The sequence below is a fragment of the Chitinophaga skermanii genome (assembly GCF_003259335.1).
In the GTDB taxonomy this organism is placed as follows: Bacteria; Bacteroidota; Bacteroidia; order Chitinophagales; family Chitinophagaceae; genus Chitinophaga; species Chitinophaga skermanii.
Genome location: NZ_QLLL01000005.1, coordinates 403,700 through 461,370 on the forward strand (window position 1 = coordinate 403,700; position 57,671 = coordinate 461,370).

The window sequence follows — 57,671 nt, forward strand, 5'->3', positions numbered from 1 at the left end:
CAAATACAAATGTGCTTAATTGGAGTATCCCACAATTGAAATCAGGTGAAATTGCAACATTTGAATATGACGCAACTATAGTCAAAGAAGGTACAATTTTAAATACAGCTACGGTAACAGCAGAATCTGTGGGCGGTGGTCCTTCACTAATTGAGTTTACTTCCCTTACCTTACAGGCAGGTACACAGGCTGATTTGGCAATTACTAAAACGTTGAATAATACATCAACGCTTAGTGTTGGGCAAAAAGCGGATTATACAATTACCGTGGTGAATAATGGTCCTAATACGGCAAGGCTGGTTGTGGTAACGGATGCGGCACCAACGAATACAAGTACATTCGAGCTTGTAAGCAGTACTGGAGGTAATATACAAGTAGCGGCAAACGGCAAGGATTTCACATGGAGAATTGATACCATGGCTGTTGGGCAAACGGCGGTATTGCACTACAAATTGCGTATAAGCGGTGTGGGGAATGTGGCAAACCAAGCTACAGTTAACGCCTTAACCGCTGATCCGAATACAACTAATAATGCAGCTCGTACGCGCGATGAACAGGTAGGAGGTAAGGATATTTATATACCGAATATTATCACACCAAATGGCGATGGTAAAAATGATCGCTTCGTGATTATTGGTATCGAGAAATATCCAGGCTCGCACTTAACCATCTACAATAGGTGGGGTAACCAAGTGTACCATTCCAATAATTACGATAATACTTGGGATGGACTGAACTTGCTGCAAAGCACTTACTATTATATTCTTAAATTAAACACCCCGCAAGGCGAGCAACTCTATAAAGGATGGGTTGAACTTACGCGGTAGGCGATACATTATTTAATATCCCGGCCGGCATACAAAGCGATTTGTATGCCGGCTACCTATTTATAGATGGATGCTTTTATAAGGATTTATATTGAATATCAATTGTATGTGTTGTGACGTGTAAATTTATTTATAAAATAATTTGGTTTATATCGTAAACCAGTTTATGTTTGCCCTGTAATTAACAATTACCCTATATGTCTAAGCTATTCTATACCCTTTTGATCCTTTGTGTACTTCCTGGAGCTTTGCTTGCGCAAATCAAAATTTCCGGTAGAGTAACTTCCCCTAAAAAACAGCCTCTCGTTGGCGTAAACGTTTACATTAAAGGTTCGTACGACGGGGCTACTACTGCAAAAGACGGTTCCTATTCTTTCACCACCGACGTTACCGGCGAGGCTATCCTAGTTGCGTCATTAGCAACGATGGGTTCCATTGAAGTGAAGGTTGAATTAAATGCACCATCGCTTGAACAAAACATTGTTTTAAAAGAAACGATGAATGAATTGAAGATGGTAACTATATCTTCAGGTGCTTTTGAAGCCAGTGATACGAAGAAAAATACAGTACTTAAACCCTTGGATATTGTTACTACAGGCGGCGCAAATGCCGATATCGTAGCGGCATTAAAAACATTGCCAGGTGCACAGCAAGTGGGTGAGAAAGAAGGGCTATTCGTACGTGGTGGTACAGGCTATGAAACACAAACCTTCATCGACGGTATGCTTGTTCGTAATCCCTTTTATTCAGGTATGCCCGATTTTGCTACTCGTGGCCGTTTTTCTCCATTCTTATTTAAAGGAACAACGTTTAGCAGTGGTGGGTATAGCGCTTTATATGGTCAAGGTCTTTCTTCTGCCTTAATTTTAGAAACAATCGATTTACCTGATCAATCTTCTTCCTCCGTAAACCTTTCTTCTATTGGCTTTGGTGGTGCTTATTCACACTTGGCAAAAGATAAAAAGAGTTCTTATGGTGTAGAAGCAAACTACATGAATCTTACCCCTTATTTTAAATTGGTACCGCAGGTGAACGAACCTTCTACCTACCCATCGGGCCTTAATACTACGGCTAACTTTAGAGTAAAAACGTCTAAAAGTGGTATGTTGAAGTTCTACGGTGCTTATAGTAGGAACGCCTTTGGTTTTAAAATCAACAGTTTACAATATCCCGGTGCTTTAGAAGCTTTCGATTTAAACAATAACAACGCTTACGGCAACTTAACCTACCGCGAACGTATCAATGAAAATTGGAAACTCGATATGGGCTTGTCATACAGTTACAACATCGATAAAATCAAAATGGATACGCTGACCAAAGATATTCCTACTGTAAATATTCGCAGTACACAAGCGTTGACTCAGTATCGTACGGTTATTACAAGGAACTTTGGTCATTCTGCTCTTCGATTTGGTGCTGAGTACCAATTTGATCAAGAGAAAATGCGTTACAATGTGTATGATTTGAATTACAATGATCATTATGGGGCTGGTTTTGCGGAAGGGGATATATACTTTACGCCTCGTTTAGTAGCTCGTTTGGGTGCCCGTTATGAATATTCTTCTATTATTAAAGCAGCTAACATTGCACCACGTGCGTACCTGGCGTACAGAACGGGTGTGAAAGGCCAGGTAAGTGTATCATATGGTACGTTCTACCAAAAGCCGGAACAGCAATATATTCGCCTCAACCACGATTTGGGTTATATGCGTGCAACACACTACATTGCGGCGTACCAGTACATTTCAACGCAGCATGTATTTCGTACAGAGTTGTTTTACAAGAAGTACAACGATTTGTTGAAAACAACCCCTACTTTAAATACAAGTGGAACGGGATATGCAAAAGGTGTTGAATTCTATTGGAGAGATAAGAAAACAATTAAGAACGGCGATTATTGGATTTCTTACTCTTACCTGGATACAAAACGTGATTACTTAAATTACCCATTCCAAGTGCAACCCGATTTTGCGGCAAATCATACCGCTTCATTTGTATACAAACAGTATTTCCCGAAAATGAAAACTTATTTGGGTGCAACCTACACATTCGCCACAGGGCGTCCTTATTACAATCCCACTCGTCCTGAGAGCGAATTCATGAAAGACAGAACAAAATCATATAACACGGTTGGTTTCAATGCCAACTATATTACAAACATCCGCAAGGCCTTTACGGTATTTGTTTTTACAGTAACGAATGCTTTGGGTACGGATCAAGTATATGGTTACCGTTATTCAAACGATGCCTTACGCAGAGCAGCTGTAGGACCAATGGCTCCCCGCTTCTTCTTTGTAGGGATGTTTATGAGCTTCGGTATCGATAGAAGTAAAGAAGTAATTGAAAACAACTAACGTTCAAGTTTAAACGATAAAAAATCTTAACACCTTATAATTCTAAACTATCATGAAAAAAGTACTATTTGCTATTGCTTTCTGCTTCGGTTTAATGAACCTCGCACAAGCTCAGTCGCAGTTTGAAGCTGCTATGGAAAAAAATGTGGCTGCTTTGAATAGTGTAACAGACCCTTCTCAATATCAAACTTTAGCCAATACTTTCGATCGTATTGCAGCTGCTGAACCGCAACAATGGTTGCCTAATTATTATGCTGCTTATTGCCGTGTAATGTTAGCGTTCAGTAATAAAGATGCTGATAAAGTAGATGCTTTAGCAGATGCTGCAGGTGCCAATCTCGATAAGGCCGAATTATTGCAACCCAATAACTCCGAAATTCTTACTGTAAGATCGATGATCGCAACGTCTCGTATCAATGTAGATCCAATGACAAGAGGCCCGATTTATGGTCGTGAAGCCGCCACCTTACTCGAAAAAGCAAAACAAGTAGACCCTGAAAACCCAAGGGTGTACATGCTCCAAGGTCAATCGGCTTATTTCACACCAGAAGCCTTCGGTGGTAGCAAAGAAAGAGCAAAACAGCTATTCACATTGTCCATCGAAAAATTCGCAAAAGCGAAGCCAGAGAATAAAATTGTTCCACAATGGGGTGAAGGATATACAAAAGGATTAATTGAGAAATTGAGCTTTTAATTTTATACATTGTCCTGGCTATAACGGCCAGGACTTTTCTATTTCATGTAATTTATGCGGTTTTCACCCGCTGATTCTTTAAATTCGCCGTTTTAGCCCAAGGAAAGCTAAAATGAAGCTGCGAACTAATTCAAGAAAACCAACAACAATCAATTCTCACTATGGAAATGAATGATAAGCCGATGAACGAGATGGAAAGCATTCAAATCATCAATAGTATGATTGCCAATGCGAAACAAGGAATGCAATCCAATGGTACGAGCTTTATCCTTTGGGGTTGGGCATTATTTGCAACTTGCCTAGCAAGCTTCATTTTATACTTTATCGACTATAAGCAACCGATGTTACCTTGGACCATCGCTACGTTATTCGGTATTATTATGATTGGTGTAAACGTGATGCAAAAACCGAAGGTAGAAAAGGTAAGAACCTATATGGACGAGCTTATTAAAGCCTTTACGTCGGGTTTTTATATTTGCTTAGTAATCGTAATTGCGGGTATGAATTTTAATGCTATTTCTTCTTATGCCGGTTTTATCGTGTTATTGTTGTTATACGGGTTATTAATGCACGTTGTAGGTTTTGCTACACGCTATAAACCATTGATTGTTGGTGCAATTGTAGCGTGGACGGGTTGTTTACTCGGTTTATGGTTACAAAGTATGATGTACTTGATGTTATTTACCGCGATTTCGATGGTGATGGGATTTATTGTACCCGGGCATCTTTTACGCAAGGCTTATAAGAATAACCAGTATTAATTAGGAAAATGAACGTACATGGATTTTAAAGAACTAGACCCGGTTTTACACTCACAGCTTCGGCTCGCTATAATGAGCGTGCTTATCAGTGTGCATGAGGCGGAGTTTACTTTTTTAAAGGAGAAAACGAATGCTACTGCAGGGAATTTAAGCGTACAAATTAATAAGCTGAAAGAAGCAGAGTACGTCGACGTGGTAAAACAATTCAAAGATAATTATCCACAAACTATCTGTAAGGTTACGCAGAAGGGGATTGTTGCGTTCGAAAATTACGTGAAATCAATCCAATCATACTTGCATACCGGGAAGAAGTAATTACTACTTTTCCTCCCATTTTGCTAACCCCACCTCGCCATATTTTCCACTAATTTTTTCTTCCCCATTTTCCCCTAAAAAGCCCTACCGCATTACTGTTGCAGGCTCTCTAAGTATATTTGTTCTCTTATCGAATTCGCGGAATTGTTAACGTTTAAACCCCTGGGAGATTCATATGCTTGCCAACAAAATTAAAGTGGCGCCTACTTCTGCGCTCGTACTTAAACATGCCCAACAACTCTATGATCAAGGTCTTGCTCACCAATATTTGCAATTCCTCGATTTCGAGCATTTGGGCGAAGGAATTGATGCGTTCGATGAACATGCAAAAATTCTCGGCGATGTATTGTATTTCCGGAAGTTGTTTACGCGTTTCTTGATTGATCGTTACTTGTGGGAAGATGGACAAATGCAAGTCGTTATCCTCGCTGCCGGCCTTGATCCATTAGCTTTGTACCTCTTTGAACACCATCATGCGGCTATCAGCCAGATTTTTGAAGTCGATGCTTCCTTCACTGAAGAGAAAAACGCGATCTACAAAAAGCTCTTGCCTGCGCACGCGTCTATTCAACTCCTACAAGCCGATCTCCGCGAACCACAAGTACTCCTGGATACCCTCACCAAGCATGGATACGATTCAAGCATACCAACATTGCTGGTTTTCGAAGGTATTATCCATTATATCAACGGCAATACTTTCCACCGGCTAATGGAAAGATTCCGTAGCTCACAAAAGCATAATGTAGTAGTGATGGATTATGCATTGCCTATTCACCAAGTGCCTTTACCACACCGCGAAAGGGTAGAGGCTATCCTGCAGAAACTGGAAACCTTGGTACAAGGAAATTTGTCGATGTACTCGCGCGAAAATGTCTTCGCTCTTATTGATGCCCTCCACGGCGATATCGCTACCATCGATTCTATTGCCGATGTGGAGTTCAAGTTAAAAGCGCGCAACGAATTGTTTCACCAAGTAGGTGAAGGTTGGATAGAAATGATATCGTTCTATTTGTAAAAGAAATTATGCGAGGTGCTCTGATGCTAGCTCGGTTTTCTTCAACGGGTTGGCTGTATTTTCTGCATACGTCGCTCTTTGCGAAATAATATCAATACAGTAATATACCGCTTCCCGGAAGGATGCTGGATCGGCAATGTTTTTACCAGCAATATCGAACGCTGTGCCATGGTCGGGACTCGTACGAACTATAGGTAAGCCTGCTGTGTAATTAATACCTTCACCGGTTGCTAACGATTTGAATGGAATCAAACCTTGATCATGGTACATAGCCAACACGCCATCAAACTCTTTGTACATACCTCTTGCGAAGAATGCATCAGCGCTATATGGGCCAAAGCAAAGTAAACCTTGATTTTTTGCTTTTGTAATGGCAGGGATGATCACTTTTTGTTCTTCATTACCAATTAAACCATCGTCGCCGGCATGTGGATTTAATCCCAAAACAGCAATACGAGGTTTGTCGATTCCGAAATCTTTGATGAGGCTTTCTTTCATGAGCTGGAGTTTGCTCATGATATTATCTACCGTTACATATTTGCTTACTTCAGCTAAAGGCACGTGCTCGGTCAGTAACCCAACACGCATATTTTCAGCGGTCATAAGCATCAATACTTCCTTCGCATTAAAGGATTCTTTGAGCCATGGGGTGTGACCAGTATATTGGAAGTTGTGTTGTTGAATATTGTTTTTGTGAATCGGGCCGGTAACGATGCCGTCGATTTCGTTATTTTTTAAACATTCCAGGGCTACTTCTAGCGAGCGAGCAGCATACTTGCCACCTACTTCGTTCAACTGGCCAGGGGTAATTTGTACCTCTTCTTCCCAACAGTTATATACACTCACCTGTTTCGTATTCAACCGCGTGAAATCCTTGATGCTCTGGTAGTTGAAATTGTTTTCATTGAGCAACTTTCGATAAAAATTAATCGTTTTATTCGACGCGAAAATCACGGGTGTACACAATTCCAGCATACGATTATCAACAAAGGTTTTGATGATAATTTCTGCGCCGATACTGTTGATATCGCCGATAGTGATACCGATAACGGGCTTGTTGTTGTTGGTGATAATTTGACTCATATAATCCTGGTAACGATAAATAACGAACAAATATAAGAAATAGTTAGCGGCTTGCACTAAAAACGGTGAATCCGTTGCCCCCACTTTAAATTTAGTACCTTTACGTTTTGATAGGCATATGTATACACTCAAGAAATCATTAGGACAACACTTTTTAAAGGATGAAAAAATCTGTCAAGATATCGTGGCGGCTATGCCTGTTCACGATAACATGCAGTTATTGGAAGTAGGCCCCGGTGGCGGCGCTATTACGAAATACCTCTTGCAGATTCCGGGTATTACTTTCAAAGCGGTTGAATTGGATACCGAAAAAGTGGAGTATTTGCAAAAAACATACCCTGCTATCCAAGGAAAAATCATTAACGAAGACTTCCTTACTGCAAAAGTGCCTTATGAAGGTGAGTTTAGTGTAATTGGCAACTTTCCATACAATATTTCCACACAAATCATGTTCCGTATCCTCGAATGGAAAGAACAAGTGCCTGTGGTTGTTGGTATGTTCCAAAAAGAAGTAGCGCAGCGGATTGCCTCGGGCCATGGTAATAAAGACTATGGTATCCTGAGTGTATTGTTCCAAGCGTATTACGATGTGGAATACTTATTTGATGTGGAAGAAAACGCTTTCAACCCTCCTCCTAAAGTTAAATCGGGTGTGATTCGTTGTAAAAAGTTGAAAGTACCATACGATATTGCCAACGAAAAGAAATTATTCACCTTGGTGAAAGCTGCTTTCAACCAGCGCCGCAAGCAATTAAGGAACCCGTTGAAAGGGTATTTCGATAAGGAAATGTTACAAGACGAAATTTTTACAAAAAGAGCAGAGCAACTAAGCGTGGCGGATTTCGTAGCGCTGTCGCACAAAATGTTATGAAACCACAAGTATTAATCACTGCAAAGGTCCATCCATATCTCATCGAACAGCTGGAAACCAAAGGATTCAGTATTACCTATAAGCCATCTATTACGTACGATGAAGTAAAAGACACCATTAACCAATTCACCGGTTTAATTGTTACAACACGCATAAAAATTGATCGCCCCGTGATCGACCATGCTAGCCAACTCCAATGGATTGGCCGACTAGGTTCGGGTATGGAATTGATTGATGTTCCTTATGCAGAAAGTAAAGGTATTCGTTGTGTAAGTAGCCCTGAAGGCAATGCAGAGGCTGTAGGTGAACAGGCTGTTGGTATGTTACTAGCATTAGCCAATAATATCGTGAAAAGTAACATCGAATTGCGTGATGGAATTTGGGAACGCGAGTTGAATAGGGGATTTGAGATTGGAGGAAAAACGATCGGAATTATTGGTTTCGGGCATACTGGTGGTGCATTTGCGCGTAAGCTTCGTGGATTCGATGTGAATATCTTGGCCTACGACAAGTACAAAACAGGTTTCAGTAACGAGTATGTAAAAGAAGCTAGCCTTGAAGATCTTTTCGCTGAAGCCGACATTATCAGTACACATTTGCCATTAACCCCGGAAACGCAGCATTTGGTGAATCTACAGTTTTTGAAGTCATTCGCTCATCCCATCGTATACATCAATACATCGCGGGGGAAAGTGCTTAATACTGCCGACTTGCTTATTGCTCTTGAAGAAGGCATCGTTTCTGGTGCATGTTTAGATGTTTTGGAGAATGAAAAAGTGGCAACATATAACGAAACTGAAAAATCACAGTTGCATGCATTGGCTACACATCCCAAGGTAGTCATTACGCCACACATCGCCGGCTACTCCCACGAAGCCAGTATTAAAATGGCTCAATACGTGTTACAGAAGTTAGACATATCATAATAATATATATGATGTAGCTGTACTATTAACGTTCAAAAACATTATATTTGCTATTCACACTTACAACGCTCTTGTGCAAATGAGAGCGTTGATTTTTTTATTGTAATACCTAAAAAATCAATCGGTTATGTCTGGCGTAAATTATGTTACAAAGGAAACCCTTGAGCAAATGAAGGAAGAGTTAACTTTTCTAAAAACAAAGGGTAGGGCTGAGATCGCTAAAGCAATTGCAGAAGCACGTGAAAAAGGCGACCTTAAGGAGAACGCAGAATATGATGCGGCCAAAGAGGCTCAAGGCCTCCATGAGGCCAAAGTAGCGTCATTGGAGAATGCCATCGCAACCGCTAGAATTTTAGAAGCAGATGCCATTGATACATCTAAAGTTTCTATCTTATGTAAAGTTACCATTACCAACGTAGCCAATAAGAAAACTGTAACGTACCAACTCGTATCTGAAAAAGAAGCCGATCTTAAAGCAGGTAAAATTTCCGTTACCTCGCCAATCGGCAAAGGTTTGCTAGGTAAAGTGATCGGAGAAGTAGCTGACGTAAACGCTCCGAACGGTATCATGAAATTTAAAATTGAAGATATTACTGTGTAAAACATTCTTCATTCATAATACTAAAAGGTCGGCCATCATCGCCGACCTTTTTTATTATGAACTATTACTGACCATTGTTTCCCTATCTAGCCCCCGTTGTGTCACTCCATGCAACACTTGGTTTACTTTTCTCCCTCCCCTGTTAAGCCATCAATCCAGGTAAGTTTATAAAAACATTTATTACATTGCCCCCGGCAAACAAAGCGTTATTACCATGACTATCTTCTCAAAAATCATCAAGGGTGACATCCCTAGTTATAAAATCGCGGAGAACGATCAATTTTATGCATTCTTAGACATCTTCCCAATGATGGAAGGCCATACTTTGATTGTTCCAAAAGTAGAAGTTGATAAGTTTTTCGATGTGCCTACTGAATATTTAAATGCTTGGTTAGCATTTGCAAAGCCCATTGCAGCAGCCATTGAAAGCGTGGTGCCGTGTAATAGGGTAGGTATAAGCGTAATGGGTTTAGAAGTTCCGCACGCGCATATGCACTTAATTCCTATCAATTCAGCCGACGATATGAATTTCACACGCGCTAAATTGAAACTGGAACCTTCGGAATTCCAAGCCATTCAAGCTAAAATAATTGCACAATTGCCAGCTACTTTGTAGCAGCAGTGGCATCGTCGTCTGCTTTGGATTTTGGAGTAGACGGCGGTGCTAAATAAGCATTAATATCGAAATCTTCCGGTAACTCTTCTTTCGGCATGTGGAATTTAAAACCAATGCCATGTAAAGTTTCAAGTTTAACCGGGCTGTCAGGTGGGAAGTTTTTCCGGATTTTCGTAATGAAAACGTCCATACTTCTACCCAAGAAATAATCGTCCTTGCCCCAAACATGGTACAAGATTTCTTCTCTTTTGAGTGTTTTATTGGCGTTTTCGCAGAGGAATTTCAGTAAGTCTGCCTCTTTTTGGGTTAAAACTTTCACTTTTTTGTCGCCTTCAAGGGCAATCAATTTCAGTTCACCGTAATCAAATAATATGCTACCGAGTTTGAATTGAGTGCGTTTATCAGCATTTAAAGGACGCGTTCTTTTCAAAAACACTTCTATACGGAGTAATAACTCCTGCATGGAGAAGGGTTTGGTGACATAATCGTCTGCGCCGTTTTTGAACCCTGCAATCTTATCTTCATCTTGCGAACGCGAAGTGAGGAAAAGGATGGGTACAAAATCATTCTTCTTACGGATGAGTTGAGCCAACGCAAACCCGTCTTTTTTCGGCATCACCACGTCGAGTAAACAGATATCATACATCGTGCGTTGAAATTCTTTCCATGCCACATCCCCGTCGATACAATGTTCCACGGTGAAACCGGCCTCCTCTAATCTCCTTTTGGTGATCGCACCGAGATTGAAATCGTCCTCAACTAATAATATTTTGGCTTTCGTATCCATCTACGAACACTATTAGGGTTTGGTAAAATAAAAATTGTACGTTAACATGGAAGCAAATATCCAGTACCCAGCCACAGGTTTTGTTTTCAAAATAAGTACATTTTTGCAATTAAAAAATAGCCGATTGCGTGCAATTTTTTTAAGCGTGCGTTTACCGCGCGATTCTGCCTGGGTTTTGGGACAAGAATTGCTCCCAACTGCTGGCCTTTTTCTTCGCAGCCGCAGTTTTAGTAGGAGCCACTTTCGCAGTAGGGCTTGATTCTTGGAAATGATGACAAACCGCTACAGCTAAGGCATCGGTCGCATCCAAATATTCGGGTTTTTCATCGAATCGCAAAATATGTTGTAGCATCTGCCAAACTTGTTCCTTATCGGCATTACCATTCCCCGTAATGCTTTGCTTCACTTTTTTAGGCGAATATTCTGTTACACTAAGTCCCATTTGCATCGCCGTTGCAATAGCAACACCTTGAGCGCGACCAAGTTTCAGCATACTTTGTACATTCTTTCCAAAAAATGGTGCTTCAATAGCGCAAGCTACTGGTTTATATTGTGTTATGATCTCATTAACGCAAGCGTGAATAAGTTGTAGGCGTTCATAATGATCTTTATGCTTCGAAAGTTTTAACACATCCATCTTCAAAATAGTTACTTCTTGGGCATTTACGGCAATGATTCCGTAGCCCATGACGAGTGTGCCAGGGTCGATTCCTAAAATTATTTTTGATTTGTTTGCCAAGCTGGAACTATTTTTGCCGAAACCTAAAAACTTAAACTTAATAATCTGAACAAAAGTACCAAAATAATCCTCAATTACTTATTCGGCGGCGGCTTGTTTGCATTGTTAACCTATTTGATTTTCCTGCAATTAAAACACCAGCAAAACCTCGACGAGACCCTTACTCAAATGCGCGAATTAATTGCGCAAAATGGGTTGCCCGTGTTATTGCTTATGGCCGTTATGATGCTAATGAACTGGGGATTAGAGGCTAAGAAGTGGCAGTTGCTGGTAAAACCCTTAGAATACGTTTCATTCCGAAGAGCGTTTATGGCAATTTTATCGGGTGTATCCGTTTCCGTTAGTACGCCCAACAGGGTAGGCGAATACGGGGGCAGAATCCTCTATTTAAAAAATCGCCATAAATTAAAGGCTATTGCTGCTACTATCGTGGGTAGCTATAGCCAGCTTATCATTACTATCGTAATGGGGTTAGTCGGATTTATTTATTATATAAATAACTTTGAGGTAATCAAGGCTGGGCAACACTTTGGGCCTAACTTCTGGGAGAAAATATTGTTAGGAGTGCTGATGGTTGTTTGTGCGTTAATCATATTATTATATTTTAGATTGCAGATAATAGTCGCTATTTTCGATAAGATCCCCATTTTGCGAAAAGCGAAGATTTTTGTGTTAATCATAGCCCGTTATTCACCGCGAAATCTGGGTGTTTTATTGATGCTTTCGTTCATCAGGTACCTCGTGTTCTCGGCACAGTATTTGATTTTATTATATGCGTTAGGCGTTACAGTTGTGTGGTGGCAAGGATTTTTAATGATCAGCACCATCTACTTGATTATGGCAATAGTTCCTACCATCGCGATTGCAGAGCTAGGCGTTAGGGGAAAAGTAAGTATTTATTTTCTTTCCCTATTGAGTAGTAATTTGGCAGGCATCATTGCAGCAACAGTAGGTATATGGCTGATTAACCTCGTACTACCGGCTATAATAGGAAGCATCTTGTTACTAGGTGTTAAAATTTTTAAGGACAAATAGCCTCCGTACAATGAAGTATCTATTACTACTGCTTTGCGGGTTAACCTTTACAGGCGCCCCAGCTGAAGTGAAACGGGTTGCGCCAACTTACCAAGACGATTTCTGCGGTATCCGCAATACAAGTTTTAAACCAGGGGAAAGTATCACGTTTAAAGTATACTACAACTTAGGTAAAATGTATGTCGGTGCCGGCGAAGCTACGTTCACTTGTAAACTCGAAAAATATAACAACAGGGATGTATACCACGTAATTGGCGATGGTAAAACTTTCCGTGCTTACGATTGGATTTTCAAAGTGCGCGATCGCTATGAAAGTTATATCGATACAGCTACATTGAAGCCTCTTCGTTTCATCCGGAATGTGAATGAAGGCGGTTACAAAATCTACAATAATGTAGCTTTTGATACTGAAAAGAATACAGCAACCAGCACAACTGGTACCTTCAATGTACCTAACTGCGTGCAAGATGTAATCAGCTCTATATATTACGCCCGTAATATCGATTTCAATAAATACAAAGTAGGCGATAAAATTCCCTTCAATATGTTTCTCGACGACGAGGTATACAATATCTACATTCGCTACCTCGGAAAGGAAGAAGTAAACACAAAATTCGGAAAGTTCCGCGCCATTAAATTTAAACCATTACTCATCAAAGGCACCATGTTCACCGGTGGTGAACAAATGAATGTATGGGTAAGCGATGATGCGAATAAAGTACCACTACGTATTGAAAGCCCTATATCTGTTGGTAATATCGTAGTTGACATGGTAGCTTATGCAAACTTGCGTTATGGGTTCTCTTCTTTAATTAAGGCGAAGTAGGTGAGTTGCCTTGCTTCCAACGCTCGCGTTATTCTAATGCCATTAGTTATGTCGTTAAGAACAAGTTTCTCAAAAGCTTGTAGTTGAATCCTTGCTCTTGTTAAGGCAAATGAAATCCCCTTCCATCCCAATTCTTTAGGAGTCAGTTCTGTTAAATTATTGATAATCAGTTTAATGAAGCCATTTCGTAGGTTTAATAATGAATCGGTTTATATAAAAAACTCAGTTCGAGCGTGAACCTAAATGCCCCGTATTCGTTTTTTAACAAATCCTTATGTGCAATAGGCACAATTTTTCTGCATATTGCTAGTTGAGATTTAAATTATATTTGTTGTATAACATTATTAATACCCTTAAATATGGAAGAACGTAAACCCAAAATACTTTTAGCAGAAGATGATACGAATCTTGGCATGGTGCTGAAAAATTACCTGGAATTGAATGATTATGAAGTGGAACTTTGCAGGGACGGTATTTTGGCATTAGCCGCCTTCCGTAGAGAAAAATTCGACATCTGCCTACTAGACATCATGATGCCGAATATGGACGGCTTTAAACTCGCAGAAGAAATTCGCGATGTTGACCCCGATATTCCATTATTCTTCCTCTCTGCTAAAACCATGAAGGAAGATATTATCCAAGGTTATAAACTTGGAGCCGACGATTATATCGCCAAACCTTTCGATAGTGAATTGCTCTTGCTTAAAATCAAAGCAATTCTTAAACGTAACTCCGAATTAAACCAAAAAGAAGAAGAAGTACACGAGTTCAAAATTGGCCAGTACGAGTTTAATTCACGTTTACGTACACTCACTAAAGACGGCGATTCACACACGCTTTCGCCAAAAGAAAATGAACTCCTACATATGCTCTGTGAACATAAAAACGACCTTCTCCCTAGGGAAGTAGCGTTGAAAAAAATCTGGGGCAGTGATACTTACTTCAACGGTCGTAGTATGGATGTTTACATTGCTAAATTGCGTAAATATTTGAAAGAAGATCCACAAATCGAAATCGTAAACATTCATGGTAACGGTTTCCGCTTGGTGGTAAAAGACTAAGCTTTCTTCTTATGCAATATAAAAAGCCCATCTCTACCAAGTAGTGATGGGCTTTTCTTTATAAGAAACCTGGTTATTAAAACAATAAATTGCCCCCTTGGTATGGCGGCGTTTTCCCTAAATGTGAATAGGCTTTCGCCGTAACTTCACGACCACGCGGGGTACGCTTCATAAACCCTTCTTGTATTAAAAATGGTTCATAAACTTCCTCTAAGGTACCGGCTTCTTCACCTACTGCTGTAGCAATCGTAGTAATCCCAACCGGCCCACCTTTAAAGTTTTCGATGATCGTCGACAATATGCGGTTATCCATCTCATCCAATCCATATTCATCTACATTCAATGCCTTCAAACTAAACTGGGCAATTCCCAAATCGATGACACCATTCCCCATTACCTGGGCAAAATCACGTACACGACGCAATAACCCGTTGGCTATACGCGGTGTACCGCGGCTCCTACGGGCAATTTCCATGGCTGCATCTGATGTTATTTTAGTATTCAATAAGCCTGAAGCACGCCATATGATCTGTTGAAGCGTTTCGGCAGTATAATATTCTAAACGTGATTTAATCCCAAAACGCGATAATAACGGCGCCGTTAATAACCCCGAACGGGTAGTAGCTCCCACCAAAGTAAAGGGAGATAAGTTAATCTGGATAGATCGTGCATTCGGACCGCTATCTATCATAATATCAATCCGGTAATCTTCCATAGCGGAATATAAATACTCTTCTACTACCGTACTTAACCGGTGAATCTCATCAATAAATAACACATCCTTCTCGCTTAAATTCGTCAACAAACCTGCTAAATCACCAGGTTTCTCTATCACTGGACCAGATGTTTCTTTAATATTCACACCCAACTCGTTCGCTACAATACGCGATAAAGTTGTTTTACCAAGACCCGGAGGGCCATGGAACAATATATGATCCAACGCTTCACCACGCATTTTGGCTGCTTTGATGAAGATCTTCAAGTTTTCGATGATCTGGTCTTGCCCCGAAAATTCAACGATCTCTTTCGGTCGAATACTATTCTCAAACTCCTTATCAGCCGCACTTAAGCGCTGGTCATCGGGCCTTATATTCGGATTAGACATTTGATAATTTTAGTTTGTAATCGGCTGGATAATAAATCTACAATTCGCCGGTTATCCTCAAAAGTAAAGAGTTTTACAACGATTTGGTACAACGCTTATCCCATTCTACTCGAAATAACGGTTTTGAATCCTTATTTTTAACGCACAAATCAACTAAAATGATAAAATCTAATTGGTCGTTAGGCCTGCTGATGTTCGCTGCTATCGGCTCAGCACAGGTTACACAAGCGCAAAAGAAAATAGAACAAAAAGAAGTTCAACGTATCATCAATACCCTCGCTGCTGATGACATGGAAGGTCGCGGTACTTTTACACCTGGGATAGATCGTGCTTCTGTGTTCATTGAAAATGAATTCAAAAAAGCCGGTTTGCAATTCTTGCCAGGTTTAGATACTTATAAACAACAATTCTTTGTTCAATCAATTAGCCCTGTAAGTCAACAAGTAACTGTTGATAACAATACAATCGGCGAAAACGACATGCTGTTCTTCAGTAACGCTACAGATGTTAACTGGACACAAGAAAGCGGTGTCACAGTTAAAACATACGACGGCGACGATGCTCCTCGTTCTATTTACGTAGCGAGCCGCGGTAAAACCAATACAGTAGTGTTTTTCCCTGCGAAATACAAGGCTAATTTCCAAAAGTTGAAGGAAATGTTAGGCCATGGTGGTGGTGGTAGCCTTTCTATGGAAGGTGGTCCTGAAAAACCAGTTGTTACAACAATTGGTGTTTTATTGCCAGAAGGTCAAGCTGCACCCACTAATTGGACACTAAAGATTCAACAAGCAAAAGAAAGAAAAGCGTTGAACAACGTAGTGGGCATTATCCCTGGTACATCTAAAAAAGAAGAAATGGTGGTATTCTCTGGTCACTACGATCACTTGGGTATTGTTCACAATGAACATGCAACTGATACTATTGCCAACGGTGCTGATGATGATGCTTCCGGTGTTACCGCGGTGATCACTTTAGCAAATCATTATAAAAATACAAAACCTGCTCGTACACTAGTTTTCGTAGCTTTCACTGCTGAAGAAATTGGTGGTTACGGTTCGCAATATTTCTCTAAACAATTAGATGCAGATAAAGTCGTTGCGATGTTCAATATCGAAATGATTGGTAAAGAATCTAAGTTCGGTGTAAATAGCGCATTTATCACAGGTTACGAACGTTCTGACTTCGGTAAAATCTTGCAGAAGAACTTGGAGAAATCTATCTTCAAATTCCACCCAGATCCTTATCCAGAACAAAACTTGTTCTACCGCTCAGATAACGCTACCCTAGCTCGTTTAGGTGTTCCTGCACACACGATTTCAACTACACAAATCGATAAAGATAAATTCTATCACCAAGTAACCGACGAGGTTAGCACGCTTGATGTGAAAAATATCACAGATATTATCAAAGCAATCGCTGTTAGCGCACAATCTATCGTAAATGGTACCGATACCCCAACACGTATCGAAAAATTAGAAAGATAGTCTGCCTGGTATATCTATAAAAAAGCTTCTCTACAGCATGCAGAGAAGCTTTTTTTATTTCGTTGAATTACCTATATTAAGGCATTATAACTTTCGCGATAACCGCGAAGTGATCAGATGCAAATCTGCCACCCCAAGTTTGCGAAATAGTTGCATGTTGCAATACTTTCACCTTGCCATGAACGAAGATGTAATCGATAGGGTTATTATTTCGCTCTTTGTTTTTCCAGCCATTAAAGGTACCGGTAGGACCATAATGCGGCGTTTGGCTAATAGCTTTTGCATCTGTTAAACGTAAAGGATTGTTTTCATCGGTAATCACGCGGATAGGCTCGTCTTGTGGTTCCGAGTTGAAATCACCTGTAATAACTGCCGGTGTTTTACCAGCTATCTTATTCACCTGCGTTAACAAGAATTTCGCAGACTCCCTACGTGCAATAGCACCAATATGATCAAAGTGTGTATTGAAATGGTAGAAAATCTTCTTTGTTTTACGATCTTTAAATTTACCATACGTTACAATACGTGTAATTTGCGCATCCCAGCCTTTTGAACCTGGTACATCGGGCGTTTCCGACAACCAGAAAGTATGCGATTCCAATAATTGTAAACGTGTTGTATCATAGAAAATCGCGGAGAATTCACCTTTGGTTTTCCCGTCGTCTCTACCACCACCAATATATTTATACTGTGGTAAACGTGCTGTTAAATCTTGCATTTGATCCCATAAAGCCTCTTGTACACCTAGCAAAGCAGGTTGATGATATAATACCTGGCTAGCCAAAATATCTTTACGGTTCGGCCATGCATTGCTGCTGTCATGCGATGTATTCAACCGAATGTTGAAAGTCATTACTTGCATCGAATTATCCTGTGCCTGTAAGCCCAGTGTGGTGGCTAATACCAGCGCGAGGGCGCTCAATACTTTTCTCATAATCACAATTAAGATTGTTAGGCGGTAAATATATACATATCCCATTGGTTTTCACATACCGTGCATGTATGTTTAAGATTATTTCATCGTATTCAATAAAAAACGCCTTCACAGCATGTGAAGGCGTTTTCATTTATTTAGCTAATTGTCAAGCTTTACAACACAATGTTGATCATTTTCCCTTTTACGAAAATGATTTTCTTTGGTGTTTTACCTTCCAACCATTTAATAACTACCTCGTTCTCCATGGCTAATTTTTCTACTTCTGCTGCTTCTAAGCTTAAGTCGAGCACCATGGTTGTACGCGTTTTACCGTTAATAGAAACAGGGTATTCTTTTGTAGTTTCTACTACGTACTTCTCTTCAAATACAGGGTATGCTGCATTCAAAATACTACCTGTGTTACCCAATTGGTGCCATAATTCTTCCGAAACGTGCGGAGCATACGGTGTTAATAACACCAATACTTTCTCTAAGATTTCTTTCTTATGACATTTTAAGTCGGTTAAGTCGTTTACACACATCATGAAGTTACTCACTGCTGTATTGTACGATAAACGCTCACTATCGTCTTCAATTTTGCGGATAGAACGGTGTAATACCTTCAATTCTTCCGGTGTAGCTGGCTTATCTTCTACAATGAAGCCTTTTTGCTCATCGTAGAACAAGCGCCATAATTTCTTTAAGAAACGGTGTACACCTTCAATGCCTTTTGTTTCCCATGGCTTGCTTTGTTCTAATGGGCCAAGGAACATTTCGTACATACGGAACGTATCTGCTCCATATTTTTCAACTACATGATCCGGGTTCACTGTATTGAAAAGACGCTTACTCATTTTTTCAGTCAGCGTACCGCAAATGTATTTGCCATCTTCCAATATAAACTCGGCAGTAGCATAGTCACTTCTCCACTTTTTGAAAGCTTCAGTATCCAATTCAACACCGTCTACGATATTTACGTCAACGTACAATTCTGTTGTATCATACTGGTCCTTCAAGCCCGCACTTACAAACGTATTGGATTCTTTTACCCTGTACACCAAGCGGCTGCTACCACCAATCATACCTTGGTTCACCAATTTCTTGAAGGGCTCATCAAAGCCAATATGTCCTAAGTCGTATAATACTTTCGTCCATAATCTCGAATATAACAAGTGACCTACAGCATGTTCAGTACCACCCACATACAAATCAACTTGTCCCCAATAGTCGGATACTTTCCTATCACAGAAGGCCGCATCATTGTGTGGGTCCATATAACGCAAGAAATACCAACTACTGCCGGCATAACCAGGCATTGTATTGGTTTCGCGCTTAACGCCTTCAGCAAGGTTCACCCATGCTGTAACATTAGCTAAAGGACCTTCACCTTCTGGCCCTTGTTTATAATCTTGGATATAAGGTAATTCAACCGGTAATTCTTTCTCATCTACTTGGTATGCCACGCCATTCTTGAATACAATTGGGAAAGGCTCGCCCCAGTAGCGTTGGCGACTAAAGCCTGCATCTCTCATTTTGAAATTCACTTGGCGCTTGCCAATACCTTTTTCTTCTATGGAATTGTTGATCGCTTCCATCGCTTTCTTCATCGGCATACCTGTGTATTCACCGCTGTTGGTAAGGTTGGCATCCTTAGTAGGATTCGCTTCTTCGCCATTAAACGCATCACCAATGATGTTAGTGATCGGTATATTGAAGTGCTTTGCGAAGTTGAAATCGCGTTGGTCGCCACAAGGAACCGCCATAATAGCGCCTGTGCCGTAACCAGCTAATACGTATTCTGATAACCAGATTGGAATTTGCTGGCCATTGAACGGGTTAATGGCGTAAGAACCTGTAAACACCCCGGTAATCGATTTTACCTCGGCCATACGTTCACGCTCAGAACGGCTTTGAACATAAGCGATGTAGGCAGCTACTGCATCGGCCTGCGCCGGTGTAGTAATGCTCGCTACCAAGTCGTGCTCTGGTGCCAATACAATGAAATCCACCCCGAACACGGTATCAGGACGAGTGGTATATACTACGATGTTCGCATCGTTTTGGTCAATTTTGAAGGTAATTTCCGCACCTTGGCTTTTACCAATCCAGTTACGTTGCATGTCTTTCATGGCATCGCTGAATTGGATCGTTTCCAAGCCGGTTAATAAACGGTCGGCATATTCCGTGATGCGTAAAAACCATTGGCGCATCTTCTTTTTCACTACTGGATAACCACCGCGCTCGCTTAAGCCGTTAATTACCTCGTCGTTCGCCAACACGGTACCCAATGCTTCGCACCAGTTTACTTCTGCAAAAGCTAAGTAAGCTATACGGTACTCCATTAAAATGTTGCGTTGCGCCACTTCATCCATGGCTTTCCAATCAGCTGCACTGAATTGGATGGCACGGTCGCCAGGGCAAGGGATGCCTGCGTTACCATTTTGCTCGAAAGCATGAATCAACGACTCGATCGGCTCTGCCTTTTCTGCAGCACGGTTATACCAGCTGTTGAATAATTGCAAGAAAATCCATTGCGTCCACTTGTAATAGCTCGGGTCGCTCGTACGAATCTCGCGGCTCCAATCGTAGCAAAAACCAATATTGTCGAGCTGCGAACGGAACGATTCGATGTTCTTGTCTGTCGTAATCGCTGGGTGTTGCCCAGTTTCGATAGCGTATTGTTCTGTAGGCAAACCAAAGGCATCATAGCCCATTGGGTGCAATACATTAAAACCTTTTAATCTTTTGAAACGAGCGTATATGTCTGTCGCAATATAACCGAGCGGGTGCCCAACGTGCAAACCTGCACCTGATGGGTAAGGAAACATGTCTAGCACGTAACATTTCGGTTTGTTACTGTCGTTACTAACCTTGTAAGCGTCCGTGTCTTTCCAGTGTTGTTGCCACTTTTGCTCAATCGCTCTGAAATTGTATTCCATAAAAAAAATATATTTCTATCGACCCTTCCCAGGTCGCCTTATCCGGGTAAATATGATAAGTTAGCAAAAATCGCCAAAATAATCAAAGGATACGCCTTTGTTATGTTACCTGTGAAATAAAAATGTTAAAATATCGTTTGGGAGGGCAAAAGTAAACATAACTGTTAATTTTTATTATTTTCGCCAATAAACAAGCGATTAATGGCTCAACCCGGAAAATCATCAGCAAAGAAATCGAAACCTACGTACATCTATTCTATCCTGGGCACTGCACTTGTATTGTTCTTGCTAGGCATTTTGGGTCTTATTGTGATCCATGCTAAGCAATTAAGCGATTACTTCAAAGAAAGTGTGGAATTGCAAGTTATTTTAAGGGATAATGTGAAAGATGAAGCAGCCATCGCGTTGCGTGATACCATTGGTCGTCAGCCGTTTGTGAAGAATATCGAATACGTGACGAAGGAACAGGCCGCTGAAACGATGAAGAAGGAAATGAACGAAGATTTTGTAACACTGCTAGGTTATAATCCTTTATACGCCAGCATCGTTATCAAAATGAAGGCCGGCTACGTTGAACAAGATAGTCTGAAAATGATAGAAACGAACCTGCAGCAGTACAATAACGTACGCGAGGTGTTCTATCAGAAGAAAATAGTGAATTCTGTAATCGACAATATGAAGCAGATTGGTTTGGTGATCCTCGTACTCAGTGCCTTAATGGCCATCGTGGTGATCGTGCTAATCGATAATACCATCCGTTTGGCGATGTTTTCCAACCGTTTCCTCATTAAAACTATGCAAATGGTAGGCGCTACCCGCTGGTTTATTGTGAAACCGTTCGATTTACGTAGCTTGTTAAATGGTGCTATCAGCGGCATTTTGTCTATCGCCGGGTTAATTGCCTTATTGTATTTCGCAGATAAACAACTGCCAGGCCTTAGCGGCTTACGCGATCATTTCCTGATCACGGTGTTGTTCATCGGCCTTATCATTATCGGAATGGGTATCTCTTTATTCAGCACCCACCGCGCCGTGATGAAATACCTGAAAATGAAACTCGACGACCTTTATTAATCTTAAATTTTTGAACACATTATAGCTAATCATATGGCGAAAGAAGTAAAATCAACACAATCAATCCCTGAACGTAGCCTTTTTTCTAAAGACAACTACGTATTGATGATCGCAGGTATCGTGATTATCCTTATCGGTTTCGTTTTGATGATGGGTGGTGCAAGTACATCTCCAGATTCATTCAATGTAAACGATGTATATAGCCCTCGCCGTATCACATGGGCACCTTTATTCATCTTAATTGGCCTTGCGGTAGAAGTATATGCCATTATGAAGAAGCCAAAACAACAACAATAAGCTATTAGCAATATTCTTTTGAAAGGCGATGCCCGCGCATCGCTTTCTTTTTTTCCATTCCCACAAAAGCAATCTCAAAAGCATGAGTATTTTTCACGCCATTATTTTGGCGATCGTAGAAGGGTTAACAGAATTCTTGCCCATTTCTTCAACAGGGCATATGATTATCGTAAGTAGTATTTTAGGTATTAATGAAGACGAATTTACAAAGCTATTCGAGGTATGTATCCAACTCGGTGCCATCCTCGCGGTAGTGGTACTGTATTGGAAGAAGTTCTTCAATGCCAATATTCTTAAGTTCTATACAAAACTCGCCATTGCTGTAGTGCCGGCACTAATAATTGGGTACCTATTCGCCGATAAAATAGATGCACTCCTGGAAAGTCCAATGACGGTTGGTATTTCCCTCGTATTAGGGGGTATTGTATTGTTGTTTGTAGACAATTGGTTCCAAAACCCGAAAATCGATTCTGAAGAGAAAGTAAATATATTCCAAGCTATCAGGATTGGCTTTTACCAATGTATTGCCATGATCCCAGGTGTTAGCAGAAGTGCAGCCAGTATTATTGGTGGTATGCAACAAGGTTTAACAAGGAAAGCAGCGGCAGAATTCTCATTCTTCTTGGCGGTACCTACCATGGCAGCTGTAACCGGCTATAAGTTGATGAAGAACCATGAACTCATCTTCGCACATTCCGAAAACCTACAATTGCTCTTAATCGGTAACGTGGTAGCATTTATCGTAGCTATGTTGGCCATTAAGTTCTTTATCGGGTTCTTGAATAAATATGGCTTCCGTGTATGGGGTATCTACCGTATTATCGTAGGGTTGATTATCATCGGTGCTTTATTGATGAATGTTGATTTGAAAGTATAATCCAGCTTATTTTTTAATACTAATTCCTTCTTTACCAAGTAAAGAAGGAATTTTTTTTGAGGGGGGTATGGAATTTTAAAATTAAATTCATCTAGTATTTATTTACATCAAATTGTCGAGTAACCTATGCGTATTCCATTCATCCTAGCCGGCCTGGTAATGTTTGCTATTACAGCCCGTGCACAAAAGTTCGAAAAAGGGTATGTGATTAAAGCTAATGGTGATAGCATTGCCGGTTTTATCGAGAAACCCAATGCCAAATTAACGCCCAGCACTATACAGTTCAAATCAACAGAGGCTGGCAACACCCAAACCTTCACGCCGAAAGACATCAAGAAATTCAAGTACGACAGTAACAAGGCTTACTTCGTATCTGCTACCCTTAAATTAGATCTCACCACGCAAGACCCGGAAAAACTCTCGCGTATCGCTATTGAATCCCGCGACGTTCGTACCGATGCGGTATTCCTCGAGCTTGTGCAAGATGGCCGCTTGAAGCTGTATAAATACTTGTATGGTGATGAATATGTGTATTACATTATTGAAGACCAAGCAGGTGTATTCACCGGTATGGAAAACGCCCATGTGTATGTTGAAAGAAGTAATGGTTTCAGCGGGGTGGGGGTAAGCACCACTAACGTTAAAATAATACCTGTTTATAAGGACCAACTGGAGTTGATGTTCACCGAATGCGTTACAAAAGCCGATATTCGGAAACTCAGCTACACGGAATCCGCCTTCAAAAAGTTCCTCGTTAACTTCCAAGTTTGCCGCTATGGCGACGATGTGAAGAAGTTAATCGTAGCCTATTAGTATTCAGTATCAACCACTTCCGTAATGCAGCACAACTTCCTCCCAAGCCCGCAAAAATTCCATCGCCGGCATTGTGGATATCGCCAATTTCTTGCATCATTACGTTAGTAACTCAGTTCCAAAATCTAAAAAACTTCAAATGTTTACACGTAAACTCATTTGGGCAATGGTTGCCATGCTGACTTCCGCTACTGCATTCGCTCAAAAATATGAAAAGGGTGTGATCTACACAGCAAAAGGTGACAGTCTAACCGGTTTCATCGAAAAGAAACTACTATCCACTAATTCACCCGAAGCTATCCATTTTAAATCCTCTAAAGAAGGTGAAGTTGTTACCTATTTGCCTACTATGGTAAAAGGGTTCAAGTATACCGACCTCAACGAAACTTTCATTAGCCAAGAACTAACACTAGATCTTACTTCTCAGAAATTAGAGGATCTCAAGAACCGCGCACAACAAACACGCGATATTCAAAAGAAAACAGTTTTCATTCAATTGCTACTCGAAGGTCAAACGAAACTATACGTTTACAACTGGGGCAATAATATCGATTACTTCATCTTACAAGACGAAGTAAAACAGTTCTACCCTCTCGATAACCTCGTAGAATATGAAGGTGTGAGAAGGTTTTCCAATCAACAAAGCCAACAAGAATTGCTAACTACAATTCCTGTATATAAAGGTGCTTTAAAACGTGTATTCAATACTTGCGTATCAGATAAACAACTGAAACCGGTACGCTACACTAAAAAGAGCCTGGTAGAAATTATTAAAAAATACGAAGCTTGTCAATATGGTAAAGATGCTTTACGGTCGATTGTAGAATACTAAACCTGCTGTCTTCGTACGCTGAATGCAAATTCGTACAGTTATTACATAAGATTAATTAGTTTGATGAAAAGGATCGATCACTATAGGTCGATCCTTTTTTATGTTACTATTCGTGTATCAAAAATATGTTGCTCCAAGTATTTGCAGTAATTTAGCGGCAAATTTTCGTAACTAAATTATTATTTAACCTATGCGTTATGTAAAAGTAGGCCTCTTGGCCATCGCAACAATATTTGCGTCGCGAGCAACTGCACAACAATTTGAACAAGGTGTTATTATTCGTGCTGTGGGCGACAGTGTAAAAGGATTCCTCGAAACAAGAACGAAAGACCGTACTCCTCAATCTATTCGTTTCAAAACAACTGCTACTGGTACTATTGAAACCTATACACCGGATCAAATCCAAGGTTTCAAATATAACAATGGTAACGTGTATACCAGCCAACAATTATCCCTCGATTTAACAACGCACAACATTACCGCGTTAGAAAAAATGGGCGAAAATGAAAGGAATATCCAGCAGAAAAAGTTCTTTATTGAGCAAGTATTGAAAGGGAAAATGAGTTTATACAAAATGGTGTACGACAATTCCCTGGAATATTATATCCTGGAAGATGAGAATGGCCAATTTACACCATTGAACAATACCGTTATGTATAACCACAAGCAAGATGCTATACAAACATTGCCTTATTATCAAACTACCTTGTTAGAGAAAATGGGCAATTGCGTGGATGTAAATAAGATCAATACTATTCAATACAAAGAAACAGCATTGATCAACGTAGTTAAGAAGTACCAAGCATGCAAATATGGTACTGCAACTGTACAAGACATCCAAGATACACGTGTAAAATCGGGTCCTTTGCAGTTCGGGGTACTGGCAGGCTACGGTTCGGCTAGTTTTAAATATGATTTATTCGACGGTAAAGCTGATTCGAAAAATAGCGGAACTCCTTTAGTAGGCGCGTTTATGAATATTCCGCTTTCACGTCAATACATGAAAATGTCGATTGTTGTAGAAGGTTTGTATCGCCAAGTAAGCACAGAAGGTACTAAAACAGATATGTACTCCGAAGTGCGTGATTTTAAAGCAGGCTTTAGTTATGCGCAACTGAATGCCCTATTTCGCTACATGTTCCCTTCTAAATCTTCTATTAAACCTTTATTGTTCGCTGGTTTTGGTAATAGCTTCGTTATTAGTACCAAAGAAAATGAATACAAACGCCGCGTTGCTTTAAACGATAACCGCGATGCAGGTACTATGTTCACCGGTGTACGTAATTACGAACAATCATTTATTGTTGGTGCCGGTATTATGGTGAAAAAGTTTGGAGTAGATGTTAGGTATGAAGGCGGTAACGGGTTCTCTAGCCTAAATGGAACACAAGTGGGTAGAAAACAAGTAAGTGGAGTTGTGAAATACAATTTCTAATCTAAAAGATATTTTTTGAAAAGGATCGATCACTATAGGTCGATCCTTTTTTTATGAAACCTAACCCCAACCCGCCGAAAGTATCGTTTATAGGTCGTATATCTTATCAACCAAACCTTACAATTTACACGACACTATGACGGCAAAATTTTGGCTATGCAGCCTACTCTGTTTGTTATGTACCATTCAATCCCAAGCAGGGCATTACGAAAAAGGAACGATTTATAAACCCAATGGCGATAGTTTGCAAGGCTATATCGAAAATACCTACAAGGATAAAACGCCGCAATACATCCTCTTCAAAACTACATTGGATGCTACTGCAATAACTTACCTCCCAACTGATCTAGCAGGCTTTTATTACGCGGAAAGTGACGAACGCTTTAAAAGCATGCAAGTAAAGTTGGATGTTACCACCAGGTCTGCAGAGAATTTAGCTACCATGCACCCCGGTAATCGCAATATCCAGGATAAGCGAATTTTCGCACAATGCATCCTGAAAGGACAGGTAAGTTTGTATGAATATGATCACCTATCCGGTACCGGTTATTTTATCGTGGAGGATGAAAATGGTGGTTTGACTGTACTGAATAACACTGTTGTATATAATCATAACAGCAGTGCCCTACAAACTTTACCCTATTATAGAACAGAATTATTAGAGATAGTAGGCAATTGCGTCAACGAGAAAACAATAGATGCTACACCTTATACTGCGAAAGGATTGAAAACCGTTATAAAACAATACCTATCGTGTAAGTATGGCGCCGAAAATATGGCCATTACTGAAAAGGTAAAAGCTAAAGCACCTGTTCAGTATGGTTTTATGGGAGGAGTTGGTATTACAAAATTCGAATGGGAGCATGTGTTAAACCGTTTTGAAATTGATAACTACTTTACACCAACGATTGGCGTATTTGTAAAAGCTTCGCTATCCAAAAAGTACTTGCGTTGGGCCGCTATAGCCGAATTACAATACAGAAGTATTAATCTAAACGGAAATTATTTCGCTAATTGGAACTTGGCAGATCCGTATAAAGTAGATATCGATTTGGATTATGTTCAACTCAATGTAATCGGTGAATATACGCACCCTTTTACCTCGAAGATAAAGCCCCGTTTTGGCTTAGGTATTGGAAGTGGCTTTATGGTACGTGAACGGAATAATTCATATAGTAAACCAACAGAAGGCAAGAAGCCGCTAATAGAAGGCTACCGGAAGTATGATCAGTCCTGGATTTGTTTAGTGGGAATGAATATTGGATACCGTTGGGATGTAGATGCTAGGTACGACCGGGGAGCAGGTTTTGCTAATACAATTGGCGCACAAACGATTAGACATACGGTGTATTTAATCACCCGGTACCGCCTCTAAATCATAAAAAAAGGGTTAAGCTTTGCTTAACCCTTCACTGCTAACAGCAGTTCTAAATCAGTATATTTCAATTTGAATTTCTCGCTAAGATGGTAGTTTGTTAAAGCTCCTTTGTACAAGTATATCCCATTCCGCACACCTCTCTTAATCCATACTAAGTTCTCAAACCCGCCATCATCTGCCGCTTCCAGCAATAAAGGCATCAATACGTTACTAATTGCTTGCGATGCTGTACCCGCAAATCCCGAAGGAATATTTGGAACACAGTAATGTATTACATCGTACTTCTTGAAAACCGGGTTTTCATGCGTGGTTACATCCGAGGTTTCAAAACAACCACCACGATCTATACTTACATCCACTATCACAGAACCGGCTTTCATATTGCTTACCATCGATTCTGTTACAACAATGGGTGTACGGCCACTTTGAGATGATAATGCTCCCACCGCCACGTCGGCATTTTTCAATTGCTCAGCGAGTACGCGTGGTTGAATAACTGAGGTAAATAAGCGTACACCTATGTTATTTTGAAGACGTTTTAGTTTATAGATATTATTATCAAATACTTTTACACTGGAACCCAATGCTAAGGCTGTTCTAGCAGCAAATTCACCTACAATGCCGGCACCAATAATTACCACTTTCGTAGGCGGAATACCCGTAATGCCTCCTAGCAAAATACCTTTCCCACGGTTACTATTACTCAAATATTGCCCCGCTATTAACATCACCGCACTACCGGCAATTTCACTCATAGCACGAACGATCGGGTATGTACCTGCATCATCTTTTAAATTCTCGAAGCTGAGGAGCGTAATTCGTTTATCCATCATGCGCTGTACCTGCTCAGCTTTCAATACCGATAAATGGATAGGTGAAATAACAATTTGGTGGGGGTGTAATAACTCGATTTCATCGTCGGTTAATGGGGCCGATTTTACGATAATTTCTGCTTTAAATACATCCTTCTTATCGTACACAATTTCTGCGCCCGCTTCCGAATAATCCGTATCATAAAAATGCGAACCATCGCCTGCTTTATGCTCAACCACTATATGATGACCATTATTCGCCAGGATGCTCACAGCTTCTGGGGTGAGGGCAATGCGGTTTTCTTGGAAAGATTGCTCTTTGGGAATGCCAATGAATAAACGGGAATTTTTCTGTGGAATATCCAACGTTTCTTCCATGGGCGTGTAAGTAAAGCCCGCACTCACAACAGGTTTTTGCCTTTGATCCATAAATGTTTATAGGATTATCAAAATGAAATTACGTATTTCTCAAAGATAAGCTATTTCTGAGCCCGTAATAGCCTTTTTTCGTTGGGTAATACTTCTAACGTAAGCGTAACGGTGTCTAATGGCATGATGTCTTCTACCACACCTGGCCATTCCACGAAACAAATGGCCCCCTGGTACAAACAATCCTCTACACCGGCGTCCATCGCCTCTTGCTCGTTTTTTAAACGGTATAAGTCGAGGTGAAATATGCTCTTTTGCATACCGTCTTCGTTATAGGCATACTCGTTGATGATCGAGAAAGTAGGACTTCCCGTCGTATCTTTCACTCCTTTAGCAGCACATAAGGCTTTCACAAAGGTGGTTTTCCCAGCACCCATCTGCCCATGCAAAGCAAACGTTGTAGATCCCGCCATTTCTTTCCAAAATGTTGCCGCGGCGGAGGGCAGTTCTGCTAACGAAAATTCGAGTTCCATAACCTAAAATTAGCAATCTCGTTGCATTAATATTTCCCTCCCTTAAAAAAGCATTCAATAATTTTGTAAAACAGGGGGCGAATGGAGCCCCAACTACTACGTATGGTGGCTTCCCTACCTGTATCCAGTACAATTTTAAGACTATTTTAAGCGCATTTAATAATGGAAACAATCAGTTGCAAGGTAAAAGGAATGAACTGCTCGAGTTGTGCGCTCACCATCTCAAAATACCTCGAGAAAAAAGGTATGGAGAACGTGGTGCTAAGCTTCGCTACGGAAGAATTGAGCTTCACCAACCCCAATACTGCCGAAACCAAGGAAATACTCGGTGGAATCGAACATTTGGGCTATGAAGTAATATTACCCGGGCAAGAACAAAAAACAATCCCTTTCTATCATACCTTACAGTTCAAGTTCTACGCCTGCCTAGTATTTACACTACCATTGCTATTGCATATGTGGGTAAACTGGCATTGGCTTCACAATCCATATGTGCAATTGGCGCTCACCACACCCGTATATCTCATTGGTATGTGGCATTTCGGGCTTAGTGCCTTCCGATCGCTAAAAAACGGGGTCGCCAATATGGATGTTTTAATCACGCTTGGCGCCACGGCCGCCTTTGGATATAGCCTCACGGGCACATGGCTACATTTAGGCGAAAACTACTTGTTCTACGAAACCGCGGCAGCTATTATCACGCTCGTGTTTCTAGGGAACCTATTGGAAGAAAAATCCGTGCAGCAAACCACCACTGCCATCGGCGAACTCGCTAAAATGCAAGTTACCATGGCTAAAAAACTCGATAGCCACGATGGTGGCCACGAACACGTGCACGAAATCGATAACCGCCACCTAAAAGTAGGCGACCGCGTACTCGTTAATACCGGCGATAAAATTCCCATGGATGGTACCATTTACTGGGGACAAGCTGCTATCAACGAATCTATGATCACGGGTGAAAGTAAACCGGTAAGCAAACAAGAAAAGGATAAAGTCATCGGGGGAACAATCCTAGAAGAAGGCAGCATCAAAATATTCATCACTGCTACCGGTAAAGACACGGTACTTTCCTATATCATCGAATTAGTGAAACAAGCACAGGGCAATAAACCGCCCATGCAACGTTTAGCCGATAAAATCAGCGCGATTTTCGTGCCTACCGTACTCGGCATTTCCTTGCTAACATTTATCGGTTGGTTCTTCTTTGCAGGGGCCGAGTTATCTACATCTATTATGCATAGCGTGGCCGTATTGGTGATTGCTTGCCCTTGCGCCATGGGCCTCGCAACCCCGGCTGCCGTAATGGTAGGATTGGGTAGGGCGGCACGGAACGGGATTTTGATCAAAGGTGGTCAAACCTTGGAAGAATTTAAGAACATCAAACAAGTTGTATTCGATAAAACAGGCACACTTACCACTGGTAAGCTCACTATTGGTGATTATTGCTTCGAGAATATGACGGAAGAGTCGTTCAAATCGATCGTTTTCAGCCTAGAAAAATACTCTTCACATCCCATCGCTAAATCCCTTACCGCTACTTGGAAAGGTGTACCTACGGTAGATTTACTCCAAGTACGCGAACAGAAAGGGGTAGGCATGTTGGCATCCGATAAAGCCGGTAACCAATGGCAGCTAGGTTCCTATAAAATGGCCGCCAGCGCTACTGCTGATGATACACATGAAATCTACCTCTTGAAAAATGGTGCATTGGCAGGTTGGATCAACTTTAAAGACGAGCTTCGCCCCGAAGCCAAGCAAGTAATTGCCAGCCTCGAACAAAGTGGTATAGAAACGATTTTGTTGAGCGGCGATATGCAACGAAAATGCGAAGCCATCGCTGCAGAGCTTGGCATCCAAAAAGTATATGCCGAACATTCACCTGCACAAAAGCTAGCCCGCGTAGAGGAACTAATGCACACCGCACCAACAGCCATGGTGGGCGACGGTATCAACGATGCGCCTGCTTTATCAAAAGCTACTATCGGTATTTCCCTCAGCGATGCTACGCAAGTAGCCATGCAAAGTGCTAATGTAGTATTGTTGAAAAACGACCTGGGTAACTTGCCACTGGCAATGGGCTTAGGAAAACATACTTATCTCACGATCAAACAAAACCTCTTCTGGGCCTTCTCTTATAACGTGGTGGCTATCCCGGTAGCAGCATTGGGCTTTTTAAGCCCCATTTTAGGCGCGGCCGTTATGGCGGTGTCTGATATTGTGCTGGCCGTGAATTCTGTTCGTTTGCGCTATAAAAATGTGAATAATTAAAAATTAAATGCAACTTTATAGAACGCTGTATCGTGTGGAAGCATGGTACAGCGTTTTTTTACACCAAAGCAAATTTGCTCAACTATGATTACCTATTGGATCGATTTGATAGGCACCTTTATGTTCGCTATCTCCGGGGCCTTGGCTGCTTGGGATAAAAAGATGTACCATGATATTTTCGGGGTTTCATTCACCGCGTTTGTTACGGCCATCGGAGGCGGTACTTTGCGCGATGTAATTCTAGGTATTCACCCCATCGTATGGGTAAAAGACCAGTCGTATATTATAGCCATTGCTTTGGGCGTATTGGTAACCGTCGTTTTCAGAACCATTTTGCTCCGCTACAAGCGCTCGCTGTTCCTCTTTGATACCATCGGTATTGGGTTTTATACGATTCTTGGGGTGCAAAAATCGCTCGCCTTCGGCGTAAATCCTTGGGCCGCAGTTATTATGGGTATGATGTCGGCCATCTTCGGGGGCGTTATCCGCGATACATTGGTGAACGAAATTCCGCTCATCTTCTCCCGCCAAATTTATGCTACGGCTTGCCTAGCCGGTGCTACCGTGTATATCTTGCTAGGCTATACGGGTATCGATTTAGAGGTGAATATGATTTTAAGTATCATTTTGATCATCTCTATTCGGTTGTTTGCTTTACGTAAACGCTGGTCGCTGCCTTATTTAACCAAGGAGAACAAATGGTAACTACTGCTTTTAACAAGATGTATAAGCGATTATTCGCGTAAAAAAATTATATTTATAGAGAGGCGGCATTCTTCTGCGCAAGGATGCCCTGTTTTTGTTAAAGTTCTAAAAACTCCAGCTTATATTGATTACGCCAACAACGATATTACGTCAATATTGGGGCCACCAACAATTCAGGCCGTTGCAAGAGGATATTATCCAAGCAATATTGGCGGGTAAAGACACGCTAGCTTTGCTGCCCACGGGCGGCGGAAAATCCATTTGCTTTCAAGTACCGGCTATGATGCAGAAAGGGATGTGCTTGGTGATTTCGCCGTTGATTGCGCTCATGAAAGACCAGGTAGAGAACTTGCGAAAGCGCAACATCAGCGCTTTACATATCTACGCAGGTATGCCCTTCAAAGAGGTGGAAAAGGTGTTAGACTTGGCAAGAAGGGGCGAAGTGAAGTTCCTATATATCTCGCCAGAACGATTACAAAGCAAACGCTTCCAAGAATATTGTGAACAACTACCGGTAAAGCTAATTGCCGTAGACGAGGCCCATTGTATTTCTCAATGGGGATACGACTTCCGTCCAGCTTACTTACAAATCGCCACTATCCGCAGCTTCTTCCCAAATGTACCCGTATTGGCATTAACCGCTACGGCTACACGCAAGGTGCGTAAGGATATTTGTGAAAAGCTGCTCATGAAAGACCCGCAAATCTTTACCAAAAGCTTTGTACGGAGTAATTTGTCGTATAGCGTATTGGAAGAAGAAGCGAAACTCACAAAAATCAAACATATACTCGACCGTGTAAAAGGCACGGCTGTGGTATACTGCCGCAACCGCAGGCAAACAAAAGACATTGCTACCTTGCTACATGCGCAAGGCATTGCAGCCGATTACTACCACGCAGGTCTCACTTCCGCAGAACGAAACCACAAACAAGAGCAATGGATCAACAACCGCACCCGCGTAATGGTGTGCACCAATGCCTTTGGTATGGGTATCGATAAAGCCGATGTGCGCTTAGTTATTCATGCCGATGTGCCCGATAGTATTGAAGCATATTACCAAGAAGCAGGGCGTGCTGGGCGCGATGAACTGAAAGCTTACGCTGTACTACTTTACAGTTCTTCCGATTTAACGGAAATGAAGGCTCGCATTCCCCTGCAATTCCCCGTAGCATCGGAAATACGAGAGGTATACCAAGGTATCGTTAATTACTTGCAAGTACCCGTAGGCAGTGCGGAAGGAGTATATTACGATTTCGATATCAACGATTTCGTAAAGAAATTCGAACTCAATATTACGGTAGCTTACAGCGCCATCCGCATACTGGAACAAGAAGGCTTCTTGCAATTAAGTGAAAGCGTGCTCATGCCTTCAAGGGTAGAGTTCGTTATCAACAAAGATACATTGTACGAATACGAAGATGCTAACCCTGCGATAGAACCATTATTGAAAGCCTTATTACGCACATACGAAGGTATTTTTGATCAGCCTACAAGGGTGTTCGAAAAGCAATTAGCCCGTATTTTGCGCACCACGGATAAAGTGATTATTGAGCAGCTAAAACAACTGCACCAACACGGTATTATCCGTTTCCAACCGCGGAAGGATGAACCCCAATTATGCTTTGTGCAACAACGCATCCCCGTAGAACAACTCACGGTAAACATGGTGCAAATCCAAGAACGGATGAAAGCCTATGAAGAACGCGTTGATGCCATGATTGCCTATACTACCAATACCACCGAATGCCGCACGCAAGCCCTAGTTAGCTATTTCGGGGAAGACTCCGCCGCTCCTTGCGGTGTGTGCGATGTGTGTATTGCACAGAAAAACCAGCAATTATCCAGCGCCACTTTCGAAGAGGTGTCTACGCTCGTGCTAACACACGTTACCACTACGCCTGTAGGCTACGACGACCTCCGCAATAAACTGAAAGCAGTCGACGAAAAACTACTGCTCAGCGTAGTTTCGTTCCTAGTCGACGAAGGCAACCTAGAACGCAGCCACGACGGCACACTGCGGAAAATATCTGCCTAAATACTAATAGTAAATTACCCTGTCAATTTGGCGAATATTCCAGTTTTCGCCCAAGGAAAAGTGCACCTTTTTTCGACACTTTTTCGACATCTTACCAACTCCCAGTCGACCTTCTACCGACTTCCCACCGACTGGTACCCAACCCTCCACCGACTTTTACCCAGTATTAGCAAGGGTTTAGTAAGCCTTTTACCGACAGTTTACCAAGAGTATCCGCACACAACCCTTGATTTTACTGGACTTGTTATGCGATTTACCGACTGTTTGTCGACTTTTTTAACAATTTTTGTGGACCGTAAAGCATTTGAAGGAATTCCTTAAAATAAGCCTTGTTTCGGCGATATTTTTCCGCGAATAATAATTTGATTGATCATCCGACAATAGTGCCTGTATTGGTCTAAAAAATGCCAATAAATTGATTTTTGGAGCAGGTTTTTACCCCGGATTTTAAGTGTAAGTTTTACTATTCGAAAATGGGAGTTTATGGACTAAAATAGGGTGACAGCCTGTCATTAGCCCCAAAAAGAAGGGGTAGATTGAAAATAATATCATACTATCATAAAATAAAAAAGGCGCCCTTTTAATAGGGCACCTTCCATTATATATTTGCTACACAATTCTTATAAATCAATTACTCTTCTTTCTTCACTGCTTTTGAAGCCCGCCTCAATAACACGGATCACATTCAATCCTTGTTCCGCAGGAACAGGGTTCGGTTTCCCTTCACGCAAAGCTTCGTAAATACCTTGGTAATAATCCATATAGCTACCAGGTACAGAAGGTAAGTACTTCTTCACCACTTCACCATTAGAGTCAGTGTGCAAAAGCCCCCATTCGTGTGGCTGTTCAGCTCCCCAATCTTTACCTTCCGGCAATAACCCTTTCAGCAACATCGCTTCCTGGATATCGGCCTTGTGCTTAATGAAAGATCCTTTTCGACCATGGAGTATGTACGCCGGTAAAGCCTCGCGCACCAAGTAGTTCGATTTAACACGTACGCGCAAGTTCGGGTAGTACAACAATAACTCGAAGTAATCGTCCACCACCGAGTTCGTTCTAATCATGCGCACATCGCCAAATACGCTTGTTGGCATCCCGAAAAGCGTTAATGCCTGGTCGATAATATGCGATCCCAAATCATACAACACTCCCGTACCCTTTTGCGCCACTTCCTTATGCGCTTTATAACTAAGCTCTTCTTTAAATCGATCGTAATGGAATTCTACTTCCAAAATATCCCCCAATAATCCTTCTTCCACCACTTTCTTAATCATACGGTAATCGCTGTCATAACGACGATTTTGATACACGCTGATCATCAAGTTTTTCTCTTTCGCCAATTGCACCAACTCTTCACCTTCTGCCGTTGTAACAGTGAAAGGCTTTTCTACTACCACGTTTTTCCCCGCCAATAAAGCTGCTTTCGTGTATTCGTAATGCGAGTAATTCGGTGTGTTGACAACAATTAATTCCAAGCTGTCATCTTTCAACATGTCTTCTACACTACTATACACGGTAACGTATGGATAACGTTTTTGTGTTTCGTGTTTACTTCTTTCTACAATTGCTTCGAACGTAAAGCCTGGGTGGAGGTGTAAGAATGGTGCATGAAACACGCTACCACTGTGGCCGTATGAGCATAGTCCTGTTTTAATCGGTGTTGCCATCAGTATAATGTTTAAACTATTTTAATCTAAGAACGACGGTTTCCTTGCTCGTCGAATGTGCGTTTTAAAGCACTTTCGGTATAGAAAACCGTTAGCATGGGTACGAATAATGAAATGAAAATACCGGCAAAGTACCAAGCTTTATGAGCGGGTATGCGCAAAGCAAACCCCAATGCTGCTAATACTACCAAGAAAATGCCCGACTTAATCATCACTTTCGCAGAATATAACTGCGCAAAATCCCACGTGTCCTGGTTTATTCTACTACGGCGTGTTCTATAGCCATAAATAGGGTTAATTTTTGCAGGTGGCTTGCGCTGGGTATAAAGTCCTGTTGCAAGCATAATAAGCCCCACAAGGCCCGCAATAATGGCAAAACCGGATATTACTTTCATCTCCATACACAATCATTTAAAACCAACTACTCTTTTTGCTGCTTTTGCCGCCTAATCCTAAGGCGCCCAAAATACTGCGCGTAATTATGTTGGTGGCCGTTCTACCGGCTTGTTTAGCGGCAGAACTGGTTAAGATGGTTTCCAATATACCCTTTTCTTCTTTAGTTTTTCCAGTTTGTTTCGCAGCCGGGGCTGCTGCTGTTTTAGCGGCGGCTTCTTCCAATTTCGCATTCAACATTTCGTAAGCACTTTCGCTGTCGATGGTTTCGTTGTACTTTTTAACGAGCTTGGATTTGGCCACCAGTGCATCCAGTTCTATATCACTTAGTATATCCATGCGGCTACGTGGTGTAGTTAACATCGTGGCAGCAAGCGGGGTAGGTATGCCTTTCTCATTCAAGCATGTTACCAAGGCTTCCCCAATCCCAATTTGCGTTAATAACTCGTCGGTTTTGTAATAATCGCTTAGCGGGTAGTTTTCTGCCGTTTGCTTAATGGCTTTCCGGTCGGCCGCGGTAAACGCGCGCAAGGCGTGTTGCACTTTCATACCCAACTGTCCCAATATCGAAGCGGGTACATCCATCGGGTTCTGCGTACAAAAGAAAATACCCACCCCTTTGGAACGGATCAGTTTGATGATGGTTTCTATCTGCTTTAATAAAGCATCACTCGCCTCTTGGAAGATCAAATGTGCTTCATCAATAAACATCACCAATTTCGGTTTATCCAAATCGCCTTCTTCCGGCAGCGTCGCGTATAACTCCGCCAACAAGCTTAGCATGAAGGTGGAAAAGAGTTTCGGCCGGTCTTGTATATCAGTTACGCGAACGATAGAAATTACACCACGACCATCATCACCAATATGCATCAAATCATCTACCTCGAACGATTTCTCCCCGAAGAAAATCTCCGCGCCTTGCTGTTCCAATTCAATCACTTTCCGCAAGATGGTACCCGTAGAGGTGGTCGAAATCTTGCCATAATCTTTCTCTAACTCGGCTTTGCCTTCATTGCCGGCGAATTGGAGCACTTTCTTGAAGTCTTTCAAATCGAGCAATGGTAATTGCTGGTCATCACAATATTTGAACAACATGGCTACCAGCCCTGCTTGCGTATCGTTCAATTCTAAGATCTTCGATAACAACACAGGACCAAATTCGCTTACCGTAGCACGTAGGCGTACACCTTTCTCGTGGCTGAGCGAAAGTAGTTCCACTGGGAACCCGGTAGGACTGTATTTTCCACCTATAAGCTTATACCTTTCTTCGATCTTAGGTGTATCTGTGCCGGGTGCTGCAATGCCACTTAAATCGCCTTTAATATCCATGAGTAAAACCGGGATACTGGCTTCGCTTAAGCCTTCGGCAATCACTTGTAATGTTTTTGTTTTACCGGTACCGGTAGCGCCGGCAATTAAACCGTGCCGGTTAAATGTTTTCAATGGCAAGTTCACATCTGCTCCCGTTATCACTTCACCATCCAGCATTGCGCAGCCTAGTTTGAAGAATTCGCCTTTGAAAGCATAACCATTATTGATCGTTTGGAGGAATGCATCTTTATTTGCCATGTCAAACAGTTTTCGAGGTAAGTAAATAGTGCTTAGGCAGGGAAGGGGCGGAAAAAGAAAAACCTTTACTGCTGTGGGTTGCAGTAAAGGTTCGCGTATTATTGTTGAACGGATTTTGCTTGTTCTATGCTACTTTCCATGTGTGCTTTAATGGCTTCGATTTTCTTCAATTCACCGTTTAAATAAGTGATCTTTTCTGCATCACTTTTGCCGGTCATATCGTAATCATATGCTTTCATCCACACGTCCATCGCGTTACTGGCAGAATCGAGGTTATGTACAGCATCGGTAAAAGCAGCCGGTACTTCCTTTTTCAACTTCGTTAAACTGTCGATGGAATTTGTTAAGATTTGTTTCTGTGTACGGATGTGGACCATCTTCGGCATGGCAATGTTGTGCATGTCCATTACTTCTTTGTCCAGGATTTTTACGCTGTCGGCTTCCGTTGTTGTTGCTTGAGCAGCCTTACCATTGGGCGATTGACAAGCCGAGAAGGCTGTGAGCAAAAGTGCGCCCATTACCAAGGAATAACGCGATGCGTTATGTTTCTTTTTAAGCATGCTGTATGTTTTAATAAGAATAATCTGTAAAAATACGCTTACTGGGTAATGCGTTTACTGATAGAAATCAGCTGTGGCGGTTATAGGGAAAATAGATCCCTGCTTCTTTGCAAAAGCAGGGATACAGGGTTTTATAATTCTTCTTCTCTTTCCAACAACAAGATGGCCTGTTGTGGAACAATGTAATATTTCTCACCTTCGTACATCACTTCCGTAGCGCCACTTAGCAAAAAGATCGCTAAGTCGCCTTCGTGTGCTTGTAAGGGAATGTATTTGATTTTCTCTTCTTCTTGCTTCCAAGGTTCGTCTTCACCGGGTACGGGAATAGCATACCCCGGGCCGGTTTTAATTACATACCCTTGTTGCACTTTCTCTTTTTCACCTACACCAGGTGGCAAATACAAGCCACTTTCTGTACGGTCGGTTGCCGTTGTAAGTTTCACCAATACACGGTCGCCTACAACGATTAATTTCTTTAATTTATTATTAGGCGTAATTCTCATGTTGTAAAATTACTGCTTCTTTTTAAAGTTCGCTCAAGGCAAATGTTTGATCTATACGTATGCCCTTTTCTGTCATTTGCAACGTACCGCATTCTACGTTCGGATCGTGCTCGAAGAACAAGATGTACTTGTTTTCAACAGCTTCCGTTAAGTAGCTTTTCTTTTCATCGAGGGTGATGAGTGGGCGGGTATCGTATGCCATTACATAAGGCAACGGGATATGGCCAACAGAGGGTAATAAGTCGGCCATATACAAGATGGTCTTGTCTTTGTATTGTAACTGTGGCAACATCATGGCATCGGTATGCCCATTGGCGAAACGGATTTTCATGTTCGTGGTGAATGAAGTGCCGTTTTCGTTGGGAATGAATTGGAGTTGACCGCTTTCTTGGATGGGAAGAATGTTCTCTTTCAAGAAAGAAGCTTTCTCGCGATCGTTGGGTTTTGTAGCCCATGTCCAATGATCTTCGTTGCTCCAATAAGTTGCATTCTTGAAAGCAGGCACCAGCTTTTCGCCTTCGCGCACAATACTGCCGCCGCAATGGTCGAAATGCAAGTGTGTTAAGAATACATCGGTAATATCGTTCCGGTGGTACCCCAAAGCCGCTAGGGATTTATCGAGGGTATCGTCGCCGTGTAAGTAGTAGTGACTGAAAAACTTGGCATCTTGTTTATCACCAATCCCGTTATCAACGAGAATCAAGCGTCCATCGTCTTCTATTAGCAAGCAGCGCATGGCCCAGGAGCAAAGGTTGTTTTCATCGCCGGGGTTCAGTTTGTTCCAGATTGTTTTGGGTACAACGCCGAACATAGCGCCACCGTCGAGCTTGAACATGCCGGTGTTGATCGTATGTAATTTCATATCGTGTTCGTTTAAATCTATTTATCCTTTGCTAATTTACTTTGTTTCAATAAAGCAGCGAACAAGAAAAGTAAACCAACCGCGAAATAAGCTGTGAGAATGAGCACACTATGACGCATAGAGTACATTTGGTCGATCAGCCCGAAGCTGAACATACCCAGTACAATACCAATTTTTTCAGTTACATCGTAATAACTAAAGAAGCTGGTGGTATCGCGTGTTTCGGGAATAAGTTTTGCGTAAGTAGAGCGGCTTAAAGATTGAATGCCACCCATTACTAAGCCTACTAATACCGCCAGGCCGTAGAACTGGTTCTCTGTATAGGTAAAGTAAGCAGCAATGCATACAATAATCCACAAAATAACGGTAGCAATCAGCACCTTGAAGTTGCCGAAGATACCCGATAAACGTGCCATACCCCAAGCACCTAAGATGGCTACTACTTGTATAACTACAATCACAATAATCAAATTCGTAGAAGGAAGGTTCAATAGTTTGCTACCGAAGATAGTGGCTGCTAACATGACAGTTTGTACTCCCATGCTGTAGAAAAAGAATGCACGTAAATAGCGTTTTAATACGGGTAATTGGCGTACTTGGGCATATACTTTCTTCAACTCAATAAAACCATCTCTAAAAATGCTACCCTGTTGTTCCTCTGCCGGTGCAGAAGGAGGTAGGGTGCGGAAGGTAATTTGCGCGAAGCCAATCCACCAAATACCTACAAGCAAGAAGGTAACGAGTACCGGCCATTCTCCTTTTAAACCAAACGGTTCGAAAGCGACCAGTACAAAGCCGATGATTTGCAATATAACACTACCCACGTAGCCCAAAGAGAAACCGCGGGCACTTACCCTATCTCGATCTTCTACAGGTGCAATTTCGGGTAAATAGGAGTTATAGAACACCAATCCGCCGCACCATCCAATGGTAGCCAAAATGAAGCATATAACACCGTATTCTACCGCCGCATCCATCTTAAAGAAGAATAAGGCCGAGCACGATAAACCACCTAGGTAACAGAAGAACTTCAAGAAGCGCATTTTGTTACCGCGGGAATCGGCAATGGAGGAAAGAATAGGGGTAGAGATCGCTACCAATAAAAAGGCGAAAGCCACGGCGTAATCGTACAAGGAAGAGTTCTTCACTTGCCAACCGAAGAAGTTAACGATATCGCTATTGGTTTCCTTGTTATGCGTTTGTGCAAGGAAATAAACAGGGAAGAAAGTAGTGGTAATAACGAGGTTGTACACCGAGTTGGCCCAGTCGTACATGGCCCAGCCGTTAATTACTTTCTTGTAACCTTTGTTCATAGGGCAAAATGCTTTAAAAATGTGAATGCAATGAAAAGGAATGCCGGTGAGCATTCCTACAATTATTTGTATTGTGTAATATCGATCCGTGTTTTACAGAAACCATATTCTTGAATGTCGTTCGAACTTACAACGACCATTCGTTTATTGCAATAGTTGGCGATTAAACTTTGGTAAAGTGCTATACCGGCAGCATCCAGGTTCGTACATGGCTCGTCGAGCAATACCACGGGCACATTAGAAAAGATAGCCAATGCTAGCTTGGCACGCTGTTTCATACCAGATGAGAAATACCGAATTTGTTTATGCTTTGCTTTTTGGAGACCGACAATTTCCATGATTTGTTGCGACTTGAAACCGGGTAAAAACGATTTAAAGTGCTGATGGAAGTCGAAGCATTCTTGGAGAGTGAATTCTTCTACCAATTCTTGGTAGGGTGCAGCGATGGAGCTGAAGCGAAAGAATTGATCCTGCGCCAAGGGTTTTTCACCCAATTGATACAGGATCGTTCCTTCGTTATGATGGTGATGACCGCTAATTACTTGTAGTAAAGTAGATTTACCAGAACCGTTGGGTCCAAGGATCGCGTAATGTTCTCCAGCTTCGAATGAAGCGGAAACACCCCGGAAGATCCAGTCGTAATTATAACGCTTGCCTATTTGGTTAAGCGATATCATCATTTGATTTAGTAGAGTAACCTCTCATAATACCACGGCCAGAATCGCGGATAAAAGAAAGGATTTCATCACGTTCATCGGTAGCAGGGAATTCCGCTTCGATGATACGGATGGCTTTAGAAATATTATTCCCTTTTACGAAAATAACACGGTACAAGTCGAGGATGTGGTTGATTTTCTCTAAAGAGAAGCCCCTGCGTTTTAAACCTACAGAGTTAACACCCACATAGCTCAATGGCTCACGTGCTGCTTTTACGTACGGTGGAACGTCTTTTCTTACCAAAGAACCGCCTGTTACGAAAGCATGATCACCGATCTTACAGAATTGTTGAACGGCTACCATACCTGCCAACACTACGTTGTTACCAACTTTAATGTGGCCCGCAAGGGTAGTATTGTTAGAGAATACGCAATTGTCACCCACTTCACAGTCGTGCGCAATATGGCAATAGGCCATAATCAAGCAATTGTTACCGATGGAAGTTTTGTGTTTATCTTTTGTACCACGGTTAATGGTTACAAATTCGCGGATGGTGGTATTGTCGCCAATCTCTACAGTCGTTTCTTCACCTTCGAATTTCAGATCCTGTGGAATGGCTGCAATTACAGCACCTGGGAAGATGCGGCAGTTTTTACCAATTCGCGCGCCCTCCATGATGGTAACGTTAGATCCAATCCATGTGCCTTCACCGATTTCCACGTTTTTATGAATGACGGTAAAAGGATCTATTTTAACATTAGGCGCAACTTTAGCGTCCGGATGAATGTATGTAAGCGGATGAATCATTGCTCTTATTTGCCTTCTCGTTTTATAATTTGTGCCACTAAGTCGGCCTCTGTGGCTACTTTGTTTCCGATAAATACCGTACCACGCATCTCCACAATACCTCTCCTGATAGGACTTAACAGTTCCATCTTCAAGATCATGGTGTCGCCCGGTAATACTTTTTGTTTGAACTTGCAGTTGTCGATCTTCAAGAAGTAAGTATCATACAATTCCGCATCTGGTAATGGACTTAATGCTAAGATACCACCTACCTGCGCCAATGCTTCAATTTGAAGTACACCTGGCATCACCGGGTTATTAGGGAAGTGACCTTGGAACTGAGGTTCGTTGAAGGTTACGTTCTTAATACCGATTACTTTGTTATGCGATAATTCGATGATTTTGTCGATCAACAAGAACGGGTGACGGTGTGGCAAGAATTTCTCAATTCTGCGTACATCGAATACCGGTGGTTGGTTTGGATCGTAGATAGGCACATCTTTCATGTGCTTATTCTTCTTAATATAGGCTTTGATCTTACGAGCAAATTCTACGTTAGAAGCGTGGCCAGGGCGGTTTGCCATGATATGCGCCTTAATTGGATAACCAATCAACGCAAGGTCACCCACGATGTCCAAGAGTTTATGACGAGCCGGTTCATTCGGGAAGCGTAACTCGATGTTGTTGAGGATACCTTCACGTTGAACACTAATTTGCTCGCGGTTGAATGCTTTAGCGAGTGGCTTAAGTTGCTCTTCTGTCATAGGTTTATCCACTACAACAATCGCATTGTTTAAATCACCACCTTTAATAAGGTTGTTCGCTAACAAATATTCTAATTCATGTAAGAAGCAGAAAGTACGGCAAGGAGCGATTTCTTGTTTGAAATCTGCCATGCTTTTCAAGTTGGCGTGCTGTGTACCCAATACTTGCGAATTGAAATCAATCAAACAAGTAATGCGGTAGTCTACAGATGGCATTGCTGTCATCTCAACTTTCTTTACTTCATCGTAGTAAGAGATGTTTGTATCGATGGAGTAGTATATTTTTTGAGCATCTTGTGCCTCAGCACCTACTTTCTCAATCTCTTCAATGAAAGGTTGAGAACTGCCGTCCATAATGGGAATTTCCGGACCGTCGAGCTCAATCAATATATTGTCGATACCCATGCCAACTAACGCAGCTAATAAGTGTTCTACTGTGCTTACGCGTGCGCCATTGTGCTCCAAAGTGGTACCACGAGAGGTATCAACTACATAGTCAACATCGGCTTTCACGATTGGCTGACCAGGTAAGTCTATTCTTTGAAACTTGATCCCAAATCCCGGTGTCGCCGGTTTGAGTGTCATATTCACATGAGCTCCTGTATGCAATCCAACGCCCGAAATGGTAACAGGACCCTTCAAGGTTTGTTGGTATGGCAACTGTTGATTTTCCATCATAATAATATCTAATAATCTATCCTATAATGCTAACTCTATACGCCCGCTCGTTCGGATAATAGTTGCTTTACCATATCCTCTAATTCCTTCACGCGCTTTTCGAGGTCTGGCAAATTTCTAAAAATTGCCTGACTTTTCAGCGAACTTTTATAATCATACGCCGGTGAACCCGTTAAAGCCGTGTTGGGCGTGGATATAGATTTGCTTAAGCCGCTCTGCGCGTTAATTCTTGTGCCATCAGCTATTTGAATATGCCCAACAATACCCACTTGGCCGCCAATTACGCAATTGGTACCAATTTTCGTACTGCCCGAAACACCCGTTTGTGCCGCAATCACCGTATTTTCGCCCACTTCTACGTTGTGCGCTACTTGGATCAAGTTATCGAGCTTAACGCCCTTCTTAATCACGGTAGAACCCATCGTAGCACGGTCTAATGTAGTATTAGCACCCACTTCCACATCGTCGTGTATGATCACGTTTCCAATCTGCGGTACTTTCTTATATGTACCATCCGCTTGCGGCGCAAAACCGAAGCCGTCGCCACCAATCACACAACCGGCATGCAATATCACACGCTGACCCACTACACAGTTATCATATACTTTTACACCAGGGAAGAGGGTAGAATTCGCGCCGATCGACACATTGTCGCCCAAGTATACGCCAGGATAGATTTTTACATTGTCTCCCAACACAACATTTTCACCCAAATATGCAAAAGCACCCACGAACACATTAGCGCCCATTTTAACGGTCGCCGGAATGAACGATGGCTGCTGAATACCAGATTTATTGCCCTTCATTTGGGCATATTGTTCAAGCAATAAAGCAAAACTGCTATAAGCGTCTTTCACCCTAATCAATGTCGGCTTAATAGGGCGTTCTACTGTTAAGCTTTCGTTTACAATGAGGATTGAAGCGTTTGTTGAGTAAATGAATTCCTCGTACTTAGGGTTGGCAATGAAACTTAGCATGCCTTCGCCCGCTTCCTCGATCTTGGCAATATTGTGGACTTTAACTTCCGGATCTCCCTCGAGCTTACCACCCAGGATGGTAGCTAATTGTAATGCGCTAAATTGCATAAAGTAAATTTGAATAAAATTTTAACCACCAGGTCATCACCCGACAATATAGATGATTTTTTACTAACGTGTTTGCGCCAATTGAAAACGGCGTTAGCCTAGATTTTTGGATGACAAATGTAGAATTTTTTTATCGGTATCGCCAAAGTATGGCTAACTAATGCATTGTCAATGGAAGAAATATCTTTCACCGTTCCATTTTTGAAAAGGATGTTGATTTTCTCGTTATTAACATTATATGCTCTAACACTTGCTTCGTCGGTAAAAACGAAATAATCCAGCTCATCTTCATTGAGGCCGAAATGCTTACCTGCTTTCAGTTTATGTATGGCGAGGGTTGCTGCGTCGAACGGTTCATTACTAAGCACAACTTTGAATAGTTGCCGGTTTACCAGCCAGCCGCAAAGTGTACTAAGCACTTTATCGGGGTGGGTAGCCCATACCTTAATGGCGCCCATAATGTCGTAATCGTCCAATAAACAGAATTTCGCCAAGCACTCGTCGTTATTTTCGAATGCTTTCTTATCAATCGTGTTGTAAAGAAAATGGTGCAGGGTAGGAGATGCAAATAATTCCACGCCGCTGGAAGCCAATGCTTTTGCGCGGGCTAGGATCTTTACAAGCATATTTTCCGCAGATAATACCGTTTTGTGTAAATACACCTGCCAATACATAAGTCGCCTTGCTACAATGAATTTCTCAATCGAATAAATGCCCTTTTCTTCCACCATCAACTCGCCATCCTTCACTGTCAACATCTTTATAATGCGATCATACCCAATCACACCCTCCGATACCCCCGTGAAGAAACTGTCGCGGTTGAGGTAATCCATCCTATCTACATCCAATTGGCTCGATACCAATTGATGCAAGAACGATTTGTAATAACGACCATTAAATATATCAATGGCCAAGTCTAAAGCACCATGGAATTCCCTGTTCAACGATTCCATTAATAATTTCGAGATTTCTTCGTGGCTTACATCTTCAACGATGGTATGCTCCAAAGCGTGCGAATAAGGTCCGTGGCCAATGTCATGCAACAAAATAGCGATCTTTGCGGCCAATTCTTCCTCGGCTGTTATAACAACGCCTTTTCCCTTTAATTCTTGTAAAGCATTGCACATTAAATGATATGCCCCCAAGCTATGGTGAAACCTAGTATGCATAGCACCCGGGTAAACAAGCTGCGCCAAAGCCATCTGGTGTATCCTTCTCAACCGTTGATAATAAGGATGCGATATGATCTTAAATATTAACGGGTGATCAATGGTGATAAAACCATACACCGGGTCGTTTACAATCTTTCTATTGCTTGCTGTCATCCAAATGCTTTAAACTTCTGCAAAACTACAGTAGGAATTCATTGAATGTATCATTTTTACACCATTTCGACCTACTTTATGGCTATTTTTTAACAAAATCTTGCCAAGGTTTCCCCGGTTTCCAACATTTTAAATTATTTTAATTTCTTAGTCGGTGGTTATAGGGATGTTTTCTACTCCTGTAACGGAAAATTTATCTTGTACCCCTATAAGCCGCCTCTTATAATTAGGTATGCCGATCCATTTTTAGGGTGAAGCCTATCCCTTTTTATAGTCTAGCCTATCCTTACCCTATCTCCACCCTATCCCAAGCCTATCTCGACCCTATCTCGAGCCTATCCTAAGCCTATCCCCACCCTTTTTTGGGTATTCATTATCAAGTAGTTAGTAAGTTATAATATTTATCCACACTGTTTATGTGATTGAATGTGAAAGCGCCCAGCGATTTTGAGGGTAGATTTTGTACAAGTGAAATGTCAAGTTTTTGTCGTGTAAATGGGAGGAATGATGATAATTTCTCTGAAATTGGGTAGTAAGTAGTGTAAGTTGTACACGCCTATAAAAATAATTTATACTGTTTGTAACTTTCATCAACGCTTCCCGTTTCACATACATATCCACGTAACCACATTATTCAACCAAATGATACTGTAGCAATGAAACAAGTACTCCTGTTGACATTTGCAAATGAAGATATTTTGTTCACCCTCAATAGTAAACTTAAGGCGCTAGCCATTCAGCGCTCTTTTGTTTATACATTTTCCTCCAATAAAAACAATTAACCTAACAAATATTACACATGAAAAAGTTGTTATGCTGCGCATTGACTGGCCTTGTTTTGATGGCTTGTAAGGATGAAAAAAAGGCTGTTCAAGATCCAAACGCTTGTTTAAGCGTACAGGTGGTTACTTACAACCATGCATGTATTTCCACTGTACAACTGCTCGATTCTACCCAAGCACCGGCATTGTGGAAAGAATCTGCATCACCCATACCAGGGCAAGCGCATCAAATTGGTATTTACTTAGATTCAAATGCCACCTGGCAAACTGGTCAACCCGTGAAAATAGATATCGTGGGCAAAGTAAAATACCTCGACTGCTTCGCCGCCATCAGCTTTGCTGGCGAACCCAATGTGATGCATGCTAAACCGGCTACTTGTAAATAAGTGCTACACAGCACTCCCTATAACACACATTTATTCAACCTAACATCAATTATTACATGAAAAAGTTATTAATTATCGCGCTTATCGGCCTAGTATGTTACGCTTGTAAAAAAGATAAAGAAGAGATTCCAGAAGGACAATACCGCTGTGTGAGTGTAAAATTATTAGATCACAACCCAGGCTGCCTATCTACCCTTAAATTGCTAGATTCTACAGCCGCTCCCAAATTATGGCAACTTACTACCAAAGATGATCCAGCCCAATCACATACATTTACGGTTATCTTAGACTCAACCATCACTTGGAAAGGTGGACAAACCTTTAAGATCGATATAGTGGGAGAAGCATATTACGACAAATGCTATCCAGGCGTGTACTTCATTACTACACCTAAAACAGCTTATGCAAAATTGGCTAGCTGCCAGTAAAATAGATTTCAATGTAAGGGTTGCTGTATAAAAGGCAACTTTTAAGCACTTATTTATAACCATTTATTTCCTAGCTACTTAGACGCTTGTAATGACACTAAGGACGCGTGATGTTCCGAAAAGGTGCCCAATTGTGGCACCTTTTGTATTAAAATAGGTTGCCGAAAAACGTATTTTTCTTTTTTTTAACAGGTTATAAGGAATAGAAGGCCCATTTATTGCCGAATTGGTGGTAAATTTAAACGCACGGTTAACCCTGCGCGCATTCTTTATAAAACCTTATCAGCAGCTATGAGTCAAATCAATATACTTTGGGTGGATGACGAGATCGAATCGTTAAAGTCACAGATTATTTTCTTGGAAAACAAAGGCTACCAAGTATCGGCACTCACCAATGGCTACGACGCCTTGGAGTTTTTGAAGGAGAATATTGTAGATGTAGTGCTCTTAGATGAATCCATGCCCGGCATTACCGGCCTCGAAACCTTGGCTAAAATAAAGGAAATGGATATCCAAGTTCCCGTGGTGATGATCACCAAGAATGAAGCCGAGAACGTAATGGATGAAGCGATTGGCTCTCAAATCACCGATTACCTTATCAAACCGGTAAATCCAAACCAAGTATTATTGTCGTTGAAGAAGATCATCGATAATAAACGTCTCGTAGCCGAAAAAACAACGAATGCTTACCAACAAGAGTTCCGCTCCCTTTTCATGGCCCTCAATTCAAACCCCGATTACAAGGAATGGATGGAGATCTATAAGAAGCTCGTGTACTGGGAAATGGAAATGGGCAAGGCCGATAGCCCGGAAATGATGGAAGTGTTCAACACCCAAAAAGCCGAAGCTAACAGCGAATTCGCGAAGTTCATTTCCCGCAATTATACCAGCTGGATGAGCCCTAAACAGCTCGAACAACCCGTGATGTCGCATACCTTGTTCAAAGAGAAAGTATTCCCCGCACTCGATCCTAACGTGCCGAATTTCTTCATTTTAATCGATAATCTCCGGTACGACCAGTGGAAAACTATTCAGCCCATTTTCGCTGAATCGTTCCGCGTAGTAGAAGAAGATACCTTCTTCAGCATTCTTCCTACCTCCACCCAATATAGCCGTAACGCCATATTTGCAGGCATGTTACCCGTGGAAATCGAGGCCAAGTTCCCGGAAGAATGGAAGAATGATGACGAGGAAGGAGGGAAGAATTTGTACGAAGAGAAGTTTTTCGCCGCGCAAATCGCCCGCTTGAAAAAAGACCTTAAGTTCTCGTACACCAAGGTGCTGAACCACAACGATGGCCAACACTTGGTGAATAATATCCACAATATGCTCAATTACCAGTTGAACATTATTGTGTACAACTTCGTGGATATGCTTAGTCATGCCCGCACAGAAATGGAAGTATTGAAAGAATTGGCCGGCGATGAAATGTCGTACCGTTCCATTACCGCCAGTTGGTTCGAACACTCACCATTGCACCAAGCCTTGAAGAAATTAGCAGACCGTAAAATTAACCTCATCGTGGCTACCGACCATGGTAGTGTGCGTGTAAAAACGCCGGTGAAAGTAATCGGGGATAAACAAACCACCACCAACTTGCGCTATAAGCATGGCCGTAATTTGAATTACGACCCGAAAGAAGTGTTGGCGGTACGCGACCCTAAAGAAGCGGGTTTGCCCAAGCCGAATGTGAATTCTTCTTATATCTTTGCCCGTGAAGATGGCTATTTGTGTTACCCTAATAACTACAATTATTTCGTTAACTACTACCGCAATACCTTCCAGCATGGTGGTATTTCTTTAGAAGAAATGATTGTACCGGTAGCACGCATGGTTTCTAAATAGCCACGGGGTGTGCATTGGAAGAATTGACTTACTTTTGTGCACAGAACAAATTAACCGATTTAATCACGCTAGCATGAATTTAAAACCAACACCTAATAATCTCTCGAAACTTGAAAAGATATTCGAAGAAGCGAAATATATCCTTCGCTTCGAAAAGGGTACTTTCAACTCGGGATACTGTTTGCTAGAGCATAAGAAAGTGGTGGTGGTGAATAAGTTCTTGAACTTGGAAGGAAGAATCAACACTTTGCTCGATATCTTACCTTCCATCCAGCTTGAAGTAGAATTTCTAACCCCCGAAAGTTATAAATTATACAAGCAGGTGGTTGATTTCAAAAATGCCGCCGGTAATATCGATACCGCGGAAGAAGATACAACACCCGGCGAAACATCGGCACCAACAGAACCATCCAGCGAAGCATAAAAATAGAGGAGCACCGTGAGCGGATTAAAAGTAACATTTCTAGGAACAGGAACATCGCAAGGCGTGCCGGTCATCGCGTGTGACTGCCGCGTGTGCAAATCGGCGAACCATAAAGATAAACGCTTACGCAGTAGTATCTTCATTGAAACGAGTGTAGGCAATATTGTAGTGGATACAACGCCCGATTTTCGTTACCAAATGTTACGGGCGAATGTGAAGAAGTTAGAAGCCGTGTTAATTACGCATTCTCATAAAGATCATATTGCCGGCATGGACGATATCCGTGCATTCAATTATTTCCAGCAACAGCCGATAGATATATTCGCCACGGAATTCTCGCAGAACGTGATTGTGCGGGAGTTTGCGTATGCGTTTGCCGATTTTAAATACCCGGGTATTCCCGAGTTAAACCTCCGTACTATTTCCGACGAATCGTTCTTGGTGAATGGTTTACGCGTAATTCCTATTAACGTAATGCATTACAAGATGCCGGTGACCGGTTTCCGTATCCACGATTTTACCTATATCACCGATGCTAACTTCATTGCTGACAGCGAGAAAGAGAAAATCCGCGGCTCAAAAATATTGGTGTTGAATGCATTGCGGAAAGAAAAGCATATTTCTCATTTCACTTTGCAAGAAGCCATCGATTTGGCTCAAGAACTCGACATACCGGAAGTATATTTTACCCATATTTCTCACCAATTAGGCTTGCACGATGAAGTAATGCAAGAATTACCAAGCGGTATGGCATTGGCTTTCGATGGGTTAACCTTAAATATCTCCTAAAAACTTCTTTTAATAAATAGGGAAAACGTATTTTCATTTTATAAATGAACGTTAACCCATGCAGCAAAAATTTTTCCCTGCATTCACCCGTTTCACCAAGCAGGAACGCAATGGCGTGTATGCACTTTTATGTTTGTTAACCGGCAGTTTGCTGGCACCGTATATTTTCTCCCGTTTTTTTGCACCGGTTGAATGGAAAGTAGACGAAGAATCGCAAGGCGAAGTACACGCATTTTTACAGCAGGCAAAGCCCGTAAACTTACCAGGTGAAAAACATCCAAATCCTCCGCGAATACGTTTGTTTCACTTTGATCCGAATACAGCTAGTTTCGAAACCTGGCTACAACTAGGCATACCGGCACGTACGGCTAAAAGTATTGTGAAATACCGGGCGAAAGGAGGGCAATTCCGTGTAGCCGATGATTTGAAGAAAATATATACCCTGGAAGAAAGTGATTACAAGCGGATATTGCCTTACGTGGCAATTAGCAAACCCCAACAGGTAAGCCTTTACAAGGATTCTTCGCGGCATGTACAATTCGCCGCCCGCATTATCCAAAGCATCGATATCAATACAGCGGATAGTAGCAGTTGGGAATTACTGCCAGGCATTGGAGCAGGGTATACTAGGCGTATTTTGAAGTTCCGGGAGCGGCTCGGAGGCTTCCATGATGTGCAGCAAGTAGGAGAAACCTATGGATTACCTGGCTCGGTTTTTAATAAAATTCAACCATTTTTAAAACTGGGGGACATTTCACTAAGGAAAATCGATCTCAACCAGGCAGATGAAAAATCTTTGGGGGATCATCCATATATCAACACGAATTTAGCCCGTGCAATTGTAAAGTATCGTAGTGTTCATGGGCCTTTCGAGCGGGTAGAAGACCTTAAACGCCTGCCGTTGGTAGATGAGATTAATTATCGTAAAATTGAATATTACATAGCAGTCACCAAACATTAGCAAGATTATGAATTTTCAGTCCACGGAAATGCAACAGCAAATTGCCCAAATGATTCGCGATTTTGGAAAAGCTCATTTACAACCCCACAACATCTTAGAATGGGATGAATCCCAAACTTTCCCTGTTGAAGTATTTAAGAAAATGGGAGAACTCGGCTTGATGGGCGTATTGGTTCCAGAACAATACAACGGTGCCGGGCAATCTTACTTAGAATATGTTACAGCTATTAGCGAGGTAGCTAAAATTTGCGGCGCCATAGGTTTAAGTATGGCTGCTCATAATTCCCTTTGTACAGGACATATTTTGCAATTCGGTAATGATGCGCAAAAGCAAAAATACCTGCCTAAGCTGGCCACGGCCGAATTTATCGGCGCTTGGGGTTTAACAGAACCCAATACAGGCAGCGATGCCATGAACATGAAATGCGTTGCCAAGAAAGATGGGAACGACTGGGTAATTAACGGTACAAAATGCTGGATTACCCACGGTAAAAGTGGCGATGTAGCCGTGGTTATTGCCCGTACTGGCGAGGTAAGAGATAGTCATGGTATGAGTGCCTTTATCGTAGAAAAGGGCACACCTGGGTTTTCGGCAGGTAAAAAAGAGAACAAATTAGGCATGCGTGCCTCGGAAACAGCAGAAATGATCTTTGATAATTGTCGTATCCCGGCAGAAAACCTCCTCGGCAAAGAAGGCGACGGTTTTATCCAAGCCATGAAAGTATTGGATGGTGGTCGTATTTCCATTGCCGCTTTGGCCCTAGGCATTGCAAAAGGAGCCTATGAAGCCGCTAAGAAATATGCGACAGAACGTTATCAATTCGATCAACCCATTGCAAGCTTCCAAGGCATTTCTTTTAAATTAGCCGATATGGCCACGCAAATCGAAGCGGCGGAGTTATTGACGTTGCAAGCGGCAGACATGAAAAATAGGGGGGTAAAAATGACCAAAGAAGCAGCCATTGCGAAGTATTATGCATCGGAAGTGGCGGTAAGCGTGGCGAATGAAGCCGTGCAAATCTTCGGTGGTTATGGTTACACAAAAGACTTCCCAGTAGAGAAATTCTACCGTGATGCAAAATTGTGCACCATAGGCGAGGGAACGAGTGAAATCCAAAAAATCGTCATTGCCCGCGAAGCACTGAAATAAAAATCCTTCAATCGATAACGAGGCCATTTATACGGAAACACTGCGCAAACACTCACCAGTAGCGAAAATTAGAAGATTTCGAAAAATCTTGCAATCGGTAGCAATTGGTGGCGTGATTACATAACTTACACGCTCTTAATGTTTTCAAAATGACCTCGTTTGACCAATCTCTAGCAGATCTTTTCCCTGGAAAAGCCGACATTCCCGCTGCATTCGATATTCCCGAATTGCACCAACGCAGTTATCTCTCCAATGGAGAAATGGTAGCTTGGAACGGGAAGGTACACACCGTACTATCCCCGATCTGCATTAAAACCGACAATGGCCTCGAAAGGCGCGTGATCGGATCGTATCCTTTATGTACCCCTTCCGAAGCTTTGCAATCGCTAGAAGCGGCTGTAAATGCTTATAATGATGGTAGGGGCGAATGGCCGACTATGTCGGTAGGTGATAGAATAGCCGCGTTGGAGAAATTCACAGGCAAAATGATCGCCAAGAAGGATGAAGTAGTAAAACTTATCATGTGGGAAATTGGCAAATCCTACGCCGATTCCATCAAAGAATTTGATAGAACTGTAGAATACATCAATGCAACCATCGATGCATATAAAGATGTTGACCGGGCTTCTTCGCGTTTCGTGATAGAGCAGGGCATTATCGGCCAAATTCGTCGTTCGCCGTTGGGCGTGGTATTATGTATGGGGCCCTTCAACTACCCGTTGAACGAAACCTTTACAACCTTAATACCGGCATTATTGATGGGGAATACCATCTTATTTAAGCCGCCGAAGCATGGTGCGTTATTGCATTTCCCTTTGTTGGAGGCCTTCCGCGAGTGTTTCCCTAAAGGCGTGATGAATACGATTTACGGTCCGGGTAGCGATATTATTCCACCACTGATGGAATCGGGTAAAATCAATGTATTAACGCTCATTGGGTCGTCGAAAGTGGCGAACCAGTTGAAGAAGATGCACCCGAAAGTGAATAGGTTACGGGCAATATTAGGGTTGGATGCGAAGAATGCGGCTATTATCACAAGCCAGGCAGATATTGAATTGGCGGTGAAAGAGTGTGTATTGGGTAGCTTGTCGTTCAATGGGCAGCGTTGTACCGCTATTAAAATCATTTTTGTGCATAACGCTGTAAAAGATGCTTTCTTGGAAAGATTAACGGCGGAAGTAGAGAAATTGAAGTTTGGGATGCCATGGGAGAAAGATGTGTTCTTAACGCCGTTGCCAGAGCCCAACAAACCACAATATCTCAAAGATTGCATCGAAGATGCCATCGCCAACGGCGCTAAAGTGCTGAACGAGAACGGGGGTAAAACGAACCATACGTTCGTGTTCCCAGCCATTCTATTCCCTGTAAATGATAAAATGAAAGTTTACAGCGAAGAACAATTTGGACCCTTGATTCCTGTAGTGCCGTTTGATGATATTGAAACCCCTATCCAGTATCTAATACATTCAGAACATGGTCAACAAACGAGCTTATTCTCCAATGATGCCGATGAGTTAGCACACCTAATCGATCCATTGGTGAACCAGGTAAGTAGGGTGAACATCAACTGCCAGTGTCAACGCGGGCCTGATATCTTCCCATTCACAGGTAGAAAAGATTCGGCAGAAGCCACCTTATCTGTAGGAGATGCCTTACGTGCGTTCTCTATCCGTTCGATGGTAGCCACGAAACAAACACCGCAAAATAAAGCCTTGATTAATGAAATTGTGAGTGAACAAGCGAGCAATTTCTTATCTACTAAATATATATTTTAGTGACATATTAAATGATAATCATAGTAGAAATAAAGAAATCTTAACAATCACAAAATATTTACATGTTCGTGTGATGGTTTATTGTAAAGAGAACGTTAAATTTGGGTTAATTACAATCCTTACCAATTTATCAACCTTAAACAGAAAGAAAGATCGAAAAATTTCTACTCCAAAAGAAACGGTCAATTCACTCGAATTGACCGTTTCGTATTTAAGGCCGTTGATACATTACAACCAAATTAAGCATGAGATATAGATTACTAGCTTGTTTATTGCTGCTAACAGCGAATGTATTTTCGCAAGCAATTGTGAAAGAGAAACTAGATGATTACTTAAGTTATATAGAAAAGAATAGTGGAGGCCTTGGAAACGTTTCAATTTATAAGAACGGGAAAGAAGTGTACAATCGAAGCTTTGGACAAGATAAATTGGAAGGAGTACAGTATAATAAAAACACTACCTACCAGGTAGCATCGGTTACTAAAATGATAACCGCCATCCTAGTTTTACAATTAGTAGAAGAGGGAAAACTACCACTAGACACTAAGCTATCCGAATTCTTTCCGGCTATACCGAATTCCAATAAAATAACGATAAAGAACATGCTGGAACACACCAGTGGGTTAGGGAATTTTGCCATAAAAGATGGCGTAATTTGGGTGTTGGATAAAGTATCGGAAGAAGATATTATGGATGTAATAATCCAGCAAGGAACTAGCTTTGAACCGAATGAAAAGGTAGCTTACTCCAATTCAGCGTACGTTTTATTACGGATGATTTTGGAGAAAAAATATCAAAAGGGCTATCATGAAATTGTTGCACAAAAGATAACTAAACCGCTGCATTTAAAGAACTTTGCCTCGGTAAAATCGGCTCCTACAAATACATTTAAATCCTATAAATTTTCGGCTGGTCATTGGACCGAAATGAAAGATATGGAATACACCAACGTGATTGGTGTAGGCGATATCGCCAGCACAACACAGGATTTGAATATCGTCATAACAAGTTTGTTTCAACATACACTCATCAAACCAGCAACGCTTGCATTAATGGTACCCACTGTAGGAAAGGAAGATTGGGGTAGGGGATTAGCACTCTTTGAATATGGTAACAACGTATTTTTCGGTCATGGCGGCGATGTACTTGGTTCACATACACGCCTTATTTACAATCCAAAAGATAAGATATCTATTTGCTATGCAACAAATGGTGAGAGAGTGCCAACGAACGTGTTTTTAGAAAACATAGTTGATATAGTATACCAGCTACCATTTGAACTACCTACTATCAAATAACACCTAATCAAAACTTAAAGATACTATTACAAACAAAAATCGCCGTAGAAAGCTACGGCGAATTGTTTTATAGGTTGTGTATAACGAAATGAAAAGTTAGCGTAGGGTAATTGTACCAACATTGCTGGCTTGACCAACTGTTACATTTACACCTAACAAGGTGGTATCTCTCAAAATACCATCACCCACGATAGCAACATTGTAAGCACCTGCATTTAATCCTGGCAATACGAATGTACCGGTTACAGCGTTTGGTAAAGCTGCAGCTACGGTGTCGTTTTGTTGGATAGCATAAATACCTTTAACGCTAATAGCGGGTAATGCAATGCCTTTGATACTACCTGAAGTAGCTTGTGTGAAAGTACGAATAACGGGTTTGAGTATGTATTTGTTGCTACCTGTAGTAACAATAGACTTCGCAGCATCGAAATCGAGCCATAAGCGGTATTCAACATCTGCGACTAATTCCGCATGTACATTTAGTTTCAAACCTGATTGTTGCGCAGATGGGGTTTCTAATGGATAAGAAGTACCACCTACAACAACGCTGTTATTATTACCTAGAATTAAACGAATCTGAGAGATTTTACCGGCCGGTAAATCTTTAGAAATAAGCAGGGTGTCGAGCCCGTTTCTGAAATCTAATAAGTTGTACACCCCTGGTCGAAGCAAACCGAGTGATTGCCATCCATTGGTAGTGTCGGAAGAGTAATTCACCCTTACATCTTGGATATCGATGTATACCGCATCGTATGCAACAGGAGCATCCGTAAGATAAACGCTTAATCGGGAATTTCCTTGTGGTGGATAGTCATTTCCATCATCACATGACGTGAGAGAGAATAGCGACATGGCTCCTAATAGGAGAAATGAGAGGACGTTGTTTTTCATATAAGATTGGTTAAAATCAATTAACCTATTACAAGAACCTTGCCATATGATATTTTAATATAATAATAGGTTTGGTGCATAAAAAAAGGCTATCCGGTAGAATAGCCTTTTTTTAGTATATATTCAACGAGTATTATCCTAAGAAATCATCGTTTTGTTCTTGTTTCTTTTCGGGTTGACCGGCAATCCCTGCAAACCAAGTATCGACGTTACCGGCTAGCATAGCGGGTAATTTGCTTTTAATATACTCTTTCATGGTTTCGATCGACTTTTCAGCTTGTTCAGCTGTAATGCCGGTTTGTTCTTGCAACTTTTGAATCAATTCTTGCATGGTAGAAAATATTAAAAGGTGACTGGATGATTAAGCTACTTTGAGTTTAGAAAGATTGGATTG

The 57,671-nt window shown here is 41.6% G+C and carries 56 protein-coding genes (2 of these 56 running past the window's edge); 33 read left to right on the plus strand and 23 right to left on the minus strand.

Translation table 11 applies throughout. The features are described 5' to 3' along the window. From LX64_RS14895 to LX64_RS14920, 6 genes are all read left to right on the plus strand, one after another. On the plus strand, positions 1-827 hold the 3' end of the coding sequence (locus LX64_RS14895) for a T9SS type B sorting domain-containing protein (RefSeq protein ID WP_158538632.1). The gene continues 15,703 nt to the left of window position 1, outside the view; the window shows 827 of its 16,530 coding nt (coding positions 15,704-16,530); the start codon falls outside the window, past its left edge; its stop codon occupies positions 825-827. A gap of 197 nt (positions 828-1,024) precedes the next feature. Beyond that, entirely contained in the window at positions 1,025-3,181 is a 2,157-nt protein-coding gene (locus tag LX64_RS14900) for a TonB-dependent receptor (RefSeq protein WP_111598459.1), read from the plus strand. A gap of 52 nt (positions 3,182-3,233) precedes the next feature. After that, positions 3,234-3,875, plus strand: coding sequence for a hypothetical protein (locus tag LX64_RS14905; RefSeq protein WP_111598460.1), 642 nt, complete (start codon positions 3,234-3,236; stop codon positions 3,873-3,875). Between the two features lie 161 nt (positions 3,876-4,036). Then, the gene (locus tag LX64_RS14910) at positions 4,037-4,636 is read left to right on the plus strand and encodes a hypothetical protein (RefSeq protein ID WP_111598461.1); all 600 of its coding nucleotides are present in this window, start codon (positions 4,037-4,039) and stop codon (positions 4,634-4,636) included. A gap of 18 nt (positions 4,637-4,654) precedes the next feature. Further along, complete coding sequence (locus LX64_RS14915; protein WP_111598462.1) at positions 4,655-4,951, plus strand: winged helix-turn-helix domain-containing protein; 297 nt, start codon at positions 4,655-4,657, stop codon at positions 4,949-4,951. A 175-nt stretch (positions 4,952-5,126) separates the two neighbouring features. Beyond that, the gene (locus tag LX64_RS14920; RefSeq protein WP_111598463.1) at positions 5,127-5,966 is read left to right on the plus strand and encodes a class I SAM-dependent methyltransferase; all 840 of its coding nucleotides are present in this window, start codon (positions 5,127-5,129) and stop codon (positions 5,964-5,966) included. 6 nt (positions 5,967-5,972) lie between these two features. Here the strand turns inward: LX64_RS14920 and pdxA are convergent, their stop codons facing one another. Further along, positions 5,973-7,049, minus strand: a complete 1,077-nt coding sequence (pdxA, locus tag LX64_RS14925; protein WP_111598643.1) for a 4-hydroxythreonine-4-phosphate dehydrogenase PdxA — start codon at positions 7,047-7,049, stop codon at positions 5,973-5,975. A 118-nt stretch (positions 7,050-7,167) separates the two neighbouring features. Here pdxA and rsmA point away from each other — a divergent pair, with 118 nt between their 5' ends. The 4 genes from rsmA to LX64_RS14945 all read left to right on the plus strand — a co-directional run bounded on the left by rsmA (position 7,168) and on the right by LX64_RS14945 (position 10,063). Then, a complete protein-coding gene (rsmA, locus tag LX64_RS14930; RefSeq protein ID WP_111598464.1) occupies positions 7,168-7,920 on the plus strand; it encodes a 16S rRNA (adenine(1518)-N(6)/adenine(1519)-N(6))-dimethyltransferase RsmA in 753 nt (250 codons plus the stop codon). Then, complete coding sequence (locus LX64_RS14935; RefSeq protein ID WP_111598465.1) at positions 7,917-8,846, plus strand: NAD(P)-dependent oxidoreductase; 930 nt, start codon at positions 7,917-7,919, stop codon at positions 8,844-8,846. The genes rsmA and LX64_RS14935 overlap by 4 nt, the downstream gene beginning before the upstream one ends. 127 nt (positions 8,847-8,973) lie before the next feature. Then, positions 8,974-9,447 carry a transcription elongation factor GreA gene (gene greA / locus LX64_RS14940; protein WP_111598466.1) on the plus strand — a complete coding sequence of 158 codons (474 nt, stop codon included), beginning with the start codon at positions 8,974-8,976 and terminating at the stop codon, positions 9,445-9,447. Between the two features lie 214 nt (positions 9,448-9,661). Beyond that, the gene (locus tag LX64_RS14945; RefSeq protein WP_111598467.1) at positions 9,662-10,063 is read left to right on the plus strand and encodes an HIT family protein; all 402 of its coding nucleotides are present in this window, start codon (positions 9,662-9,664) and stop codon (positions 10,061-10,063) included. Here the strand turns inward: LX64_RS14945 and LX64_RS14950 are convergent. Beyond that, entirely contained in the window at positions 10,053-10,850 is a 798-nt protein-coding gene (locus LX64_RS14950; RefSeq protein WP_111598468.1) for a response regulator transcription factor, read from the minus strand. The genes LX64_RS14945 and LX64_RS14950 overlap by 11 nt on opposite strands. 151 nt (positions 10,851-11,001) lie before the next feature. Then, positions 11,002-11,589, minus strand: coding sequence for a crossover junction endodeoxyribonuclease RuvC (gene ruvC, locus LX64_RS14955; RefSeq protein ID WP_111598469.1), 588 nt, complete (start codon positions 11,587-11,589; stop codon positions 11,002-11,004). A gap of 93 nt (positions 11,590-11,682) precedes the next feature. Here ruvC and LX64_RS14960 point away from each other — a divergent pair, with 93 nt between their 5' ends. From LX64_RS14960 to LX64_RS14970, 3 genes are all read left to right on the plus strand, one after another. Then, a complete protein-coding gene (locus LX64_RS14960) occupies positions 11,683-12,624 on the plus strand; it encodes a lysylphosphatidylglycerol synthase transmembrane domain-containing protein (RefSeq protein ID WP_158538633.1) in 942 nt (313 codons plus the stop codon). Between the two features lie 10 nt (positions 12,625-12,634). Beyond that, complete coding sequence (locus LX64_RS14965) at positions 12,635-13,450, plus strand: DUF3108 domain-containing protein (protein ID WP_111598471.1); 816 nt, start codon at positions 12,635-12,637, stop codon at positions 13,448-13,450. A gap of 359 nt (positions 13,451-13,809) precedes the next feature. Continuing rightward, positions 13,810-14,511, plus strand: coding sequence for a response regulator transcription factor (locus LX64_RS14970; protein ID WP_111598472.1), 702 nt, complete (start codon positions 13,810-13,812; stop codon positions 14,509-14,511). Positions 14,512-14,587: 76 nt separating this feature from the next. On the opposite strand, the gene ruvB is transcribed toward LX64_RS14970, so the two are convergent. Further along, a complete protein-coding gene (gene ruvB, locus LX64_RS14975; protein WP_111598473.1) occupies positions 14,588-15,616 on the minus strand; it encodes a Holliday junction branch migration DNA helicase RuvB in 1,029 nt (342 codons plus the stop codon). Between the two features lie 158 nt (positions 15,617-15,774). On the opposite strand from ruvB, the gene LX64_RS14980 reads away from it, so the two are divergent. Next, a complete protein-coding gene (locus tag LX64_RS14980; RefSeq protein WP_111598474.1) occupies positions 15,775-17,100 on the plus strand; it encodes a M28 family metallopeptidase in 1,326 nt (441 codons plus the stop codon). A gap of 76 nt (positions 17,101-17,176) precedes the next feature. On the opposite strand, the gene LX64_RS14985 is transcribed toward LX64_RS14980, so the two are convergent. Continuing rightward, entirely contained in the window at positions 17,177-18,034 is an 858-nt protein-coding gene (locus LX64_RS14985; protein WP_158538634.1) for an endonuclease/exonuclease/phosphatase family protein, read from the minus strand. Positions 18,035-18,189: 155 nt separating this feature from the next. Further along, on the minus strand, positions 18,190-20,955 hold the full coding sequence (gene leuS / locus LX64_RS14990; protein WP_111598476.1) for a leucine--tRNA ligase: 2,766 nt from the start codon (positions 20,953-20,955) through the stop codon (positions 18,190-18,192). A gap of 201 nt (positions 20,956-21,156) precedes the next feature. On the opposite strand from leuS, the gene LX64_RS14995 reads away from it, so the two are divergent. The 7 genes from LX64_RS14995 to LX64_RS15025 all read left to right on the plus strand — a co-directional run bounded on the left by LX64_RS14995 (position 21,157) and on the right by LX64_RS15025 (position 27,658). After that, a complete protein-coding gene (locus LX64_RS14995; protein WP_111598477.1) occupies positions 21,157-22,029 on the plus strand; it encodes a cell division protein FtsX in 873 nt (290 codons plus the stop codon). Between the two features lie 33 nt (positions 22,030-22,062). Beyond that, positions 22,063-22,326 (plus strand): DUF3098 domain-containing protein, encoded by a 264-nt coding sequence (locus tag LX64_RS15000; RefSeq protein WP_111598478.1) that lies wholly within the window; start codon positions 22,063-22,065, stop codon positions 22,324-22,326. 82 nt (positions 22,327-22,408) lie between these two features. Further along, positions 22,409-23,203 (plus strand): undecaprenyl-diphosphate phosphatase, encoded by a 795-nt coding sequence (locus LX64_RS15005; RefSeq protein ID WP_111598479.1) that lies wholly within the window; start codon positions 22,409-22,411, stop codon positions 23,201-23,203. 126 nt (positions 23,204-23,329) lie between these two features. Beyond that, positions 23,330-24,016: a hypothetical protein gene (locus tag LX64_RS15010; RefSeq protein WP_111598480.1), complete on the plus strand. Its 687-nt coding sequence runs from the start codon at positions 23,330-23,332 to the stop codon at positions 24,014-24,016. Positions 24,017-24,155: 139 nt separating this feature from the next. Further along, on the plus strand, positions 24,156-24,848 hold the full coding sequence (locus tag LX64_RS15015) for a hypothetical protein (RefSeq protein ID WP_148707333.1): 693 nt from the start codon (positions 24,156-24,158) through the stop codon (positions 24,846-24,848). 190 nt (positions 24,849-25,038) lie between these two features. Beyond that, entirely contained in the window at positions 25,039-26,283 is a 1,245-nt protein-coding gene (locus tag LX64_RS15020) for a porin family protein (RefSeq protein ID WP_111598482.1), read from the plus strand. A gap of 136 nt (positions 26,284-26,419) precedes the next feature. Next, a complete protein-coding gene (locus LX64_RS15025) occupies positions 26,420-27,658 on the plus strand; it encodes an outer membrane beta-barrel protein (RefSeq protein WP_111598483.1) in 1,239 nt (412 codons plus the stop codon). Positions 27,659-27,684: 26 nt separating this feature from the next. Here LX64_RS15025 and LX64_RS15030 read toward each other — a convergent pair whose 3' ends face one another. Together LX64_RS15030 and tsaE are read right to left on the minus strand one after the other, a co-directional pair. Beyond that, positions 27,685-28,902, minus strand: coding sequence for an alanine dehydrogenase (locus LX64_RS15030; RefSeq protein ID WP_111598484.1), 1,218 nt, complete (start codon positions 28,900-28,902; stop codon positions 27,685-27,687). A 50-nt stretch (positions 28,903-28,952) separates the two neighbouring features. Further along, a complete protein-coding gene (tsaE, locus tag LX64_RS15035) occupies positions 28,953-29,375 on the minus strand; it encodes a tRNA (adenosine(37)-N6)-threonylcarbamoyltransferase complex ATPase subunit type 1 TsaE (RefSeq protein WP_111598485.1) in 423 nt (140 codons plus the stop codon). A gap of 162 nt (positions 29,376-29,537) precedes the next feature. On the opposite strand from tsaE, the gene LX64_RS15040 reads away from it, so the two are divergent. The 3 genes from LX64_RS15040 (at position 29,538) to LX64_RS15050 (ending at position 34,386) form a co-directional block, all read left to right on the plus strand. Further along, positions 29,538-31,646, plus strand: coding sequence for a heavy metal translocating P-type ATPase (locus tag LX64_RS15040; protein ID WP_111598486.1), 2,109 nt, complete (start codon positions 29,538-29,540; stop codon positions 31,644-31,646). An 84-nt stretch (positions 31,647-31,730) separates the two neighbouring features. Continuing rightward, complete coding sequence (locus LX64_RS15045; RefSeq protein WP_111598487.1) at positions 31,731-32,351, plus strand: trimeric intracellular cation channel family protein; 621 nt, start codon at positions 31,731-31,733, stop codon at positions 32,349-32,351. A 124-nt stretch (positions 32,352-32,475) separates the two neighbouring features. Beyond that, a complete protein-coding gene (locus LX64_RS15050) occupies positions 32,476-34,386 on the plus strand; it encodes a RecQ family ATP-dependent DNA helicase (RefSeq protein ID WP_111598488.1) in 1,911 nt (636 codons plus the stop codon). 620 nt (positions 34,387-35,006) lie between these two features. Here LX64_RS15050 and LX64_RS15055 read toward each other — a convergent pair. The 12 genes from LX64_RS15055 to LX64_RS15110 all read right to left on the minus strand — a co-directional run bounded on the left by LX64_RS15055 (position 35,007) and on the right by LX64_RS15110 (position 46,548). After that, positions 35,007-36,053 carry a Gfo/Idh/MocA family oxidoreductase gene (locus LX64_RS15055; protein ID WP_111598489.1) on the minus strand — a complete coding sequence of 349 codons (1,047 nt, stop codon included), beginning with the start codon at positions 36,051-36,053 and terminating at the stop codon, positions 35,007-35,009. A gap of 26 nt (positions 36,054-36,079) precedes the next feature. Further along, the gene (locus LX64_RS15060) at positions 36,080-36,454 is read right to left on the minus strand and encodes an SdpI family protein (protein WP_111598490.1); all 375 of its coding nucleotides are present in this window, start codon (positions 36,452-36,454) and stop codon (positions 36,080-36,082) included. Between the two features lie 10 nt (positions 36,455-36,464). Then, positions 36,465-38,015, minus strand: coding sequence for a helicase HerA-like domain-containing protein (locus LX64_RS15065; RefSeq protein WP_111598491.1), 1,551 nt, complete (start codon positions 38,013-38,015; stop codon positions 36,465-36,467). Positions 38,016-38,113: 98 nt separating this feature from the next. Continuing rightward, positions 38,114-38,575, minus strand: coding sequence for a hypothetical protein (locus tag LX64_RS15070; protein WP_111598492.1), 462 nt, complete (start codon positions 38,573-38,575; stop codon positions 38,114-38,116). Positions 38,576-38,706: 131 nt separating this feature from the next. Further along, entirely contained in the window at positions 38,707-39,078 is a 372-nt protein-coding gene (locus LX64_RS15075) for a co-chaperone GroES (protein ID WP_111598493.1), read from the minus strand. A 22-nt stretch (positions 39,079-39,100) separates the two neighbouring features. After that, a complete protein-coding gene (locus LX64_RS15080) occupies positions 39,101-39,940 on the minus strand; it encodes an MBL fold metallo-hydrolase (RefSeq protein ID WP_111598494.1) in 840 nt (279 codons plus the stop codon). Positions 39,941-39,957: 17 nt separating this feature from the next. After that, positions 39,958-41,253, minus strand: a complete 1,296-nt coding sequence (locus LX64_RS15085; RefSeq protein WP_111598495.1) for an MFS transporter — start codon at positions 41,251-41,253, stop codon at positions 39,958-39,960. Between the two features lie 62 nt (positions 41,254-41,315). Further along, positions 41,316-41,933, minus strand: coding sequence for an ABC transporter ATP-binding protein (locus tag LX64_RS15090; protein ID WP_111598496.1), 618 nt, complete (start codon positions 41,931-41,933; stop codon positions 41,316-41,318). Continuing rightward, positions 41,917-42,717: an acyl-ACP--UDP-N-acetylglucosamine O-acyltransferase gene (lpxA, locus tag LX64_RS15095; RefSeq protein ID WP_111598497.1), complete on the minus strand. Its 801-nt coding sequence runs from the start codon at positions 42,715-42,717 to the stop codon at positions 41,917-41,919. The genes LX64_RS15090 and lpxA overlap by 17 nt, the downstream gene beginning before the upstream one ends. Positions 42,718-42,722: 5 nt before the next feature. Next, a complete protein-coding gene (locus LX64_RS15100; protein WP_245952694.1) occupies positions 42,723-44,138 on the minus strand; it encodes a bifunctional UDP-3-O-[3-hydroxymyristoyl] N-acetylglucosamine deacetylase/3-hydroxyacyl-ACP dehydratase in 1,416 nt (471 codons plus the stop codon). A 35-nt stretch (positions 44,139-44,173) separates the two neighbouring features. After that, positions 44,174-45,223, minus strand: a complete 1,050-nt coding sequence (lpxD, locus tag LX64_RS15105; RefSeq protein WP_111598498.1) for a UDP-3-O-(3-hydroxymyristoyl)glucosamine N-acyltransferase — start codon at positions 45,221-45,223, stop codon at positions 44,174-44,176. A gap of 98 nt (positions 45,224-45,321) precedes the next feature. Then, on the minus strand, positions 45,322-46,548 hold the full coding sequence (locus tag LX64_RS15110) for an HD domain-containing protein (RefSeq protein ID WP_111598499.1): 1,227 nt from the start codon (positions 46,546-46,548) through the stop codon (positions 45,322-45,324). Positions 46,549-47,347: 799 nt separating this feature from the next. On the opposite strand from LX64_RS15110, the gene LX64_RS15115 reads away from it, so the two are divergent. The 9 genes from LX64_RS15115 to LX64_RS15155 all read left to right on the plus strand — a co-directional run bounded on the left by LX64_RS15115 (position 47,348) and on the right by LX64_RS15155 (position 56,386). Continuing rightward, the gene (locus LX64_RS15115; RefSeq protein ID WP_148707334.1) at positions 47,348-47,716 is read left to right on the plus strand and encodes a hypothetical protein; all 369 of its coding nucleotides are present in this window, start codon (positions 47,348-47,350) and stop codon (positions 47,714-47,716) included. A gap of 56 nt (positions 47,717-47,772) precedes the next feature. After that, positions 47,773-48,144, plus strand: coding sequence for a hypothetical protein (locus tag LX64_RS15120; protein WP_111598501.1), 372 nt, complete (start codon positions 47,773-47,775; stop codon positions 48,142-48,144). A gap of 291 nt (positions 48,145-48,435) precedes the next feature. Beyond that, positions 48,436-49,989, plus strand: a complete 1,554-nt coding sequence (porX, locus tag LX64_RS15125; RefSeq protein WP_111598502.1) for a T9SS response regulator signal transducer PorX — start codon at positions 48,436-48,438, stop codon at positions 49,987-49,989. Between the two features lie 73 nt (positions 49,990-50,062). Further along, the gene (locus LX64_RS15130; RefSeq protein WP_111598503.1) at positions 50,063-50,413 is read left to right on the plus strand and encodes a hypothetical protein; all 351 of its coding nucleotides are present in this window, start codon (positions 50,063-50,065) and stop codon (positions 50,411-50,413) included. 15 nt (positions 50,414-50,428) lie between these two features. Continuing rightward, on the plus strand, positions 50,429-51,202 hold the full coding sequence (locus tag LX64_RS15135) for an MBL fold metallo-hydrolase (RefSeq protein ID WP_111598504.1): 774 nt from the start codon (positions 50,429-50,431) through the stop codon (positions 51,200-51,202). A 58-nt stretch (positions 51,203-51,260) separates the two neighbouring features. After that, complete coding sequence (locus LX64_RS15140; RefSeq protein WP_111598505.1) at positions 51,261-52,163, plus strand: ComEA family DNA-binding protein; 903 nt, start codon at positions 51,261-51,263, stop codon at positions 52,161-52,163. Positions 52,164-52,170: 7 nt separating this feature from the next. Then, positions 52,171-53,313 (plus strand): acyl-CoA dehydrogenase family protein, encoded by a 1,143-nt coding sequence (locus LX64_RS15145; RefSeq protein ID WP_111598506.1) that lies wholly within the window; start codon positions 52,171-52,173, stop codon positions 53,311-53,313. A gap of 149 nt (positions 53,314-53,462) precedes the next feature. Continuing rightward, positions 53,463-55,088: an NADP-dependent glyceraldehyde-3-phosphate dehydrogenase gene (locus tag LX64_RS15150; RefSeq protein WP_111598507.1), complete on the plus strand. Its 1,626-nt coding sequence runs from the start codon at positions 53,463-53,465 to the stop codon at positions 55,086-55,088. Between the two features lie 245 nt (positions 55,089-55,333). Continuing rightward, positions 55,334-56,386, plus strand: a complete 1,053-nt coding sequence (locus tag LX64_RS15155; protein WP_111598508.1) for a serine hydrolase domain-containing protein — start codon at positions 55,334-55,336, stop codon at positions 56,384-56,386. Positions 56,387-56,482: 96 nt separating this feature from the next. Here LX64_RS15155 and LX64_RS15160 read toward each other — a convergent pair whose 3' ends face one another. The 3 genes from LX64_RS15160 to clpX form a co-directional block, all read right to left on the minus strand. Next, the gene (locus LX64_RS15160; protein ID WP_111598509.1) at positions 56,483-57,277 is read right to left on the minus strand and encodes a DUF4382 domain-containing protein; all 795 of its coding nucleotides are present in this window, start codon (positions 57,275-57,277) and stop codon (positions 56,483-56,485) included. A 133-nt stretch (positions 57,278-57,410) separates the two neighbouring features. Continuing rightward, on the minus strand, positions 57,411-57,608 hold the full coding sequence (locus tag LX64_RS15165) for a hypothetical protein (RefSeq protein ID WP_111598510.1): 198 nt from the start codon (positions 57,606-57,608) through the stop codon (positions 57,411-57,413). Positions 57,609-57,638: 30 nt separating this feature from the next. Further along, positions 57,639-57,671: the final stretch of an ATP-dependent Clp protease ATP-binding subunit ClpX gene (clpX, locus tag LX64_RS15170; protein ID WP_111598511.1), read on the minus strand. The gene runs 1,209 nt beyond the window's last position; 33 of the gene's 1,242 nt are visible here — the last part of the coding sequence; the start codon falls outside the window, past its right edge — the gene reads right to left on this strand; the stop codon is at positions 57,639-57,641.

Coding starts and splice junctions, on each gene's coding strand:
- LX64_RS15075 (WP_111598493.1), bottom strand. CDS start 39,078: ATGAGAATTACGCCTAATAATAAATTAAAGAAATTAATCGTTGTAGGC.
- rsmA (WP_111598464.1), top strand. CDS start 7,168: ATGTATACACTCAAGAAATCATTAGGACAACACTTTTTAAAGGATGAA.
- LX64_RS14980 (WP_111598474.1), top strand. CDS start 15,775: ATGATAAAATCTAATTGGTCGTTAGGCCTGCTGATGTTCGCTGCTATC.
- LX64_RS15040 (WP_111598486.1), top strand. CDS start 29,538: ATGGAAACAATCAGTTGCAAGGTAAAAGGAATGAACTGCTCGAGTTGT.
- LX64_RS14985 (WP_158538634.1), bottom strand. CDS start 18,034: ATGAGAAAAGTATTGAGCGCCCTCGCGCTGGTATTAGCCACCACACTG.
- pdxA (WP_111598643.1), bottom strand. CDS start 7,049: ATGAGTCAAATTATCACCAACAACAACAAGCCCGTTATCGGTATCACT.
- LX64_RS15085 (WP_111598495.1), bottom strand. CDS start 41,253: ATGAACAAAGGTTACAAGAAAGTAATTAACGGCTGGGCCATGTACGAC.
- LX64_RS14965 (WP_111598471.1), top strand. CDS start 12,635: ATGAAGTATCTATTACTACTGCTTTGCGGGTTAACCTTTACAGGCGCC.
- LX64_RS14900 (WP_111598459.1), top strand. CDS start 1,025: ATGTCTAAGCTATTCTATACCCTTTTGATCCTTTGTGTACTTCCTGGA.
- LX64_RS15030 (WP_111598484.1), bottom strand. CDS start 28,902: ATGGATCAAAGGCAAAAACCTGTTGTGAGTGCGGGCTTTACTTACACG.
- LX64_RS14950 (WP_111598468.1), bottom strand. CDS start 10,850: ATGGATACGAAAGCCAAAATATTATTAGTTGAGGACGATTTCAATCTC.
- LX64_RS14935 (WP_111598465.1), top strand. CDS start 7,917: ATGAAACCACAAGTATTAATCACTGCAAAGGTCCATCCATATCTCATC.
- ruvB (WP_111598473.1), bottom strand. CDS start 15,616: ATGTCTAATCCGAATATAAGGCCCGATGACCAGCGCTTAAGTGCGGCT.
- LX64_RS15065 (WP_111598491.1), bottom strand. CDS start 38,015: ATGGCAAATAAAGATGCATTCCTCCAAACGATCAATAATGGTTATGCT.
- LX64_RS15045 (WP_111598487.1), top strand. CDS start 31,731: ATGATTACCTATTGGATCGATTTGATAGGCACCTTTATGTTCGCTATC.
- lpxA (WP_111598497.1), bottom strand. CDS start 42,717: ATGATTCATCCGCTTACATACATTCATCCGGACGCTAAAGTTGCGCCT.
- LX64_RS15100 (WP_245952694.1), bottom strand. CDS start 44,138: ATGATGGAAAATCAACAGTTGCCATACCAACAAACCTTGAAGGGTCCT.
- LX64_RS15140 (WP_111598505.1), top strand. CDS start 51,261: ATGCAGCAAAAATTTTTCCCTGCATTCACCCGTTTCACCAAGCAGGAA.
- LX64_RS15145 (WP_111598506.1), top strand. CDS start 52,171: ATGAATTTTCAGTCCACGGAAATGCAACAGCAAATTGCCCAAATGATT.
- LX64_RS15120 (WP_111598501.1), top strand. CDS start 47,773: ATGAAAAAGTTATTAATTATCGCGCTTATCGGCCTAGTATGTTACGCT.
- LX64_RS14995 (WP_111598477.1), top strand. CDS start 21,157: ATGGCTCAACCCGGAAAATCATCAGCAAAGAAATCGAAACCTACGTAC.
- lpxD (WP_111598498.1), bottom strand. CDS start 45,223: ATGCAATTTAGCGCATTACAATTAGCTACCATCCTGGGTGGTAAGCTC.
- LX64_RS14915 (WP_111598462.1), top strand. CDS start 4,655: ATGGATTTTAAAGAACTAGACCCGGTTTTACACTCACAGCTTCGGCTC.
- LX64_RS15005 (WP_111598479.1), top strand. CDS start 22,409: ATGAGTATTTTTCACGCCATTATTTTGGCGATCGTAGAAGGGTTAACA.
- LX64_RS15060 (WP_111598490.1), bottom strand. CDS start 36,454: ATGGAGATGAAAGTAATATCCGGTTTTGCCATTATTGCGGGCCTTGTG.
- LX64_RS14970 (WP_111598472.1), top strand. CDS start 13,810: ATGGAAGAACGTAAACCCAAAATACTTTTAGCAGAAGATGATACGAAT.
- LX64_RS14910 (WP_111598461.1), top strand. CDS start 4,037: ATGGAAATGAATGATAAGCCGATGAACGAGATGGAAAGCATTCAAATC.
- LX64_RS15155 (WP_111598508.1), top strand. CDS start 55,334: ATGAGATATAGATTACTAGCTTGTTTATTGCTGCTAACAGCGAATGTA.
- leuS (WP_111598476.1), bottom strand. CDS start 20,955: ATGGAATACAATTTCAGAGCGATTGAGCAAAAGTGGCAACAACACTGG.
- LX64_RS14945 (WP_111598467.1), top strand. CDS start 9,662: ATGACTATCTTCTCAAAAATCATCAAGGGTGACATCCCTAGTTATAAA.
- greA (WP_111598466.1), top strand. CDS start 8,974: ATGTCTGGCGTAAATTATGTTACAAAGGAAACCCTTGAGCAAATGAAG.
- LX64_RS15115 (WP_148707334.1), top strand. CDS start 47,348: ATGAAAAAGTTGTTATGCTGCGCATTGACTGGCCTTGTTTTGATGGCT.
- LX64_RS14905 (WP_111598460.1), top strand. CDS start 3,234: ATGAAAAAAGTACTATTTGCTATTGCTTTCTGCTTCGGTTTAATGAAC.
- LX64_RS15020 (WP_111598482.1), top strand. CDS start 25,039: ATGCGTTATGTAAAAGTAGGCCTCTTGGCCATCGCAACAATATTTGCG.
- LX64_RS15110 (WP_111598499.1), bottom strand. CDS start 46,548: ATGACAGCAAGCAATAGAAAGATTGTAAACGACCCGGTGTATGGTTTT.
- LX64_RS15055 (WP_111598489.1), bottom strand. CDS start 36,053: ATGGCAACACCGATTAAAACAGGACTATGCTCATACGGCCACAGTGGT.
- LX64_RS15070 (WP_111598492.1), bottom strand. CDS start 38,575: ATGCTTAAAAAGAAACATAACGCATCGCGTTATTCCTTGGTAATGGGC.
- LX64_RS15010 (WP_111598480.1), top strand. CDS start 23,330: ATGCGTATTCCATTCATCCTAGCCGGCCTGGTAATGTTTGCTATTACA.
- LX64_RS15130 (WP_111598503.1), top strand. CDS start 50,063: ATGAATTTAAAACCAACACCTAATAATCTCTCGAAACTTGAAAAGATA.
- LX64_RS15000 (WP_111598478.1), top strand. CDS start 22,063: ATGGCGAAAGAAGTAAAATCAACACAATCAATCCCTGAACGTAGCCTT.
- LX64_RS15015 (WP_148707333.1), top strand. CDS start 24,156: ATGTTTACACGTAAACTCATTTGGGCAATGGTTGCCATGCTGACTTCC.
- LX64_RS15025 (WP_111598483.1), top strand. CDS start 26,420: ATGACGGCAAAATTTTGGCTATGCAGCCTACTCTGTTTGTTATGTACC.
- LX64_RS15080 (WP_111598494.1), bottom strand. CDS start 39,940: ATGAAATTACATACGATCAACACCGGCATGTTCAAGCTCGACGGTGGC.
- tsaE (WP_111598485.1), bottom strand. CDS start 29,375: ATGGAACTCGAATTTTCGTTAGCAGAACTGCCCTCCGCCGCGGCAACA.
- LX64_RS15150 (WP_111598507.1), top strand. CDS start 53,463: ATGACCTCGTTTGACCAATCTCTAGCAGATCTTTTCCCTGGAAAAGCC.
- LX64_RS15090 (WP_111598496.1), bottom strand. CDS start 41,933: ATGATGATATCGCTTAACCAAATAGGCAAGCGTTATAATTACGACTGG.
- porX (WP_111598502.1), top strand. CDS start 48,436: ATGAGTCAAATCAATATACTTTGGGTGGATGACGAGATCGAATCGTTA.
- LX64_RS14920 (WP_111598463.1), top strand. CDS start 5,127: ATGCTTGCCAACAAAATTAAAGTGGCGCCTACTTCTGCGCTCGTACTT.
- LX64_RS15165 (WP_111598510.1), bottom strand. CDS start 57,608: ATGCAAGAATTGATTCAAAAGTTGCAAGAACAAACCGGCATTACAGCT.
- LX64_RS15160 (WP_111598509.1), bottom strand. CDS start 57,277: ATGAAAAACAACGTCCTCTCATTTCTCCTATTAGGAGCCATGTCGCTA.